Genomic DNA, 57671 nt, shown 5'->3' with positions numbered 1-57671 from the left:
CCAGTTCAGATGGATTGATATTTGATCCGCTCATCTCATTCACCTCATTAGGTGATTGTAATACGAACAAACGTTCTTATCAAGTATTGACTTATTAGCAATGTTCAGAATTTGTCTAGATCCACCTGATAGACTAGGTTACGTTAACTATTCAAGACCTCTTTTATTTGGACCTGCATCACTTAGCAGGTCATTTTTTTTGCAGCATACAGGAGTTTACTCCAATTTTAATTCCTTGATCGCTATTTCGTATTTTTTCAACCTTGCGTAATCCTCCGCCGTCACATTTGGAATGCGTGATAAATCCTGATTATCCTCAATATCAAGTATTTTCACAGCTCTCGCTAGTGGATCAAGCTTAATTCTACATATAAATTCATCATAGGTTTCTCCATTTCTTCTAGTTAAGCTATCGACTGCATTCACAACTCCCTCATCAAAGCCTCTCTCTCGCAAATCGTTCAGTGTCACAACGGTATCTTCTACTATATCATGCAGTAACGCAACTATTTGAGAGCGTTCATCCTGTGCCTTCAGCATTAGCCGTAGTGGATGAAGAATGTAGGGGCTACCTCCTTTATCCGTTTGTCCCTGATGCATCTCAGCAGCCAAAATTATAGCGTTTGTTAGATCAGACATTGATTTACCTCCTTATCTGTAAAATCATCCTCGTACTTGACTGAACAGAACCATATTATCATTCGGTTATACTAGCCGGAGTACTTAATGTTATAAATTGATTCCTCTCGAAGATTAATAGAACTAATTAGAAAAAGGGACATCCCATTGAGATGAAATACCTCTCAGAGATGCCCCATATTTATTTTACATCCGCACTATTCTGCGGTTCCACTTCTAGTACAGCGTCAAATACTGATCGCGTTCCCATTGGTGAACTTGTGTCTTATACATATCCCACTCGATTTCTTTCAGCTCATAGAAGTGAGCAAGAGCATGGTCGCCGAGTGCGTCGCAGATTACTTCACTGCGGAGCAGCTCGTCCAACGCTTCTTTGAGATCGGCTGGCAAGCTAGGCACGCCGGACTCGATACGCTCTTCTTCTGTCATGATGTAGATATTGCGGTCGATTGGAGCAGGCAATGGCGTTTTGTTCTTGATACCGTCCAGACCGGCTTTCAGCATAACAGCAAGAGCCAGGTAAGGGTTAGCAGCCGGATCCGGGTTACGAACCTCTACACGAGTGCTGAGGCCGCGTGAAGCTGGAATACGAATCATAGGCGAACGGTTGCTCGCGGACCATGCCACGTAGCAAGGTGCTTCATAGCCTGGAACAAGACGTTTGTAAGAGTTGATCGTTGGGTTCGTGATTGCAGCCATAGAACGAGCATGCTCCAGAACACCAGCCATATAGTAACGAGCTGTTGCGCTAAGGCCAAGTCTGTCCTTCTCGTCGTAGAACACGTTCGTGTTGCCTTGGAACAAGGATTGGTGACAGTGCATACCGGAGCCGTTCACACCGAACAGTGGTTTAGGCATGAATGTCGCATGAAGACCATGCTGTCTTGCAATTGTTTTTACAACAAGCTTGAAGGTTTGGATCTGGTCAGCAGCTTTGATCGCATCTGCATATTTGAAGTCAATTTCATGCTGGCCTGGTGCAACCTCATGGTGAGAAGCTTCGATCTCGAAGCCCATCTCTTCAAGAGTAAGTACGATTTCACGACGGCAGTTCTCACCCATATCCATAGGAGCTAGGTCGAAGTATCCGCCTTGGTCATTCAATTCCGTAGTTGGCTCACCGCGCTCATCGGTTTTGAACAGGAAGAATTCCGGCTCTGGACCAACATTCATAGAGGTATAGCCCATTTCTTCTGCTTCAACAAGCGCACGCTTCAGGATACCGCGCGGATCTCCTGCGAATGGTGTGCCATCTGGCATATAGATATCACAAATAAGGCGAGCAACTCTATCTTGAGCAACCCAAGGGAATACAACCCAAGTATCCAGATCAGGGTATAAGTACATGTCAGATTCTTCGATCCTTACATAACCTTCAATGGAAGATCCATCGAACATCATTTTATTATCAAGGGCCTTTTCCAATTGGCTGACAGGAATTTCAACGTTCTTGATGGTTCCGAGCAAATCCGTGAACTGCAGACGGATAAAACGTACATTCTGTTCCTCGGCAATTCTTCTAATATCCTCTTTAGTAAAGCTCACACAATCATCTCCTTTAATTAGTGTATCAGTTAGTTAGAATGAATTAGCGCTTGTTCAAGAAACGAGATAATTGACCTTGAATCATTGAAGCTTGGCCTGGACGTTTCTCAAGCAGCTGCTGCTTCAGCAGGCGGTGAAGCTGAGCATCAGACAACTCTCTGCGCTTCACTTCAGACTGCTCACTGACAATGGTGGCATCGTCAGACTCTTTGGAAACCGGATACATCACTTGCTTGATGCCGGCGATATTAACGCCTTTTTCAATTAATGCTTTGATCTCTAGTAATCGTTCCACATCGTTAAAAGAAAATAATCGTTGGTTACCGCCAGTTCTAGCAGGTACGATTAATTCATGCTGTTCGTAATAACGAATCTGACGGGCTGTTAGATCCGTCAGCTTCATTACGATGCCGATAGGGAACAAAGCCATATTTCTACGTATATCATCAGCCATGTCGCATCAACCTTCCACTCGCTCGTTATATGTTTATTTTAACTCCCTTCCAAAAACGTGTCAAGTTGTGTGAGGTTTAATTACAATTAATCCACTTTTCACGAGTTTGCTCAGAGCAGTCAAAACACCAAATTTGGCATGTGCGAATGTGAGTCCCCCCTGCATATATGCGATATACGGCTCACGTATCGGAGCATCGGCAGACAGCTCAAGGCTGCCGCCTTGGATGAACGTACCTGCAGCCATAATGACAGGATGCTCATACCCGGGCATCGCCCATGGCTCAGGCACGACATGTGCATCTACCGCAGCTGCCTGCTGAATGCCTTGTACGAATGATATCAAATGCTCTGCACTGCCGAACCGCACAGCTTGAATAAGGTCTGTACGCGCAGCATCCCAGCGAGGCTGAGTCTCGAATCCAAGCTGCTCGAACAACGCTGCTGCGAATATGCTCCCCTTCACAGCTTGTCCAACGAGATGAGGGGCTAAGAATAACCCCTGATAAATTGATCGCAAGGTACCTAGCATGGCACCAACCTCGCCGCCAATACCCGGAGCGGTTAAGCGATAGGCTGCTGCTTCAACAGCTGAGGCTGTTCCGGTAATATATCCACCTGTCGATGCTATGCCGCCGCCAGGATTTTTAATCAGTGATCCTGCCATAATATCTACACCTACTTGTGTCGGCTCCAGCAGCTCGGTGAATTCCCCATAGCAGTTGTCGACGAACACAAGTACATCCGGCTTCAATTGTTTTACCCTTCTTACCATTTCTCCAATCTGCTCGACTGTAAAGGATGCTCTCCAGCTGTAACCGCGGGAGCGTTGGATGCCAATGACTTTGGTCTTGTCGCTAATGCTCCTCGCAATGACATCCCAATCAATCTCACCCTGCTCCAGCAATGGAACCTCGTTATAGTGAATGCCGAAGTCCTGTAGAGACCCCGTTCCATCGCCAGGCTTGCCAATGACTTTATGCAGCGTGTCATAAGGCGTACCCGTTATGTACAGTAATTCGTCTCCTGGACGCAAGAGACCGAATAATGCACAGCTTATCGTATGTGTTCCTGATACGAAATGAGGACGCACGAGCGCCGCCTCCGCTCCGAACACATCAGCATAGACGAGATCAAGAACCTCTCGTCCACTGTCATTATATCCATACCCTGTCGAACCTGAGAAATGAAAATCACTTACCTTATGACGTTGAAAGGCCCTAATTACCTTCCACTGATTGCGCTCTGCAATTCGATCCATTGCCCGAAGATTGTCTGAGGCAAGCTGCTGCGCCTCCTCAGCCAACTCTTCTAGCCGTTCCCATACGTTATCATATCCATGCTGCTCTTGGGCTTTCATTCCAGCTTCGTCTCTCCCTTTAGTTAACGTAACCAAGTTCCATTATTCTATATATGGCTGCAAGCGTTGCCCGTTAATTTCATAATCCTGCTGACTGACCAGAACGGTTAGACGCAGTGAATCGCCATCTACATCCTGAGCCACTACCTCCCCGCTGCGATAGGCAAGCGCAATAAGATCACCACGCTCAGCTGGCACCATGAACGTTAATGTGTCTCCTGTAAGCTTATCTTGTATCGTCTGGCGCAGCAAGCTGAGGTCATCTTCATCAAAGGCGCTAATAACAAGAATATCTCCCGCCGTTCTCGGCAAGCTCTGACACTCAGGTGTCCATAGATCTTTCTTATTATAAAGCGATAAGCTTGGTGTTCCTGAAGCGCCTAGCTCGCCTAGAATCGAATCTACAACCGCAATCTGTTCATCTCTCATCGGCGAGCTGCTGTCAATGACATGGAGCACCAGATCCGCCTCATTCACTTCCTCCAGCGTAGCACGGAATGCAGCAACCAGATCATGCGGCAGATTCTGAATAAAACCTACAGTGTCGGTAATAACGACCTCACGCCCGTTAGGCAGCTCAAGTGTCCGTGAGGTTGGATCGAGTGTAGCGAACAGCTGATTCTCCACATACACATCTGCACTCGTCAGCTCGCGCAGCAGCGTCGATTTGCCAGCATTCGTGTAGCCCACAAGAGCAACCTGAATCACTCCAGCCTTCTTCCGCCGCTCACGATGCAGCTTGCGGTGTCTGACAACCTCCTCAAGCTGCGTTTTCAGATCATGGATGCGATCGCGAATATGCCGGCGGTCGGTCTCCAGCTTCGATTCTCCCGGCCCTCTAGTCCCGATTCCCCCGCCAAGACGTGACAGATTTTTCCCGTGTCCAGACAGCCTTGGCAGCAGATAGCTAAGCTGAGCAAGCTCTACTTGAATAATCCCTTCCCGCGTTTTGGCGCGCTGCGCGAAGATATCCAGAATCAGCTGTGTTCGGTCCACGATTTTCAGATCAAGAGCTTCTTCCAGGTTGCGTACCTGAGCACCTGACAGCTCTTGATCAAAAATGGCAGTTGTTGCTTCCATCTCATCAGCTAATGCCTTCACTTCCTGAACCTTTCCCTTACCGATAAACCATTTGGAGTCTTTGGCTTCCTTATTCTGCGTTAAAGTCGTCAACACCTCAACGCCGGCTGTTTCTGCTAATTGGATAAGCTCTTGAAGCGAATGCTCAGGATCACTAATACCTTTTTTGACATCTGGCGTTACCAGACTGACAAGAATAGCTTTCTCCTGCATCGTCATTCGCGTATCAAATGTTTTCTCTCGCATGCAAGGCTCCTTTGGTCATATCGTCGCTATCATTTCATAACCATTCACTTTGTATCCCACTTCAGATCCTCAGGCTTGATCGTCATAAGCTCCTGCTTCGGCGGGACCCCGCTGGCATATTGATTCAGCAGTCTGACCGCTTGATGCCTGATCGCCTTCTCAATTAAGTTCCGAACATAGCGAGCATTACTGAACGAGAACAGATCATTTAATTTCTCCTGCATCAAATGCTGTCTAAGCTTGAATATGGACGCTGGCATCAAATAATAATCTCGATCCTTCGACATAAGCTCAGAGATTTGGATCAGCTGATCAACCGAATAGTCTGGAAAATCGATTTGAATAGGAAAGCGTGAAGGTAATCCCGGATTCGTTAGCAAAAAATGATCGATTTCTGCAGGATACCCTGCCAATATCAATACAAATTGGCTCCGATTATCTTCCATCGCTTTGACCAGCGTATCGATTGCCTCTTTACCGAAATCCTTCTCCCCGCCTCGTGCCAGACTATACGCCTCATCCACAAATAAGACACCGCCGATGGCTTTGCGTACAAGATCTCTGGTCTTCTGAGCAGTATGACCGATATATTCCCCTACTAAGTCTGCCCGTTCCACCTCAATAAGATGACCTTTCGACAAAACGCCCATTTTCTGAAACAATTTGGCTACAATTCGAGCGATGGTCGTCTTGCCCGTCCCCGGGTTCCCTTTGAATATCATATGATACACATGCGAGCCACCGAATAGTCCCGCTTCCGACCGCATTCGACTTATATACAGAAGGGCATAAATCTCATAGACCAGCGCCTTGACATTATCCATGCCAATCATTGGCTCTAGATCCTTCTGAATTTCCGCAAAATGATCACTGGTCGGGAGCGGCTTAACAGACGGTAACGGCTCACTCTCTACAACAGGGGCAGACGCTGCCACCTGATAGGGCTCCTGGGTTCTTAGAATTACGTTAATCTGACGGGACGGTCTTGCTCCGTTATTCGATCCCGATATGACATGTCCGCTCATCTGTAGCATCACCTATCCTTCGCACCGTCGCTGTACGGAGATATCCGTTAGCTGCCCCTGAAGGGGAGGCCCGGCATATCCCGCTATACAAGTGTATTCTATCGGAATCGGTCATATTAACAGATTTACAGGACAGAGTCAGGAGAACGATAACCCAAACGTAGCAACACCGCATCCAGCTTCCATTTGGTGAACGCCAGCACTTCACGTGATTCATTATAAATAGGCTTCAATACCTCGGATTTCATAGCTGCTGGCTTAGCATCCGGATAGTCCAAATAACGTGCAATCTCCATTGCTCTTGGCGAATGGTAATCATGCGTAATGATCAATAGACTGGAAAATTCATTGCGTTCAGCGATGATCTTGCTGTTAAGCAGATTCTCATAGGTGCTGCGCGAAGCATTCTCCAGCAGCAGCTTGCTAGAGGGAACGCCTTTCTCCATCAAATACACTTGCATACCCTCAGCTTCCGTCTGCTTGGAGCCATTGCCATCCAGTCCACCGGATAAAATAAGGTACTTCACATTGCCTGCTGAATAAAGCTCATAGGCAAGATCGAGTCGTTCTCTGAGCGCGGGGCTCGGTACATCATTCCATAATGCCGCTCCTAGTACAATTCCTGCATCCGCTCTCGCAATAGGCTTGGACGAGTCATAGCTATTGATTAACCACAGCAGGTATCCACACCATACAACCCCTGCAACAATGCCCCAAGCTATAATACGAAACAGGAGCAGCCACGGACGAAATTTCTTCCGTCGTTTGCGTGACCTGCTCCTCGTCTGAACAACATTTTTCATGATTCGCTTAGCTCCCCAGTTCTCTCGGACAAGCTTTTGCGGTGCTTCAAGCTTAACGTGAAATACCGAAACCGTCCGTTCCGAATGCTGGACAGCAATCTTCCTGCAGTCTTCCGGGCTAGTGCTGCCTCTTTGCCTGTTACATCGCCTTGCCTTACAGCATCCTCAAGCTCATCTTCATCCATAAGAAATACTTCACCGCTTGGCAATACAACTACATCCAAATACAGATCATCAAACCAAGGCACCTGCTGGTCCGTAAGCCCTTGCGTCTTGCATATATCGATATACCACTGCACGACACGACCCTTATCGTCAAACATCGTCGTCACGACGAAATGCTCTCCTCTTGGATAATGCTGCATCCACAAATAGCCGCGGTCTGCCAAGCAGAGACGACGCCCATTGTATTCCTTCCAGAGCGGTTCGCGCAATTCGTGGATTCGGTAGAACGTGACGAGACCTCTGAACTCATCGTTGTCGAGCGCCAGACTAGTATAGCTCTTGCGAAGTATGCGACGCCAGTTAGCCCGGTCCGAGAATTTTCGTTTCATACGGAACGTACCTTTCCGTTGAGATAAGCCCTAAGCAATGGCTTTCGATGATGATGGATAGCGTTGTAAAAAGCTTACCATAACTTAACGTTCTTCTCCAGCAGACTTGCAAAATAAACCAAGCCTATTTCGGCAGAATAGGCAACAAAAAGATTCGCCGCCCCTAATGGGACGGCGAAATCAACTTTTTATGCTTCTACAATTTCGATTTTCTCAATAATGACTTTATCGACAGGAACCGTTTCTTCAACAGGGGTTTGGGCAATCTCCAGAACGATATCCATTCCGCTATCCACCTTGCCGAATATGGAGTAGTTCGGAATCTGATTCAGATTAGCCGCATCCTCGCCTGTGCAAATAAAGAATTGACTGCCGCCCGTGTTGGGCTTCCCTGTATTCGCCATAGCCAATATGCCAGGCTCATACTTAAGTTCCGTATCCAGCTCATCTGGGATAGAATAACCAGGATTGCCTGTCCCATTCCCTTTCGGGTCGCCACCTTGAATCATATAATCTTCAATGATACGGTGGAATGTTAATCCGTCATAATAGCCTTCACGTGCAAGGAATACGAAATTATTGACGGTTACCGGCGCTTCGCTGGCATACAGCTTAACGGAGAACTCACCTTTGCTCGTTGTGAATTTAGCCGTATAGGACTTATTCAAATCGATCGTCATGTCCGGCATTTTATCCCATTTCATCGTCTTCTCGGACGCTGATGCAGAATTGCCTGAACCATCCGATAATGATTTGTCAGTTAAGCCGCAGCCTGTGAATAACGCTGCTGCAGTCAATAGCATAATGATCGTATGCCAACCGTGCTTCTTGCTCATTGTAACATCCAGCCCCTTATGTGCTGCCGCCTGCTGCTTCGGCTTCATTATTTGTCGGCATATTGCTTGCCTATATTTACTCTATCGTTGCAGTGTTTCCTGTTGCATCTACATTGCCGTTGGCACCGATATCGCCACCAGTACCTTCCTCGACGACGCCACCATTCTGATCGCCTCCGCCGTTCTGGTTACCGCTCCCGTTACCATTTCCATTGCTATTACCATTACCATTGCCGTTTCCATTCCCGTTATTGCCTTCATCAGGATTACCTGGCTGCTCTGTACCTTCTCCAGGCTGATTAGGATCAATACCTGGATCTGGAGTCACTTCGCCCCCTGTGCCATCTCCCGGGATTTCTTCCCCTGTAGGCGGCTCTGGCTCCATTGGCACCTCTGGGATCTCAATCTCCGTCTCAGGCACAATAATCGTTATTTTCTCTGAAGGCTTGCTTGTCAGATTCTTCTCAGGGTTAATCGCTACGACATAATACTCATAGCTCATGCCAGGGAATACACTTAGATCATCCACATTCAATGCCGCAGTATCAACAAACAATTGATAATCCGCTTCGGAAGCATCCTTCCGGTACACTTGGTATTCAATTCCGGCTGCACTGTTAGCTGGAGCTGTCCAAGTGAGCTGTACCTTCAACTCCTCAGGCAAGAATACCGCATTGAAGCTCGTTACAGCAGTCTGTTCCTCCGGAACCTCTTCCTTAATGCCGCTAGGCTGCTTGAAGCTAGACTTCGGAACATCCTTCATCGCCTCAGACATGACTTTGGCGAACATTTTCGCAGCTTGCGAGCTGCTAGTCTTAATGACATGCTTCTCATCTGTCCTATCGTAGCCCATCCATACGGCTGCTGTCCATTCTGGCGTGTAGCCTACGAACCAAGCATCGCGGTTGGCGCTCGAGTTAAAGCCCGGGATACCATGCTGCGTCGTACCTGTTTTACCTGCAACAGGTCTGTCGATACGCGCCGATGTACCAGTACCACTAGATACTACCGTCTGCAGCATCTCTGTCATATACCAAGCTGTTTCGGGCTCCATAAGCTGCTTAGATTCCGGAGCTTTGTACGTAAATACATTTTTATCAGCTCTGTTCTTAATTTCCGTAATCGTGTGCGGATCAACTGACTTGCCGCCGTTAGCGAATACACTATATGCCTCTGCCATTGCGATTGGCGTTACGCCGTTAGTCAGACCACCAAGTGCAATGGCAAGGTTGCGGTCTTCGCTGTCCAGCTCGAAACCAAGCTTCTCAGCAAAAGCGATACCGTTGCTAACGCCGACTGTATTGAGCATCCACACAGCCGGAAGGTTGCGAGAATGCTTGACCGCTTCTTCCATCGTAATCGGCGTCGCGCCCTTGGAATCCTTCGGACAATAGTTGCCGAAGCAGGTTTGATCATTCTTGAGAACTGTCCATGGATAATAATCACCTGTCTCCAGTGCCGGTCCAAAAGAGGTAATCGGCTTAAAGGCCGATCCCGGCTGGCGTGGCATCTCTACCCGGTTCGTTCCCTTCTTCTCGTAATCCCTGCCTCCGGCCATAGCCTGAATGGCGCCATCACGGTGATCCATAATAATCATCGCGCCCTGCACCTTAATCTCATCCTGGCTTTCCTCGAAGTTGGAATCATCGGCGAAGGCTTCCTCAACCGTCGATTGCGCCTTCGGATTAAGCGTCGTATAAATACGATAGCCGCCGATACGAAGCTGCTCCTCAGTCATATCTGGCATAACCTTAACAGCTTCCTCAACCACATAGTCTACAAACGCTGTATAAGGATCACTTTGCTTCTCTTCAATACTAGCTGGCGCCTTATATACCGCTGCGTTCGCTTCATCCTTTTCAGCAGCTGTAATAAAGCCTTGATCATTCATTAGCTTCAGTACGACTCCGCGGCGTGCCACGGAAGATTCAGGATCGTTGATCGGATTGTATCGGTTAGGCGCCTTCGGCATCCCCGCCAGAGTTGCAATCTCCGAAATATCTAAATCCTTAAGCTCTTTGTCGAAGTAGAAATCAGCTGCTGCCTTAATGCCATACATACCTTTGCCGAAGTATATCCGGTTCAGATACATAGTCAGTATTTCTTCCTTGGTGTAGTTATTCTCGAGCGCGACCGCTATAGAAGCTTCAGTCGCTTTACGGAAAAAGGTTTTGTCCGCTGACAAGAACATGTTCTTGGCTAGCTGCTGGGTAATGGTACTGCCGCCCTCAACAGCGCTTCTAGCGATAATATCCTTCACCACTGCACGTCCGACAGAGAAGAAGTCAATTCCGGAATGATCGTAGAATCGCATATCCTCCGTCGCTACGAATGCATTAAGGAGCATCTTCGGAATATCATTGTAATCCACGATCTCACGGTTCTGATCGCCTTGGGACAGCCTCGATACTTCTTCGCCATTCACATCGTAGATGATGGATGCTTCACCTAATACGAGCATATCGGCCTTCTCTGTGAGAATACGTTCACCATTCAATATGATAAGTAAATACCCGATAATACCGCATACGATGGCGATAACCGCCGTGAAAAACAATCCAAAAAACCATTTCCGTCCGGATATCTTTCGCTTTTTCTTTTTCTTGGTTGGTACTGCCTGTCTCGTTCTTGGTCGTTCAGCCATGCTGACTCCCCTCCTGTTGCTCTTTAATCTACTCTGTCTATTTTTACCCAGGAATGAAAAGAACAACCCGACATGAGCGGGTTGCCCTTGCTTTCCGCTATCTAGTTAAACGTTGCACGTCATGAATAAGTTTCATCTCGTGTATAACGCCCTATGAATCTGAGCTGCTATTATCCTGCATAAGGGAAACATTACGCTGTGGAGTAAACGTCGAGATAGCATGCTTGTACACCATTTGTTGACGGCCTTCGCTGTCAATAATGATTGTGAAGTTATCAAACGCTTTAATAACGCCCCTGATTTGAAATCCATTCATTAGAAAAACCGTAACCGGAATATTGTCTTTACGTAGTTGGTTCAAGAAAGTATCTTGAATATTGATCGATTTGTTCATTGGACGTTACCTCCGTCTAAAAAAGATTGATTAGAAGTATATTCAAGATTGACTTGAAACTTTCCTGCTATTATACCATGAATCCGATGTAAATTGTTGTGAAAATTTTCCCCCATATCGATCCATTCGATGTCCTTCATGTGACGGAACCATGACAATTGCCGTTTGGCGAATCTCCGTGTATCCCGCTTCAATAGAGTTACTGCTGCCTCTAAGGTGCATTCTCCGCGCAAATACATCGCGATTTCTTTATAGCCTAAGCCCTGCATAGCTACCGCATGAGGGGGCACGCCTCGTGACAGCAGCCTGCTTACTTCCTCCACAAGCCCCTGCTCCAGCATCATGTCAATGCGCTTCTCAATACGCGAATACAGTACAGCACGGTCCATCGTCAGTCCGATGATACACAGTTCGTAAGGCGATTCGCGTTTCTGTCCTTCAAGCTGAGTCGATAAGGTCTGACCGGTTAGATGATAAATTTCCAGTGCTCGAATAACTCTGCGCTGATCATTAGGATGAAGCCGCTCCGCGGATACTGGATCGATTATGGCGAGCTTGTCATGCAGCGCCTCAGCACCATGCTCAGCTGCGAACAGCTCCTGTTCCTTCCGGAAAGACTCATCAGAGCCACTCTCGGCGAACTCAAAGCCATAGCAGACCGATTCGACATACAGCCCAGTCCCCCCCACAATAAAGGGGAGCTTCCCAAGCTCCGTTATAGCTTGAATGCTGCTTACGCAGCCTGCTTGAAAATCAGCAACAGAATAGGGCGTGTCCGGATCACAAATATCAATCAGATGATGAGGAATGCCCTCGCGCTCTTCAAGGGGCAGCTTAGCTGTACCGATGTCCATGCCGCGATAGACCTGCATCGAGTCTCCAGAAATGATTTCCGCATTCCAGGCCTTGGCTAGATCGAGACTCATCTGAGTTTTCCCTACCGCTGTCGGGCCAATCAATACCAGCAGCTTGTGCTTATGTTGTTTATCCTTATGTTCTTGCAACCTCTATCACTCCATAAGCAATTTTCGACGTGTTCACATGTCGCCGTTCAAACCCTAATCTAGCGAACTCGCTGCTATCCCGATGCTCCTTCAATATCACGGTCTTGCGTGCTACCCGAACAGCCTCAGCGACTGCCTCCTGTGTCAGAGCACTATCATTCGCAAGTGTTCTAAGTGGCTCAATAGCGCTAGATTCATGAATCGGTTTCCGGAACATGGGATCGAAATAGACGATATCGACGCTTTGATCGGGCAGTCCAGCCAAATACGCATAATGATGCTCGCTGTGCATCTCGATACGTCGCATAGCCGCATCGACATCTTCTAAGCCTGTCTTATAGGCCGCCAGGCCTTCTCGCACAAGTGCACATAGCACCGGCTCACTCTCTATCGAGGTAACAGAGCCGGATTCCCCCGCAGCGTAGGAGAACACGAGTGAATCAGAGGCGAGGCCTGCTGTGCAATCAACAACATGATCTCCTTCAAGACAGCCTGACAGCTGGATCAAAGGATCATTTTCTCCACGACGCATACGCTTTACACGAACAAATGCCATGCTAGGGTGAAAATAAAATGGCGATTCAGTCTGCCCTTCATAATAACGGACTTCCTTCTCCGTCACAACAAGCATACGAATCTCTTCCATCTTCTCTCCCATTTGCCTCAGGGTTTGCTTCCCGCGCACGATATAAGGAGCTGATAATTCTTCCGCAAGCCTTCTTGCCTTCGCCTGCGATGACGCCGACGGCTTGTCGGCGGTTGTTACAATCATGACATCACCCGTTTGAACATTTTTTCTAGTTGATATGTGGACATATGAACGACTATCGGCCGTCCATGCGGACAGGTGTAGGGCTGAATACAAGCGCCAAGCCGTGACAGCAGAGCTTCGCCCTCTTCCCTTGTTTTCCGGTCATTCGCTTTAATCGAAGCTTTGCAGGAGCACATTATGGCAGCCTTCTCGCGCAGCTTGGCGATGTCGATGGACTTCCGCTCCGTTAAGAGCAGCTCCGCCATCTCCTCGATAATGTCCTGCTCCTCACCCTGCGGCAGCCATTCTGGATAAGCACGAACGAGGAACGTCTGTGCTCCGAAGGGCTCCAGCTCGACGCCGGCTTCGGCGAACAGCTCGAGCATTCTGCGCAGCTGATCAGCTTCACCCGGGGTGAATTCAAGGGTCAGCGGTACAAGCAGCTGCTGGCTCGCTGCCTCCGGATTCCCGAATTTCTCGTAATAATATTCATAATTAATGCGTTCATGAGCAGCATGCTGGTCAATCAAGTACAAGCCATCCTCTGCTTGGGCAACAATATAGGTGCCATGCAGCTGACCAATCCAATACAGCTCCGGAAAAGCAGGTGTCGCAACAGCCGCAGCAGCCTGCTGGCCAGCTTCCTGCTGAGTATCAGCCTCCGTATGCGGCTCCTCCAGCCATGCTTCATCGGATTTCAATGAAGATTGTACAGCTGGAGCTGCCTGCTCCCACTGTGCCAGCGTCTCACGCAGCGCAGATTCTTCCTTCTCAGCTGGTCGATATAGACGTTCAGCTGCATTCTGAGGAATAGACTCGCGCTGCGGCTGGTAGGACGCGTTGTAGGAGCTGCTGCTTCCCTGTGACTCACGGCTGAACGGTTGTACAGCTCTGTAGGGAGTCTGGATAGAAGTGCTATTAGTGCTGGCGCCGAATAGTCGCTCCGCCGTGAGTGAAGACTGCTCGGCAGGCTCTGGGCGATGGAAAGAAATCGCATCCTGAACGAATAAAGGCTTGGACCGTTCCTGTCTGGAAGCAGCATCTGGTCCAGGAATATGACGTTCTTTACCCAGAGAAGCTCTTACTGCTTGCTCTACGAGAGCTCTAAGCTCTGTTTCTTTACTGAAGCGAACCTCCATCTTGGATGGATGCACATTCACATCAAGAAGACTAGGATGCATCCCGACCTCAAGCACAACAAGCGGGAAGCGGTTAATCGGCAGCAACGTATGATAGGCTTGCAGAATCGCTTGATTAATCGCATGGCTGCGAATAAAACGACCGTTCACGATAGCCGTCATTGCGTTGCGATTCGCACGAGTCAGCTCAGGCTTCGATATATACCCGCTTAACACATAGTCCGCTGTCTCACCTTCTACCTTGAGCATCGACTTGGCCGTGTTGGTTCCGTATACAGCAGCGATGACCTGCAAGCGGTCGCCAGTGCCTAGCGTCCTGAGCAGTACATTGTTGTTATGCTTAAGCGTGAATGCAATGCCTGGATGGGCAAGTGCAATACGGTAGATATAATCAGAAATATGTCCGAGCTCCGTCTGAATGGCCTTCATGTATTTCAACCGAGCAGGTGTGTTGTAGAACAGATCACGGACGGTCATATCGGTACCCTGCGGTGCGTTGGCAGGCTCATTGACGGTTATGCTGCCGCCCTCAATGCGAATACGATGGGCAAGTCCCGTCGTTTCAACAGAGGATACACATTCCAACCGAGATACAGCCGCAATACTTGGCAGCGCCTCGCCGCGGAAGCCGAGGCTCGCGATTCGGAACAAATCGCTGCTAGAAGCTATTTTGCTAGTCGCATGACGTTGGAAAGCAGTTGCAATATCGTCAGGCTCCATTCCTGAACCATTATCGGTTACACGAATAAGTGACAATCCACCCTCTTCCACCGTAACATCAATGACCGAGCTGCCGGCATCCACCGCATTCTCGACAAGCTCTTTAATAACGGAGGACGGCCGTTCAACAACCTCTCCCGCCGCAATCTGGTTGGCTAGCTGTTCGTCCAATACATGAATTTTCCCCATGTGGAGCCCTCCTCTCCTACAACACGTCTATTCTTTCATTTTGTGCTTCATATCATTAAGCCACTGCATGGCCTGCATTGGCGTCATATTGAACAAATCCAGCTTCCGCAGCTGTTCTGCTAACTGCTCAGCCTTCGGACTCGCTTTGCGTCTACCGCTGGCCTCCACCGCAGGAGCCGGATCGGCAGGCTCATCGAAGATCGAGAGCTGAACGGCAGCAGCCGTCTCCTTGAAGGCCATCTGAGCGGCAGCTGGCTCTGCGAGTTTCTCATAAACTGACTGCTCGGCAGAGATCTCACGCGCAATCGGTGCATTGGTAGGTAGAACAACGCCTTTGGTCCCCGTCTCGGCTTCTGAACGCTCTAACAGCTCATAGGAGCGGCTGATAATAGAATTCGGCAAGCCTGCAAGACGCGCACAATAAATACCGTAGCTCGTGCCTGCTGCCCCGGGAATAAGCTTACGCAGGAAGGTGACATGATCGCCGCTCTCTTGAACGGCCATACATGCGTTAGCAAGTGAAGGAAGGGAATCCTCCAGATGTGACAGCTCATGGAAATGCGTCGATACGAGCGCTTTACACCCGATATGATCATGCACGAACTCAATGACCGCTTGTGCAATTGCCATTCCTTCGCCTGTCGACGTACCTCGTCCAAGCTCATCGATAATGACTAGGCTGTTAGGAGTCGCTTTCTCCGTCATAAGCTGAATATCCTTCATCTCTACCATGAATGTGCTCTGACCGCCGATGAGATCATCAGCCGCCCCAATACGGGTAAAGATTCGGTCAACAAGCGGAACCTCTGCTGACTTAGCGGGTACGAAGCAGCCGATCTGCGCCATAATGCAAATGAGTGCCACTTGACGCATATAGGTGCTTTTACCCGCCATGTTCGGACCTGTGATGAGGAGCATCGACTGCTCGTCTTTGTTCAGTACCGTACTGTTCGCGATAAAAGGAACACCCTCCATCACAGCCTCAACGACTGGATGTCTGCCTTCTTCCACCGTCAGATCATAATGCTCATTAATAACGGGACGTGCGAATCTCTTCTCTGCGCTTACCGTTGCAAAGGATTGGTACACGTCCAGCTCAGCAATAACCTCAGCTAGACGCTGTAGTCGATGCAGCTGTAAGGCAAGATGATCACGCAGCTCAATAAAGCGCGCATATTCCAGATCAACCATTTTGTCCTCGGCTTCGAGAATCAGTCTTTCCTTCTCTTTGAGCTCAGTCGTGACGAAGCGCTCTGCGTTGGCAAGAGTCTGTTTGCGCTCGTAGCGGCCCTCAGGCAGCATCGCCAGGTTCGATTTGGATACTTCTAGGAAGTAGCCGAACACTTTGTTGAAGCCGATCTTAATGGACTTGATGCCTGTCGCTTCACGCTCCTGACGCTCTAGCTCGGCCAGCCACTTCTTGCCGTTCGTGCTTGCTTCACGCAGCTGGTCGAGATAATCGTCATAGCCTGAGCGGATCAGACTGCCTTCGCGAATCGATACAGGAGGCTCGTCCACGATAACCGTATCGATCATATCTCCTAGTTCACTGCAATCATCGAGTCCTTGGACGAGCGCTTGCAGTCTCTCTGAGCCTGAATTCTTCGCTAGCTCCATCAGCATCGGAACTCTGCGAATTGAGTTCTTGAGGGCATTCATATCCCGTCCATTCGCGCTGCCGAACGCTACTCGGCCAACAAGGCGCTCAAGGTCATAGATTTGATTCAGCTCTGAGCGGATATCATCTCTTAGTATCAGATTGCGATAGAGTGTATCGACAGCCTCATATCTCGCTTCAATTGCCGAGCGATTAAGCAGCGGCTTATCAATCCAGCGGCGCAGCAGCCGTGCGCCCATTGAGGTCTGCGAGCGGTCGAGCAGCCAGAGGAGCGAGCCTTTTTTGTTGCGATCGCGCACCGTCTCCGTCAGCTCCAGATTACGACGGGTATAATGATCCAGAATCATATATTGGTTAGGCTCATAGACGCGAATCGTACGGACATGTCCGAGCGAACGTTTCTGCGTATCGTCCAGATAGCCTGTCATTAGGCTTATTGCACGTTTTCTAGTCGCATTCAGTCCTGCCAGCTGGGATGAGTCGAACTGCAGGCTCAGCTTCTCGTCAGTCATAGGCAGCCGTTCTGTTAGAAGAACTGGACGGTTCCATACCGCGGTCGCTTGAAGCTTGTCCAGCAATACCTGGTCGCCGACGATTTCCGCGGGCTGATAGACATTGATCTCATCAATCAATGCTTCAATCTGATAAGGAATCGAAGTCACGTACAGCTCGCCCGTAGACAAATCACACGCGGATACTCCAGCATGTGTCTCGTGAAGGGCTACTGACACGATAAAATTGTTTATTTTGTCCGCTAACGATTTGGATTCCATTACGGTACCTGGTGTAATTACGCGAACGATCTCACGGCGAACGACGCCTTTGGCAGCAGCGGGGTCCTCTACTTGTTCACATACCGCAACCTTATAGCCTTTATCCACTAGTCTCGCTATGTAATTTTCTGCAGAATGATAAGGTACGCCGCACATCGGAATTTTTTCCGTGCCGCCACCCTCTCTTCCCGTCAATGTAATCTCGAGCTCTCTAGATGCTGCAATGGCATCCTCAAAAAACATTTCATAGAAATCGCCAAGCCTAAAAAATAAAAAAGCATCCTTCGCCTCTTCTTTGATGGCGAGATATTGTTGAATCATCGGGGTATAACCAGCCACTGACGCCCCTCCTAAGTTATTATCCGTATCTGTATATTAGTGCGTGATCGTTCTATTATAACAAGCGAGCTGCCAAGTAGCCAACCCGCTGCGAGGAAGCACCATATTTTGAGGGATGGGAATGGAGGTGCTGATAGGATGAAGAATGTGAAGCCTTTAGAGAGGAATGCGCCATTTGATGCGGATGTCAGCCCGCTCATCCCAAGTAACGCCGCGGCGCGCCGCATCGAGCAGAGGCTCGATGTAGGGCGCTAGCGCGGCGTAGCTTGGCGTCGCGGCCGCAGCTGCGGCGACGCGGTCAAGGCAGCCGGCGAGCTCTGTGCGATCGCCGGCGTAGTAGGCTGCGACATACCGCTCGTCTAGAGCGGGTATGTAAGAGAGGGCTTGAGCTTCGCGCGCGCACAGCAGCGCCAGCGCGAAGGCTGCCTTGGTCGCTGCTGGCGAGACGAGCCAGCTCGGCAGCGTGCGATATTCGAAGCCGCCATGCTCCTGCAGGCGGTAATCGCCAAGGACGCCGTAGCGGGGGCGTCTGCCCCGGCCGGCGGGGTCTTCCACTAGCGCGAGCGGGAACGCCGCGTAGCTGTCAAGCAGCCGCAGCAGCCGGCTGGACAGCGGCGTGCCGCTGAGATGGATGTGCCCGCCGAGCGCTAGCCCCGGCACGGGCATGGCTCCAGCGGCCCAGCGGAGGCTGGGGTCGCTGACCTTGGCGGCAGCGCGCAGCAGCAGCTGCCGCACATGGGCCGTGAGCCCGGCGGGGTCCCCCGCGGGCTCAGGCCGCAGCTCAGCGACGGGATACACAATCCGTCGCCCCACAAGCATAGCGTCGCTCCCGGCTGCGCCCCCGACGCCTTCACCCAAAAACCGCGAGGCCGGGGCAATCCTGCCATCCGGCCTTACCAGCACAAACTCCGGGTCGGCGCCAATCAGCAGCTTGCGCGCTGACGCCTCCCCGCCGGCTCCCGCCGCCTTCCGCCATGCGGCGGCGAGCCGCTCAAGACCAACAGCGCGCGCCTGCCCATCGCGCAGCTGCCTAACCCCGCGGACGGCTGTACGCCCGTCCGCGCCAAGTGCAACATCGACCTCGCCAATGTCGAGGCCGACTGCATACAGCGCGGCTATCGCTGCGCGCACAACCCTCCGCTGCGCGGGATCAACCGGCCACGACAAGCCGCCGTGGCCGGTCTCCCGCGCGCCCAGCTCACGCCCTGAGCGATCGATCCGCACGAGCTGGATCGCCTCCAGATGAACAGCCTGGACGCGATATAACCGCTCGTCCTCTCTAGCTTCGCGCGTCAAGCCAGCGCGGCTCCAGCTTCTCTCCCGCTCTTCCGAGTTCATCGCGGCGGCTCTGGCTGCGCCCTCATTGAACAGCCATACACCAGAATAAAGCTCTGGTTCGATCGTACGCAATTCTCCGAGCACAACTACAGCATCGCCAGCTTCCACATCTGTCCACCGGCCAAGCCTGCGATTACCGGTAACTTCCCCGACAACGACGGCTATATCAGTGTCTATACCTGATGCGGCAACCCGCTCCAGCCGTTCATCATCGCCAAGCCAAGCCCAAGTCGCAGTCATCGCCGCACCCCATTTTTATATAAACTTCATGCGTATTTCATCGCAATCCCTATAAATTCAACAAAAAGAGGGCTTTCGCCCTCGAATTTGCTGCAGAAGCAGCATAAGATGCAATACAGAAGCAGCACAGTAGCGGATTTCCGGATTACAGCTCGTCGTCTAGCAGATCCGGATCCAAATCCTCATAGTCCCCATCGCCGACACCGAAGTCGAGGTCCTTGCCATCCATGTCGTCGTAACCGCCAGGGAAGACAGCGACCCATACCTTCGTTTCTGCGATCATTTCTACCGCGAATTCACGTTCTACGCGAATCACGACGCCAGAGCCGCTGGAAGAGATGTTAGCCTCTACACAGTTAGGCTCTTGCAGCGCATCAGCAGAAACTTCCTCCGTAGCTGTCCGGTGCTTCGGATCCAGATACGAGAGAGGAACATGCTCAACGTAATGTACGGATTCTTTTGCTACATCTGTTTGCGAGTTCTTGCTGTACGAATACCAAATGTTGATATCGTAAGTACCGATCACCTCAATGCCGTCGCCCGATCGAACCGCTTCATATTGATGGTTGATTATCCATGCGCCCAGTATGCTGGTCGGATGATGAGGCGGCGTTACGGTATGGGTTACAGTGGAAAACTTACGACCTTTGCCGCAGACAGCTTTTGTAATTATTTCTCTACCTTGAAGCTGTTTATCTGCAATAGCCATCGATTTAACCTCCTCCATACAATCATTCATTTAAAGTGTATGCAGGACATTCGTCTAGGGTGACTGTTTCTTTTCTCGCGCCGCAACGAATTTTTTCCCTCTTTATTTTATGGCGCAACTTTGTCTAAAATGACTTTTCTTTTTTTGAGCCTTTTTGCAATGCTCAGGTAGCGCTCCAACTCATGCAGTAGCTTCAGAAGCGCTGCCCGAACCTCGAACTCCTCCCTTGTCTGAGGCAGCTCCATTGCACGGAACTTCTCCCTCATGCCAGACAGCTTCTTCTCCGCCAGCCCTTGATACACCTCGGACTTCACATCCTCCGACAGCTGCTCCATGAGCTCCGCGATCAATTCATTCTGCGGCCATTTCTCATAGACGAACGCAAGCTCCACGAGCATTTGCTGAACAGACTCCAGCTGCTGACGGCGCATTTCATAATAGGTCGACCAATATTGCTCCTGTCCCCACAGCTTATTATCCCGGTTCAGCAGCGAGCGTCGTGCTCCTTCGTCTATCCTAGAATCAACAGCAAGAAGCTCACTCCCATCCCATATATGAGATGGATCACGCAGCGTCAACGCCATCTCGGTAAAAACCACACTGAATAGCCGGTCGACCTCATCCTTCAGCGATTCGAGCAAATGCTTGTCCTTCGGCATATAGATCATATTAATGACCGTTGCCCAGCCAAGGCCAGTGAATAAGAGCATAATTTCATTCCCAATAATGTCGACAGTCACTTCCCCGTGCGCGAACAGGTGGAAGACGATAACCGAGCTTGTTACGATGCCATTGCTCAATTGAAAACGCGCAAGCACGGAGAAGGTGATCAGAATGAACAGCGCCACCGCCCAAATATGGAAGCCGAATACCGTGAACACCAATGAAGCGAAGAAAAGACCCAATACCGAAGCAAGAAACCGGACAAAGGCGCTTTTCAGCCCCTTCATCCGGCTTACCTCAACACCAAGAATAGCCAGTATTCCTGCCCCTAACGAATTATCCAGCTGCAAATAAAAAGCGGTATAGATGGCTGCAATCGCTGCTACTGCTGTTTTAATAATTCGAATACCCATAATTTCCCCGCGTCCTAATGAGATTTTATGTCTATCCTAACGTTCACGCCAGCCTGACGTCAACTTTCTTTCCAAAGCTGCCACGAGCTGATACATAACGGTCGCGACTGCCGCAATAACCAGCAAGCTGGACAACACGAGCGTGAAGTTGAACACTTGGAACCCATAGATGATCAGATAGCCCAGTCCAAGCTTCGCCACCAGGAACTCACCGACAATCACGCCGACCCATGCTAAGCCAACGTTCACCTTTAAGGCAGATATAATGACAGGGAATGACGCTGGCAGAATAACCTTGCCGAACAGCTGCGCCCTGCTTGCTCCGAACAATCTAACGACCTTAATATAGCCTTCATCGATTTCTCGAAATCGGTTATAAATATTAATCGTCGTAATAATGACCGTCACCGACAAGGTTACTGCCACGATTGATAGGAAGCCAGGTCCCAGCAGCACAATAAAGATCGGCCCCAGTGCTACCTTCGGCATACTGTTAAGCACGACCAGATAGGGATCGAACACCCTAGATAGAAAAGGAAACCACCATAATGCTGCCGCCATTGTGGTACCCATTAGAGTCCCAAGAGCAAATCCAAGCGCAGTCTCCGATACAGTCATCCCGATATGCGGCCATAGAGAGCCGTCAGACAACGTTGTCCATAGCTGACGGAACAGCTTGGATGGATAGCTGAACAACAGCGGATCAATCCATTTTCTCGTTCCTGCCGTTTCCCATAGGGCAAGAAATACGATAAGGATAGCCACTTGTGTAACACCTACCGCGGCAGATAAACGTTTAGCACGTTTTTTGAAACGGAGATGCAGCTGCTCCATCCAATTCGTCCGATCCTCTTGTATCCCCGATAGGGTAGCTAGCTCAGCTTCCTTCTCCCCAGCACTCTCAGCTGCCCTGTAGCTGTAGCTGCTTCGTTGATCCTGTTCCTTATCCGTCATCCTCATCCCCTCCTTCCGCTGCATCCAGCTCTGCCCACAGCTGGTCGAACGCATCCTGAAAGCCTGGATGCCTACGGGCGAGCATAGGCGCTGCCAGTCTAATCTCTTCGGGCACCTCATATTCTGCTACAATACGGCCAGGATTAGCTGCAAGCACAATAACCCGATCGCTCATCGCAGCAGCCTCCGCCAAGTCATGGGTAACAAGCACGGCCGTTTTCCCAAGACGCTTCAGCGTCTGATGCACCAGATCCTCAAGCTGCAACTTGATATGGAGATCCAGAGCAGAGAAAGGCTCATCCAGCAGCATAATATCCGGCTCAGTCGCCAGCATTCGAGCGAGCGCAACTCTCTGGCGCATTCCGCCAGACAGCTCATGCGGATAGCGGCCGCCTGAGCCCGGAAGTCCGAGCTCGGTTAACAGCTCATCAACAGCAGCCAGCGACCTCTCCGTTTTGTTGCCCGCTATTTCCAGCCCTATTGCAGCATTATCCCGAATAGTCCGCCATGGGAACAAATAATCCTGCTGCAGCATATAGCCTACCTTGGTAGACGGCCCCATTACCGGCTCCCCGCTGAGCATAACCAGCCCTCGTGTCGGAGGGAATAGACCGGCGAGCATGCTCAGAATCGTCGTCTTGCCACAGCCGCTAGGGCCGACTAAGCTAATAAATTCCCCTCGGCGTACCGTCAGATCTAGCTCCTCGACGGCAAGTGACGCGCCTTTTTCATTGACATACACTTGAGAAACACGATGAAGCGCAAGCATGATATCGTCGTCAGCCATATTCTCTCCCCCTGAGTATAGTCACTGTAACAAGCTGGAGTATATTTTATTTCACGGTGTCGATTGCTTTTTGTGCAAATGTGCTGTCAACGATCGTGTCATGCTCTGTCCGCTGCTGGAGCTCACCTGCCGAAGTCATGACATCGAGCAGATTGTTCCATTCCTCAGCATCAACAATCGGATCTGTTGCATAGGAGCCCTGCTGCTTGTAACGGTCAATAGAGCTAATTAGAATATCGCGATCCACGCTGTCGAAATAAGGCAGCACGGTATCTGCGATTGTCTCAGCATCATTGCTGGCAACCCATTGCTGAGCCTTATAGATCGCATTCGTGAAGGACTGAACGGCTTTGTCATTCTTGTCGATATAGCTCTGCTTCGTCATGAATACCGTATAAGGCAGATGCCCGCTCTCCACACCGAAGGAAGCAACAACATGACCATTGCCCTCTTTCTCGAAGATGGAGGCAGTTGGCTCGAATAGCTGGACGTAATCCCCTGTGCCCGAAGCAAAAGCAGCCGAAATATTAGCGAAGTCGACATTCTGGATCAGCTCAAGATCATTATGCGGATCGATTCCGAATTTCTTCAGCGTGAATTCGCCAGCCATTTGCGGCATTCCGCCTTTACGCTGTCCGAGAAAGACCTGACCCTTCAACTTATTCCAATCGAATGAAGCATCCGGCTCGCGGGCAACAAGGAACGTGCCATCCGTCTGAGTTAACTGTGCGAAGTTAATGACTGGATCATCAGCGCCTTGCTGATACACATAGATAGACGTCTCCGAGCCCACAAGTGCAACATCGATTACTCCTGACAATAAAGCGGTCATCGTCTTGTCGCCGCCTGCTGTCGTCTGGAGCTCAACCTCCAAGCCCTCTTCCTCGAAAAAGCCTTTCTCCAGTGCCACATACTGCGGTGCATAGAAAAGAGAACGTGTAACCTCACCGACTTTAATCTTCGTTTTCTCCGAAGAACCGCCACTGCATCCAGCTAGCGCAGCTGTTGCAAGCAATGTCACCGTCAGCAAAAGGGACAGCCATACTCGTCTACTCATCTTATATTCCTCCCGTATATTCTCGCTTTCAATCTGTATACCAGCCTATGCGGGGAGCCTCCTAGCGGTGCTTATATGAGAAAGGCTGCCCAGTGAAAGTCATGACTAGGCTTCATGGCACAGCAAAAAACCGCCTTTAGAGAAAAGGCGGCTGAGCATACAATCCTATGTATATGAAAAAATCATGCAGACTCCCTGGCGGGACAAAGAACAATGGCGGCGCAACAACAAGCTCTTGCGCCACCATATCCTATACCAATTACAGCTTATAAATGTCTTTATATTTGCGCTCCAGATAAGTGACCAGATGCTTCGGATCAAGCGGCTTGCCTGTTGCATTCAGAATAAGCTCAGACGGCGTCTTCAGCTTGCCGTATTTATAAATTTTGTCAGTCAGCCACTCCTTGATTGGGAGAAGCTCACCCCGCTCAACTAATCCCCAGAAGTCCTTGATTTCCCTCTCCAGTGTATCCGCGATCTGAGCAGCATACATGTTGCCAAGAGAGTAGGATGGGAAGTAACCGAACATGCCGCCCGACCAATGAACATCCTGGAGTACGCCTTCTGCATTATTGGGAGGTACGATACCCAAATATTCTTTATATTTATCATTCCAGATCGCAGGCAGATCTGCTGCCTTGGCACCACCGTTGAAGATCAGCTTCTCGATCTCATACCGAATAATAATATGGAGGTTATACGTCAGTTCATCCGCTTCAATCCGAACAAGTGACGGCTGTACGACATTAATGCCGCGATAGAACTGTTCGACCGAGACATCCAGTTGACCTGGGAAATGCTTCTGCAGCGTCGGGAAGTTCCGTTCCCAGAATGGCTTGCTGCGACCGATAATATTTTCCCAGAAGCGAGACTGTGACTCGTGTATGCCCATCGACGTACCTGTACACAGTGTTGTACCGATCAGGTCAGGCATAATATTTTGTTCATACAGCGCATGTCCGCCCTCGTGAATCGTTCCGAACAATGCGCTTGTCACATCATTCTCCAGATAGCGGGTTGTGATCCTTACATCTCCCGGATTCAGACCCGTAGCGAATGGATGCATGCTCTCGTCAAGACGTCCAGCCTCGAAGTTATAGCCCATTTGCTCCAGAATCGTTAGGCTTAGCGCCTTCTGGGCCTGCTTGTCGAAGGTTTGATCCAAGAACGATGTATCAGGCTGATGCGGTGATGCAGCGACAGCTGCCGCTAGCGGCACCAACTGTTCACGTAAGCCGCCGAACACCTGATCCAGCTCAGCCGTCGTCATTCCCGGCTCATATTGATCAAGAAGCGTATCATAACGGGTCGCTTGGGCTCCCCAGAGATCGATGAATTGCTGCGTATAGCCGATAACTTTCTCCAGATAAGGCTGGAAGCCCGCATAATCATTCTCAGCCTTTGCTTCCTCCCACTTGGATTCCGTCTGTGCGGCTAGAACTACATATTCCTGATACATTTTAGGGGGGATTTTGACACTGCGGTCATATTCTTTGCGTGTTTCTCTTACGAGCACCTGCTCGATTTCTGTTAGCCCGCTAAGCGATTGAGGCTCTTCCAGACTACTTAGGAATTCACCTAGCTCCGGTGACGTTGACAGCTTGAACATATCGCCTGACAAATTGCCGATGACTTCTGATCTTGTGTCCATTCCTTTGCGCGGTGCTCCTGTACGGAGATCCCAATATAACACTCCTAGAGCTTCTTCATAGCTTTTGATTTTACGAACGGTTTCTAGAAATTGGGGCAATACCTTATCGTTATGTACCGTCATTTGTACTCCACCTTCCTTATGAAATTCCATTATTCAATCATTTGAACTTAACTTGATCTTACCTATTCTAAACCTTATAATCAACCTTAACCTATCAGCAATGGCCGGGCTGGAATGAAAGCGAGGCATCCTACTATGCATATTAGTTTTTCATCATCTGCTGTAAAGAAATTATCTCCTTTTTTATTAGACGGCACTAACCAACTGAAGCTGCTCCATGACACAGAGGGCTGTGGCTGTGTAATGAGCGGTGTTCCTGCCCTTCAATTAATTCGTGAGGGGAGCGTTGATGACCATCTAGCTCAGGGGGATCCTCTTCCCTTCTGGTACGAGCCCCGACATGAGGTGTTTTTCGAGCCGCAGCTGCGAATCGATTACGACACGAGCAAGGATACCTTCAGCTTGAAGAGCGACAACCAGATCTACACGCTTAACCTTCGGTTCATTAAATCTGTACAGTCATAATAAGGAGAGAATCATATGAGCAACCTGAACCAAATACTGGGTTATAACAAAAGCTTTGTTGAGAACAAAAACTACGAACAATATTTGACCGGAAGATTCCCTGACAGACGGATGGTCATTGTGACATGCATGGATACCAGATTGACGGAGCTGCTCCCCAAAGCGATGAATTTAAAAAATGGCGATGCCAAAATCATCAAAAATGCTGGCGCTATTATTACCCAACCATTCGGCAATATTATGCGTAGCGTTCTGGTAGCTGTCTATGAGCTGCAAGCGGATGAAGTATTCATTATTGGGCATCATGAATGCGGGATGACAGGCCTTAATTCCGAGCTTATCGTCAGCCATATGGTGGACAGAGGCGTTCCAGAGGAGACCATCGAGACGCTGCGTCATTCGGGATTGAATCTGATGCGCTGGCTCACCGGCTTCGACAATGTCACCGAAAGTATCGTCAAAAGCGTTGGAATCGTGCGTAATCACCCTCTCCTGCCACCTAAAACTCCCGTACATGGTATGGTAATCCACCCTGAGACGGGCATGCTCGACCTTGTTGTTGACGGCTATGAGCATGTATAAAATATTGCATACATAAAAAGGAACCGTCACGATGCCTATTGGGCACCAAGACGGTTCCTTTTCTTACTCTCAGCCGCTGCCATTCTTGCGGCAATGACATCACTGCGATCACGCAGTGTATGCCTGTGAATGAGCGAAGCATCCTTCATCGCACTCTCCACTCCCCACTGAAGCCCGCGATCCGCACATTCCAGCTCACAGAGATGCATCAGCCGTGGGTCCATAATGTTCATATTCATATCCACGTATGGAACACGGCCCTCTGACAGGCGATGAAGCCGACTCTTAAGCTCCTGAATGATCTGGCTGCCGTCCAACCCTAAGCCGTTCAGCGCTTCTATGCTCAGCTTATTTAAACATTGTGCATACATTTTGCATGCCCCTGCAAGATTCCCTCGTCGTTCATGATAATGACCCACTGCGAGCTGAATGAGCGCTACCCACTCCTTGGCATACGAGTCATTCGGGTGCTCCTTCCAATGCTCTTCCAGCAGCTCATGACATTCGAAGAAATCTCTAGTCGCATGATATTCAACCAAGTATGAAATATAGGAATCTGGATAATTCATTGCAGTACCTCCAGCATTGTGCGAGATAACAAAAGCGAATAAACTGTCTTTTGTCCATTGTAATCGCCTGCTTCAGCCCTATCAAGGCAAGATCATTGGATGAGAATAATAATTTTTTTTTGAAACCTTCGTTTATATTATCCGTATTTGTATATGATAGCAACGAAGCACTATAGAGAAGCAGGAGGAATATCGCAATGAAAAAAGGGTTGCTCGTAATGATGGCATTAACTTTGTTCCTGACGCTGGGGTTTGGACAAGTAGCTGATGCAGCTAAGCGCGGTGGTGGCATTAAATCACCGAAGCAGAGCTACACACAAACACCTAAGAAATCGGACAATGTCAGCAACACCACTTCAGGTACAAAGTCGGGGACAACAGCTGGTACAACTAAAACTGGTTTGTTCGGTGGCAGCAGCTTGATGAAGGGTCTAATGCTTGGCGGTCTTGCTGGTATGCTATTCGGCGGACTGTTCGGTGGAATGGGTGCCTTCGGTCAAATTCTAGGCCTTATGGTTAACTTGCTTGCATTAATGGCGCTTGTCATGGTCATCGTCGCAGCATTCAAGTATATTCGTAATAAGAAGAATACACCTGATTCGCGGAGACCTTACTAATGATTCGCATCTACACGGACGAGATTATTAATGCCGTTTGTCTGCATATGGCCGACCGCAAAGGCGTTAAGCCTTCGGACGTGGAAGTACAGTTATCCTGGGAAGAACAATACGGCTTCACAGCTGAAGTATGGATTAGCGGCCGCAGTCAGTATCTACTTGAAGCTAACTTGCTTGAGGCTATCGAACAATATATGTATAAGCAATATAATCGCCGTGTATTCCGCTCCAACATCACACTTGATGCTGATGAAGATTTCTGGGCAGATATCGCTGAATAATAGGACTAGCTGAATAATAAGAAAGAGGCATCTTAAGCGTGAAACCGACTGACACTCGGTTTCACTGCTAAGATGCCTCTTTTGGTTAGAGCTTACGCACGACGGAATGCAAGAACAGCATTGACGCCTCCGAAGCCATAGGAGTTGGACACCGCTGCTTGCGCGGTTACTTGCCGAGGCGTAGAAGCAACAAGATCGATATCCGCCGCAGGATCAGGCTCATTCAAATTCGTGGTGGGCGGCAGCCATCCATCGCGCAGCGACAATAACGTAATGGCTGCTTCGATTGCTCCTGATGCCCCAAGCGGATGCCCATACAATCCCTTCGTACCGCTAACCGGAACTGGACGACTTCGGAAGACATTACGGATCACCTTCGATTCCGTTACATCATTGAGCAGCGTCGATGAGCCATGGGCATTCACATAGCTCACATCATCAGGAGACATATCCGCACTTGCTAGTGCAAGCTTGACAGCTCTGGATGCCTGTGTGCCGCATGGCAGCGGAGCACTCATATGGTGAGCATCGTTGGTAAGTCCGAATCCTGCCAGCTCTCCATAGATCGTCGCGCCTCTAGCTCTTGCATGATGCTCCGCTTCAATGACCAATACGGTGGAGCCTTCACCCATAACGAAGCCATCCCGATTACGATCGAATGGCCGGCTTGCACTGAGGGGGTGCTCATTGCGAGTTGACATCGCGCGCAGCATATCGAAGGCTCCGAATGCCAGCGGTGCCAATGGAGCTTCTGAGCCTCCAGCAAGAATTACGTCTGCTTCACCCCGTCTGATCGCTTGCAGGGCTCTTCCGATTGCAACAGCTCCGGATGCGCAGGACATGGCATTCGTCTCATTCGGCCCAGTGAAGCCGAATTCCATCGCTAGATTGCAGGAAGCCGCTCCACCGAATACGGAGAATCCAAGGGTTGGCGACACCGCGCGGAAGCCCCCTTTATAGAATTGTCCGCATTGCTCTTCTGCGAACGCGATTCCGCCAAGGGCGCTCCCCATGAAAATACCTGATCTCTCCGGGTCCAAATCTGTCGCATTCAGCCCTGCATCGCGCAGCGCCAATCTCCCGCCTGCTACTGCCAGCTGTGAATAACGGTCCATTCGATGCGCACGCTTCTTATCCATATAATCCTCAGCCTCGAAATATGGAATTTGCGCTGCAATTCGGCTTCTCAGCCCTTCCGGTACGAACCGGTCAATTGGCTTGACCGCACTCACTCCCTTCCGCACCCCTTCCCATAACGCTTGCACACCTGTTCCAATTGGTGTCACACAGCCAATTCCAGTAACAACGGCTCTAATCTCAGCCATACATACCCACCTCTGCCTCTCGTTCTGCCTCTGCTTCTGCTTGAAGCTTTAAACCCTGTAGCGTACGATCTGCTATCACATGAACGAACATATCGCCTATGATCGCCGCAGCCAGTCTTCGTCCGAGCGGGGGGCGATCCCATTTATGTATGATTGATACTCTGACCTGATCACCCTCGTCCTCCAGCCGCCATTCCACTTCCATGCCTCTTGTAACGCCTCGAATATGTGTATAACTAACGAAATGCTCTTCTGGCTTAACGTCCATCTCGCTCATCCACCATACGGGCCAATTGAATGGTTTAAAAGCTCGTACAGCGGCCATTTCGACCAGCCCGCCCTTTCCTCCGCTTCCGTGGTGAAACTTAATATGTCGATAATGCGGCAGCAGCTGCGGCCATGCTTCCACCTGACTTGCGTAACGAAATGCGATCTCCGGCTTGCATTTCATTGTGATTTCATTATAGGTATACATCGCTTGCCACCCTTCTAAGAGCAATCCCCTATCGCGTGAACTAATCTTTTCTGCAGTAATTTGGAGGAGCCTACAACACGCAGCGCTGTGTGCCAGAGCAGCTGATGCCGGCTCGCCCGCTCTATTAATTTCTGTAGACGCACACCCCGAGCGAACTGCTGAGCCCGCTCTATCGCATATTGCTTAAGAGGCTCCTGACTCCCTGTCTGAAGGGCCTGACATACTGCTGGAGCCGCCAGCTCTGAGCTTTTAATTGCCCGGTAAATGCCTTGACCTGTAAGCGGATCATAATACCCTGCGGCATCTCCGATCAGCACCATTCCACCTGTGGGTGGCATCTGCACACGTCGATCGAACGGTCCGCACGCCAGCACTTCTCCCTGAATCTCGACATGCTGCAGTCGTTCCTTAAGCTCTGGCACTTGTCTGGCTGTGTGTAGCAGGAAAGTTGGTTTGTCCATTCCAGCAGCTGCTGAAGCGGCACGCCTGCCATCCATTGCAACCGTTACATTCGCCAGGCCATCTCCTATGGGTGCGAGTCCTACGACTAATCCTTGTCGCATGAACAGCTCTACAGCGTCCCCAAGCCCACTTACTCCCTCGAATCTTGCTGTAAAAGCTGCCTTGCGAAGATCACCATAGCTGCTAAGCCCCGCGCTTCTGGCAACGACTGATCGCAAACCATCTCCACCTACAACGTAGCTGGCTCGTATTTGGAGTGACTTATTGTCCGGTGAACGGGCTTGTACGCCTACAATACGGTCTCCTTCCCAGAGCAGCTTTTCTACCCGTGTCTGCTGCTCGAAGCTCGCGCCTGCCAAGCACGCTTCATCCACTAGCCATTGATCCAGCAGCTCTCTGCGACAGCCTAGCCCATAGCTGCCTTCTGGGAACGTTGCCGCAAGCAGCGTATGCTCTCCATGCAGCTTCCAGCCATTAATGAGACTATGTGGAAAGCTTGGCACTCTTAATGTCACAGGCGCAGCCGAGCTGCTGCCAGCTTGCGGTGCAAGCACTCTGATCAGTGCAGCAACAGCGCCAGGGTTCAGTGATTCACCGCAAGGCTTCCGCCGTGGGAAGGCTGCTGCGTCGAGCATCAGAACCTTCACGCCTCTCGCAGCAAGCAATATCGCTAGAGCACTACCGGCTGGACCTGCACCTACCACAATCACATCATGCATGTCCGACCAGAGCCAATCGAAAAGGGAAATGTCTGTGTACGGAGGCGCCTACTCCCGCTCGCTCCACCAGCTGCCTGGCTTCTTCGGCTGTGAACGATCGCTGAACGGACAGTGGACCATCGTGCTGTGTAACTGGACTGCGCCAGACGAACTTGGCGAGCATTCTTGCTGCCAGATAGGCATATTTATGTCTCTCCAGATCCGTTACAACCCAGCCTGATCTGGTCACTCGCTCCATCTCAATCAGCAGCTTAACTGCGGCATCATCATCCATATGATGCAGAGCCAGGTTACTGAATGCGATATCGAAGCTATTATTCTCGAAGGGCAGCTTCGTGCCGTCAGCTCTTATGACTTGAATGGTGGGATGCGCTGCTGTCTTCTGGAGAGCCAGCTCCACAATTTTTGGATGCATGTCCACCCCCACGATCGACACGTTAATACCTCTTCTCCTGCACCAGCTAAGCAGAGCAAGCGGAATATCTGCAAGCCCCGTTGCTACATCCAATACTCTAACCGTCTCCACTCGTCCTACCTTCTTCATCAGACTGCCCAGATGGTTGAACAGCGCTGGATTGCCTCCTAAGTAACGGTTGACGCCCCATACTTCGCCCAAGCTTTTCTCCAGCTCAGCAAGTTCAACATCATCTTCATCCAGCCATTCCTTCGTATGCAGCCGTTCCATTGAGGCCCTCCTCCTTAAAGGTTTGCTGCGCAAACCTTTCTTCGTAAGCATTTGCTTAGGTTTGCGCAGCAAACCTTGCTTCGTAAGCATTCTAAATTACATTTGTGAACAATGGCTTTGGCTTATTGTTATTGTTTTCCACTTTTTTTATCCATCGCTTGCATAAAAAAGTTTTGGGAAATTTTACTGAATCAAATTTTGCTCTCAAGAACGCAACCTCTCTTACTCTAGCGCGTCTATTGATAGAGATGAGAGGAGTGTGAAGTAAGCTTTTGTTCAAGAAAAAACTAACCAAAGCTATCCTGCTCCTGCTCGCTTTCCATTTATTCGGAACAGCGGCAGTAAGTATGGCAGCAGGCTCGGGTTCAACCGCAATGACCAAATACCGAGTCTATCAGAACGACAATGCATTGAAAGAATTTGCTACTGAGAAGCAGGCAATTGCTTACGCGGGCAACTTCGAGTACAGTCATGTCGAAGCAATCTCAGGACGAGTATGGGTATGGGATAACCTGCCCAAGTTCAAAATCTATCAAGGTAATTCTTCAAGCACCAAGTGGGAATTCCGCACTTATGAGCAATCGCTTGCGGCGGCTAAGAAGCTCAGCAACGTGCACATCCGGAATTTAGAAAAGACCGGCTGGGTTTATCAGTCCTACCCGAAGTACCAGCTCTACCAAGGAGATAAGACGTATACCAAATGGGGCTTTACCACACTTGCCGCAGCCAAGAAAGAAGCTGCCAAATGGACGAATGCTCATATTATCGAGCTATCGACCAATGCATGGATCTGGGACAATCTAACGGCAGCACAGAAGAAACAGCAGCGTAATGGCGCCGCTGTATACCAAATCACGGTTGATGGGGTTCAAGTAGAGGGATCAAAAGAATATGCTTTTCTCTATGATGCGATCCACGCTGCCGCTTCTGTTACCAATAGTGTCGTTATGAATCAGAAGACCGGCTCTGCTGCACATTCCAATGAATGGATCTACGATGTACAGCAGAGCGGCAAGACGATTAAATCGTTCAATAGCCTGGACAAAGCCATCCAATACGCCAAGTATTATTCGAACTCTGAAGTTCTGTATAATGGAGCCGTATGGTGGACCAGTATTCCTTATCTATCTGTATATCAAGGTGAGAAAAAGCTTAAAGCCTTCCATACGTTATCATCAGCCCTTGCTTATGCGAAGAACTACTCCAATAGCTCTGTTCGTAATGCGGATGGCCGCAAGCTATGGAGTAATACAAGTTCTCTCGTATACTTGGGATGGAACGGCTCATCTAACAGCTCAACCATTCTTGGACATACGGCTAACACGCAGGGATTGAATATTGATTCCCCTACCTGGTTCGAGCTAGAAGCTGCGGACGGGTCGTTGAAGGATTCCTCCGATGCTGCAGTTGTACGAACACTGACATCACAAGGTATTCTTGTCATGCCGCTGCTGCATAACCAATTCAACAAAAAAATGACAAGTGAGTTTTTGGCTAATGCTGCAGCTCAGAAGAAGTTCATTGCGGATCTAGTCAGCAAGCTTTCTTCTCTCGGGGTATATGGACTTAATATTGATTTCGAAGAGGTTGCCGGCTCAGACCGTGCCAAATACACCGCATTTGTAACGGCATTAACCAAAGCTGCTCATGCCAAAGGGTTGAAGGTATCCATTGATCTCCCTCGCGGCAGTGTTAGCTGGAATGATCAGACTGCTTACGATCATGCTGTACTAGCAACTATCGTTGATACCATTATTATTATGGCTTACGACGAGCACTGGAGCGGCAGTACTACACCGGGTTCAGTAGCAGGCTTGCCATGGGTTGAGGAAGGCATCCAGCAGTTCCTGTCCTATGGTATTCCGCGCAGCAAGCTTATGCTCGGCATTCCTTTTTATGTGCGTGAATGGAAGCTGGACAGCTCAGGCAAGATAGTCAGCAACCGAGCGATCTATATGAAGGAAGTTCCGCAGCTTATTGCTGATACGAAGGCCGTCGGTACCGCGGATCCTGCTTCTTGGCAGACGAAATACAAATATGTCAAAGACGGTTATACCTACGTCTTCTGGGCGGAAACAACCTCCACTGTTGAGGCCAGAATCAAGCTAGCGAAGAAATATGATCTTGCAGGTGTCGCAGCATGGCGTCTCGGCTACGAGAGCGCTGATCTATGGACGTCAATGCTTCGTATGAAATAGAGCGAATATATAAAATCCCCGACCTATCCGTATTTGACGGATAGATCGGGGATTTTTGTTTCTTTTGACAGCTTATCTTCGTGGTATGATAATTGTTTCCTAGTTTGCCCTCAATTTTACCCGAAGCCGTCTTCTCATTCTTAATTGATAATACCCGATACAAGCTGCTAACCAGGTTCCACTGGCGAGATAGCCTCCAATCACATCACTTGGAAAATGTACCCCCAGATAGATCCGGCTGCCTCCTATAAGCGCGATGAGAGCTGACCCAATGGCAATGAGTACAACTCGAGCAGTTCTACGAGGAATGTGCTTCCACAATAGAAAAATAAGGATACCATATAGAGTGAATGCCGCCATCGAGTGGCCACTCGGGAAGCTGTATCCTGTCTCTTCAATAATGCGATATAAGGTTGGGCGTGCTCGTTGAAAGATCAGCTTAAGGAGCAAGTTGAGCAATGCAGAGCCGCTAACCACACTTACGAAGAACAACAGCTCTCCCCTATACTGGAGCTTGGCTAATACGATGAGCATCACAAGTGCTATAACAATAACAGCTGCGTAAGATCCAAGAAACGTGAAGCTTTTCATCATTCTGGTTATTCCTGCGTTCTCCAAGCCTTGTACGACGGATATGATGTTTTGATCAAAATTGATCGATACGCTGATCACCGATCAAGCTTGCAATCCATGTAAAGCCTATAAGCCCAACCAATGAGAGAAAAAAAGCGTGTGTAAATACTGATCTTAGTGACAATGGCTGGACTCCTTAAGCATTTTATCTCCTCGCTTTATCCATATAATAGAAATAATATCGTAACTTTTGAGACATTTGTCACGTCTAAAATATGGAAATATTATAAAGGAGTGTGAATACTATTAAAACACAAATCCAATTAGTTTTGCTAATGATCACTTTTGTTCTGGTTATAGTTGGTTGCTCGACGAGCAATAGCACGTTTGAAGATTTAGAGAAAAGTAATGAAGTATTAGTGAAAGGTGAACAGTTCGAGAAGACAATAACTGATTCTGATCAAATAGCTAGCCTAGTCAGCCTATTGAACAAGAGCAAAGCAATAGATCCCCCTGAAAAAGCCAAAGGCATTAATCATGAAGTCGCTAATGAAACGGTTCTATTACATTTTTCTGAAACAGACTTCTTCTATATCGGGGACGGCTACTTGTATTACGGAAATACAGGGCAATATTATTCAGTTTCCAGAGATATTGAAAAGTATACGAGTGTTGAATTGTTACGTTGATGGTTTTGAGCGTACAAATTCGCATTTCTAGATAAAGATAGACTACCGCATATCCTCAAAATCAAAAAAGGATGTGTTCTATCATAAAAAAACTAGCCTGTTTACTTTTCGTGATAACTTTGATCATGGGATGGAATATCAACACTCAAAGTACGCTTCAGTCAGATTTCGTAACTGACGCACCGGTTTACATCGATGACAATAAATACAAAGGTAATGAGCGCGAAATTGTTGAAGTATTAAACCGCTATATCCATTTTTTTTTACGAGAACGATGTTTATGGTTATAAAGAACTTTATGTTGATTCACAATCAATGAAGAGTGTTGACAATTTAGGGAAAGTCATTCACCAAATAACTGATGTTAAATTTGACGAAGAGATCTCATACGATATAGGAGTCAGTGACCAAGCAGTCATTGTTGAGTCGTTAGAGCGAATTCCTAGGTATTCGTCTGAAACACAAAATTATAAACAATTATTTATTTTTAGAGATACAGAAGCAGGTTGGAAATTGATTGGAATATCTGACTGGTGGTGATTTAAATTCGATTTAGCAATTATTCAATTCTGATGAATACTGCAGAATAAGCCGTCCCTCTACCAGGAAGGAACGGCTTATTCCATTAACGCTTCACCTTGACCCATGTTTCTTTCCAATGGCTCTCCCAGATCGCATCGACGATGCACATGGATTGGTGGCCGTCCTCGAATGTAGCGAATGCGGGTATATCTTGCTTTAGGTCTTTGCCGTCACGGATAAAAGAATAAAAGTTCAGCATCATGTTTTTCACCGAATCCGGCCATCCCTCGTTATGACCACCTGGCAGGTGAATGGAGGAGCGGGCTTCTCTCGTGAAGAGCGCCGGATCGGCGAGCAGCACTTCATTCGGCTTGTCGCGGTGGCCAATCCACAGCTTCTCCGGCTCCTCCTGATTCCAGAAAGCGGATTGTTTGCTGCCGTTCACTTCCGACACCGATAATACCTATTTTCACAGTAGTCATACATTATCCTCTCCAAGAAAAGAATGTATAGGTTGTTAGGAACATAATTACCCATCGATAGCAGCAACCCAACAGCTCCTCCCTGTTAAAGAGATATATACTGTTCGTATTTCCAGTCCATTTATCAGGCTTGCCGCACTTTATTCTGCATGAAGGTGTACACATCTTTAAAACCCATATAGGATAACACGATCAGCAATGGATACACCGGGTAGATATATCGGGACTTTATTTCCCATAACAGATAGAATGCAATGAAGCCTAGGACTACCAGAATTAGAGTGGTTTCCTCGAATTTCCCGGCTTTCAATCTACCAATTAAGCGGATGAGAATCCCTACGTACATCAGAAAGCTTATAACATACTGAATCCAAATCAGGCCAACTCTGTATAGCGAATCCGTTTTGAATAATTCTGTAGCCCATGTTGTATAACTATAACGCTCCTGATTAAAGCCCCGTTTGCCACCAGTAACCGATGAACCATCATTGCCCATACCGTACCGTTCCATCTGATAAGTGCCTTCCGTCCAAGTCCAAATGAGTTTTTTATAATACATCTTCACGAGATCGGATACGCTCGCTTCGGAAAGCTTATTACTAATAGATGCCTTGAACAATTCTGTACTGTCTGCTTTATTATAGTCAGCGTCTCTCTGATAGATATTGTAGCTTTGCCGGTTATCCCAGAACCCAAACGCATTCAGGTTAATGCCCATATTCAGCCACATATACACAGGCGCAGCATTTTCATTTGCCGATTCATCTATGACATGAGTAGCCTGTAGGACAGCATTTTGTGTCCAGCCTGGAAGATTAAACAACGCCACCAAGATACTCAAAGAGGCTATATTCTTCTTCCAGCCAATCTTCTGCAGGTTGAATACAAGACACAGAATCACGGCGATCAGAAAAATAACCCCGATGCTCCTAAAATAGTTGCCGATAGCGAGCAGAATGGCAGCAATGATAATCGCCTTCATGGATTTTCTTCGGATAAATCGAACGGCATAATATAAAGCGCTGGTTAGACACGCAGTAGCGATTAGATCATTATAGATAAAATTACTCATGAACAGGGCCGGCATAAAGGCTGCACCAAACACCAGAACTCCGTAGTCATTGTCCTCAGGCCTGTCACTAAGCTCTTTATACAGCAAATAAATCATTAACGTAATAACGAGTGAGCATAGAATATTAAACAATTTTATAACCCAGTAGCTATCCGGAAATAAATACAACAATGTTTTCAAGTACAAAACGATGGAATAATTAAACGGAAACATATGTAGATAACCATCTGTTTGAAAGGAGGAATAGTCATTCTGATACAGCATATCCGTGGCCAGTGAGAGCACCGTTCTGGAATCATCCGTAGGCAATCTCGGAAACAGAAAAATGATCCCCAGCTGGATGACACAGGAGACAAATAATGTGGAGGGGATTACCATTTTCCAACTGTATTTGTTCAATTTCAAACACCATTTGTACATAAGGATGCTTACAGCAAGGACAATCCCAATCAGCAAAATAAATAAACTAAGCTGCTGTTTTTCCAAGACCGGAGTATCTCCATATATATAAAAATTGTACTCTGCTCGAACAAAAAATGAGGATACGATAAAAAGGGCTATAAAAAAAGCAAGCAATATGTACAAAGCTTGCTGGATTCTATTAATCATAGACAACCTCCTTGATGCAATCCATATAGAAGCAGTATACACACCGAATCTGAAAACCTCATGAAATGGACCTGAGCGCCGGCACTCGAAATTTAATATTTAGCGACCTTATAAAAACAGCATCCCTAACGTTAGTTGTATCTAACATTAGGGATGCAGATTATGTGTATGGTCTTATACTGCGGTATAACCGCCGTCGACCGTGATTGTTGTGCCTGTGATGAACTCATTTTCTGCCAAGAAGACAATTGCATGTGCAATTTCCTCTGGTTTGCCAAGACGGCCAATTGGATGCTTAGCAACCAATCCATCGTAGAAGTCGCCCAGTGCTGCTTTGTTTACAGCGCCCGATTCTACGAACCCTGGAGCTACAGCATTAACTCTAATGTTATGTTCAGCATACTCAACAGCCAGTGATTTCGTCATTGTATTTACAGCACCTTTAGCAGCGTTATAAGGCAATGCGCCTGCTTGTGCTACAGATCCTAGAATTGAAGCCGTATTAATAATCGAGCCTCCGCCCGTTTTGAGCATTTCTTTAATGGCATGTTTCGAGCCTAAGAACACTCCGCCTTGGTTAACATCGACAATTCTTTGGTAATCTTCATAAGTACGTTCGTGAGATGCTTTCATGTTGCCGAAGCCAGCATTGTTCACCAGTACATCAACTTGTCCGAAGTTCTTCACGGTTTGAGCAATCATATTCTCAATGGAAGCTTCATCAGAAACATCCACTTTTACAAAAAACACTTCTTTATTTTGTGCTTGTAATTCCTTCTCAAGCGCTAGACCGCCTTGCTCGTTAAAGTCTGCGATTACGACCTTGGAACCTTTGTTCACAAAAGCTTTTACAGTCTCTAGACCAATACCGGATGCGCCGCCCGTTACAATTACTGCTTTACCATTTAGATTAATCATGTATAAATCTCCTTTAGATTGATTTGAACAGTACTAAATCAGCTGAAGTTGTGACAATTTGTTGTATAACATCACTAAGTTTAGCACTTTAATTGTCGATTGTCGACAATTTAGTAAAAATAAATCAAGCTTATCTTGAACTTAATTTAAGGTTTCAAGATGAGCTTGATTGATAATCGTAATCGCTTGCTCGAACTGCAACTCCTCTATTGCTGCTACAAAAGACAGCATCCCAGAATGATATAAAGTCATGGTATCCACCGTCCAGTGAACGGAAGCAAAAACAATCAATATTTGTGTAGACTCTTCAAAGAAACGACTTAACGCTTTGTTGTTGGCCGTAGCAATAATAAACCGCAGCAAACGTTGGGCAGATTTCTGATAAGAGATAAGATTGCGCTTCTCAAATTCCGCATTAAGATCTTCCATGAAAGGAAGCAGCTGTGAGAATCGGTCCGCATTCCATCTTCCATTCGAAAATTGAAAAGACAGATCAATTAATCCCACCACAACCTCAACGTATTCTCTAATTTCGTTGGTTGAGAATGTTTTAATAATGGTTCCACGGCGAGGAAGCTTCTCGACAATCCCCTCCATTTGGAGCAAATACATAGCCTCACGAACCGGTGCGCGACTAATATTCAACTGCTTCGACAATTCATCCTCGACAATTTTATCTCCAGAGCGAAGCTCTCCCCTTAATATTTTACCAATAATATTCTTTGCAATTTGTTCGGGTAGCGATTCACCAAAAGCTGCACTTCCAGATAGATCCTCAGACATGTATGGCACTCCATCTCATTATTTACTTGTAGCGTTCATTATAATTAGGTCAATTATACGACAATTGAATAAGGATATGTTGTGTTTTTACAATTAACTCTTCCATCTATAGGCCACCCCATCCATCATCATTAGACAATCAGAATCAATAAATTCAGTATTTGAAGTCATTCTTGCTGGGAAATGATCGGTCTGGAAATATTCACTAAACAACTATGTGAAAGTTGCTCTTTTCCTAACAAAAAAACAGATCCGACTCCGACACTTTTCACATGTCACAGGATCTGTTTCCATTCCTACTCGTTATTAACTTAAGCTTCAAGCAATCTACGTTTTAATGCCTCAATCTGTTTATTCTCCAGGCCAATAGAAGCAAAATAACGCTCAGCATCACCATAGACTGCTTGTAAATGGTCGAGCATCTGCTCCATGTTCGCTGGCGCACTGCCGAGGAACGCTTCATACATCGTCTCCGGCATCGCTTCAGGACGATCCTCACGCAGCTCATCTATTATAGGTGCAAGATTAATCTCCGTCTCTGCATAATCACTCACGATGACCTCACGCGGTACACCAGCTAGATTCATCAGCAATGCTGCTACGACGCCAGTACGATCTTTACCAGCGGCACAGTGGAAAAGAACGTTTTTGCCTTCGGCATTAGCAATAAGGTTGAACACTTCACGAAGCAGCGGTCCGCATTCATCGAGCATTCTGACATACATATCGCCCAAGCTGCGGATAGACCCCATTGTCGTCGTAGCAGGATTAATAAGGCTGACATTATGATATTGAACAGCTATGGAGTCCGCGAATACATTCCTCTTCTGCAGCAACTCTGTTTCATGTCTCAGATCAATAACAGTCTGTACACCGCGACCAAGAATTACATCTTGATCTTGTGCTGTCAGTTTATGAAGCCCATCTGCCCTGAACAATCTACCTGACTGTACCGTGCGGCCGTCAATAGTTATATAACCACCGATATCCCGTACATTAAAAGCCCCGTCCAGCTTAAGCAGTCTTTGCAATGGATTAGCTGATGTTGTCATTAATCTATCCCGCCTTTTATGAGAAAATCCAGTTTGTCTTTGCAATAGTAGTCTTTAATGATAGCTCATGTACAATAGGTTTCACAGTAAAGATATTGTGAATTCGAAGCTTAACCTTGATTGCCCTCAATCGCAAGCAGCAGTATTCCAGCAGCAAGCCCCAGACGTCGATCCAGCTGATTATCAGTATCCAAGGAGAAATCCACATCCAGCTTGCTGACAAAAGGATTGAAATTCTGTTTGAATACGGTTACTATTCTAGCATTCATCTCAACATGAAACTTCTGTGGTATCAAGTTGGTTAGGAACCTTCTAATCAATGCCAGCAGCTGGCTGTCTTCCTTGATAAGCCCAATCTCCACTTCGTTGGGACTCAGGATAACCCACTCATCCTTAAGAATGGACTTCATTCCTTTGCGACGGAGGGAGCCAAGACGCTCTTTGGTCACAGCGTCAACAACATCATATACGGCTGAGAAATCGATTACACTGCGCGCCTGTATCGTGATCAATTCCTCACGCATACTCTCGTCTCCATACAGACGAATGTCCTCCTTCAGCTTGAACGCTTTTAGCTGTGAGAATAGGACCAATTCACCGCTGGTATCATATACATGAAATTTGGCTCCTACAAGAGAGAGCACCTTTTTTCTCATCAAATATTGTTGATGGTTAAATTTTGGATTCATCGATTTTCCTCCTTTTGATCCTTTCATATTAGAAATGATCAATTACAATAATATACTAAGCACCTTATTGTTAGCTTCCTGTTCACAATATGAATTGGATATAACAGACATTACGATTATATCATTCCATATAATAGATTACCTTAACAAAAGGAGATTCGATATAAATGACGAAGCTAACGCCTCTTCTTGATAACTATTTATCTGACTATGCCAACAACTGGCCGCTCAGCGGTACTATATTGATTGCGTATCATGGTGAGGTGATATTCAGAAAAGCTTACGGATATGCGAGTATCGAACATCATGTACCGAATACGATGGATTCTAAATTTAGAATTTGGTCTCTAACTAAATCGTTCACTGCAATGGCAATTATGATGCTCTATGAGGAGAACCTTCTAGATTTGAAAGATAGCATTAGCCTATATTTACCTGAATTAGAGCATTTGAGCTAGATTTCAATCACTCATTTACTGACCCATACATCAGGACTCGTTAATTACAGCAGTCTGCCTGAATATAATCAAAGCTTAAATAAGCTCAGACTGTCCCCTTCTGACGTACTTAAGCTATTTATAGATAAGCCACTTGCCTTTAAGCCAGGGACTTCTTTCTCTTATAACAATTCTGGATACTTTTTGCTTGGTTTGATCATCGAGCGCATTACAGGCTCAACCTATGAAGCATATGTAGAGGAGCGTATATGGATACCGCTTGGGATGGACAACACCGGCTTCGATAACAACAGGAAAGTGATTAACCGAATGAGTTCATCGTACCATGCCTCAGGTGAAGATTATATTTCATGTGAATATATGGATATGAGCTCCAGCTTCTCGGCAGGAGCAATGTATTCGACGGTTGATGATTTGTACAAATGGGACCAAGCCCTATACACTTCTAAACTCGTTACGACACATACAATGAAGCTTGCTCTCCAACCTAATGCTGTGAATTACGGCTATGGATGGTTTCTAGATCAACATTATAACCGATGCAGAGTGTATCATGGAGGAGCCTATCGCGGGTTTCGTAGTGAAATGCACAGGTATATAGATGAGCATACGACAATAATAATGCTGACAAATTATGATTTTGTTCCTGTGAATACGCTTGTAGAGTCTGTAACAGGAATACTATTTGGTGAAGCAATCCAAGTACCTGATCGCCCGCTGCCCTATGCCATGGATAGTCAAATTTATGCTGCCTACATGGGCACCTATGAGGGCTTGGGCTGCAAAGCTGTCGTTAACAGAAAGGGAGATCAATTGTATTTTATGTGGAACGATTCCGAAGTCATTCCCTTTTATCCGATATCAGAGACAAGCTTCCATCACACCTGGCAGGATTGGGAATGTTCTTTCACAATAGACAATAACGGAGACATCTCGTTTCTTGGGATGAGTAAAACTTCGTAGCATTCCATTCCACAGAATATGAAAATCATCTCATGCTACTCCTCTTCAATTTCAGGAACAGTCGGTCTGTGCTCGATTGGAGAAGACATCACGATCAATGTAGTTGAATCTCCATAGGTACCCAATTCGTTCATTAGAGCTTCGATCGATTGTAGAGTTTTACCTACGATTTTGACCAGAAAATTGTATTGACCACTTATCCGATGAAGCTCCAATACGTCGTGTGTATGGTTGCAGTGCTCGACAAAATGCTCACAGCTCTTGGTATGGAACAACACAAAAGCCATCATCGGTTTGTTAAGCTTCTCGTTGGAGACGACCGTACGATAATGATCAATTATGCCTCTCTCCTCCAGCCTTCGGACTCTTTCCGTAACCGCCGGTTGAGATAAAGAGACCGCCTTCTGCAGAATCATGATCATTTTCTTGTCCAAAGCGTCCATAACAGTCACCTCAATATATTTTATAAGCAAGAGTGAGAAAACGCATTTATTTTTTAGGTTATTTTATCATAATAGCTTCTTTTCTCAATGTAACATTCGTTCTATCTAGTATATAATGTTGGCTATAACAAATTAGAGGAGCGAATGAGTATGTGTACTAATCGATTGCTGGAGCAAGTCAAGATAGGGGAATGGCTCCTTCGCTCGCGAGTAGTGATGGCGCCAATGACACGCAGCTGCGCGGACGATGCTACAGGAGAGGTAGGACCAGATGTCGTTGAATATTATCGAAGACGGGCTGCGGATGGGGTCGGTCTTATTATTACCGAAGGTATCAACCCAACTAAGAGAGGTAAAGGTACATTCGGAGTACCTGGACTGTATACAGCCAATCAAACAACGGCATGGAAAAAAGTAACGGATGCTGTTCATCAAGAAGGTGGAACGATTGTTGCACAGCTATGGCATGTCGGCAGACTCGCCCATCCTGAATTGACCGGCGGTTTGCCTCCTCAAGCCCCTTCTTCTATTGCAGCTACTGGTCTAGTCCATCGCTTGCGCCAACCATATGTAACACCTCAAGAGATGTCCATTGACGATATACGCAAAGTGATTGAAGATTATGCAGCAGCTGCACGTAATGCCTTAGATGCAGGCTTCGACGGTGTTGAGATTCATGCCGCACATGGCTATCTCATCGATCAATTTAATACGGACTTGACCAACAATAGGACTGATCGTTATGGAGGAGATCTTCCTCAACGCCTGACCTTTTTGAAAGAGCTGCTTACTGCGGTCATCGCAGAGATTGGTGTTGATCGAACTATCGTTCGATTCTCAGAGATCAAGGATGACCTGCCAGCATTCAAATGGGCTGATCCGGAGCAGGCTGTTGTCGCTTTCATTCAAGTGTTCAAATCATTAGGCCTGAATATCCTTCATCCATCGACCAATCATTTCACTGAGGTTCTTGCTCCTGAGCGAACCTTCCATCAGCTTGTTCGCCAATATTGGGAAGGTGTTATTATTGGGGTTGGGAACCTACAGCCAGCTCTAGCGGCTAAGTCTATAGAAGAAGGAATCATCGATCTTGCAGCCTTCGGACGGCCATTGCTTGCTAACCCAGATTTTGTTCAGCGGATATCACAGCAGCAAGAGCTGCAGTCCTATGTCCCTGCACTTCATCTTAATCATTTAGTGTAATCATCGATCCTTCTATTCGTGGATAACTTAATTTGCATTGGCACAATTGTCCAATTAAGCTTAGCTTATTGAAATCTTGTTCATAGATAATGAGCTTTATTAATGGATAAACACCACCTGAAGCTATTAAAAAAGCTGTATTCATCATTCCAATTCCTACTACGTCTCCGAGCGCTCCATCAGCCTCTACAATACGGACATATTAACTGCTGATGAGCTTAATCGACTGCAGCTTTTTAATTGGGAGCCTAACGAAATTGAGAGGCTAAGCCATGATGAATTGAATCGGAAGCTGATTGCCCTTCAATCGTTCAATCAGCTCTCCTGGCACAGTATTGCTGGCATATTCTTAGCCGGTGTTGGCGGAAGCTTTCTTGGGGGTATCTCTTCCTTAAGCAATTATCATCAAGTAATTCATATGTCCTTCCAGCCTGCCATCCAGACGCGTGATTTGTTTCTTTTTCCCTGAAAGCCTATAATCAGAAGATCGATAAGGTATGGTGAAAGTAGGTAAGCAATTCATGAATTTGTCATCATTGCTCGCAGCAATCCAGCCGCTGGACTTAAGAAGCTGTCTTGTCTCCCATAGAGGCGAGCTTATCTTCGAACACTATAGAGACCAACATACAGCAGTTGAGACGGCTAAGATTAACTCGTGTACCAAAAGCGTGCTGTCCTCCTTAGTCTGTATTGCTATGGAACAGCTATTGATTCCAGAGCCTTCCACATTGGCCTCAGCATTTTTTCCTCAGCTTGCCCAAGATTCGGATTCACGTAAGCATTCGATAACGCTTGAGCATCTGTTAACGATGTCCGCTGGATTCAGGTGGACTGAATTTGGAGGGATTAACTCTTTTCCTAATATGATTCATACCGCTAATTGGGTTCAATATACCTTGGATCAGCCTTTAGCTGATGCTCCGGGAACACGGATGGAATACAACTCTGGTATCTCGCAGTTGTTATCCGCGATGATCGTCCAGTCGAGCGACATGCCTACCGCACAGTTCGCTGAACGTTACCTCTTCCATCCCCTAGGAATAGAACAGTATGAATGGGAGACTGATCCACAAGGCATTCATACTGGTGGATTCGGACTTCGGATGCTCCCTTCCGACATGCTGAAGCTGGGTCAGCTGTATTTGCAGAATGGTGTGTGGAATCAGGCGCAGTTGATACGCAAGGATCTGCTTGAGCGTACTATAATTCCCGCATTCACTGCAGAATCTCCCCGCCACGGCCACTATGGCTGGCATTGGTGGATTGATACATTCCCTATGGACCCTGAGAGACCAGCAGATACTTCGATAGCTTATTATTATGCACTTGGATTTGGTGGTCAGAATATAATCGTGATCCCTTCTCTTGATGTGGTGGCTGTAATTACCAATGATAAGCTCAAGAGAGGCAAGCCTCCTGCTGATGTATTCCGTCAATTCCTCGCCCCTTTGTTGGTGATGGACTAAGAATCCTGCCGTTACCGTTCGACAACAAGCAAGCCAAGATGCATGTATACATGTACTCTAGCTTGCTTGTTTTTAACGAAAAGGTGGTTCTTCTATTCGCTAAAGAACCACTTTCTTTTCCTTTAATGAGTATATTCCCACAACATTCTCTTTCAATAACTAATCTGGGTTCGTATACGCTTAGAATAGACGAATACAATTTAGTCGAATGTCTCTATGACATACACCCACTCCCATCAGACGGCTTAATCATACAATAAGGAGTAGACAAAAGGAGGTGCTCACCATTTCTGGATTCGTAGGTGGAGGCTTTAACAACACGGGTACTATTCTTGTACTGTTCATCTTATTGGTCATAATCGCTTGCAGCTGTGGAGTATTTGGCGGCGGGTACGGTAAATACTAGGCTTATTTGCTGAAAATCATACACGTAGAAAAAGCCCACATTGTGGGCTTTTTCTCGTTGTCTAGCCTATAACCAATTGTAAGTTACTGCAATTGAACGGGCTGCTTCGCCGATTGACGCTTCAGCCAATAGCAGAAGCCTGCTCCAATTAAGGATAAACAAGCCATGAGGGCATAGAGCCTGTTACCACCGAAATTCTCGAATAAGAAGCCCCCAAGGAACGAGCTAATAATGCCAGACAGACCGAAGAAGATAACAGCTAGAATGGTTTGTCCGGTTGCTTTCCATTCATCTGGAATGATGGCGTACAGATACTGAACAGCTGCGGCATAGAACAGTACGAACGTTGGCCCCTGAAGCAATTGAAGCAGAACAAGGAATGAGGGATTATCTGTTATCGCCATGAGCACATATCTTAGCGCATAGATCACACCGGCTAATGCGATCATTCTCAGCTCCTGCCCCTGCTTAATTAATCGATGCACGAACGCGAAGAATACGACCTCAATAATAGTCATAATAAACCAAGCATAGCCAACCTGCGTTAGGCTTCCCCCGGTGCTGGAAATATACAAGCCTACGAACGTATCGTTCGTCCGATGAGGCACGGCCAGGATAAGCACCATCAGGAAAAATGCAAGGGTCGAGCGCTGGGACAAAAACCTCCGCATATCCTGTATGCGAAGCGGCTTGCGACTTGCCTCCACATCGGTAAGAGTTGTGCCAATCAATATGGCCAATATGCCATAGCCTAAGAACAGATAGGCTATACTGGACATGCCTAATTGATTCGTCACGAAGCCAATGATGAGAGATGCAGTTGCGTAACCGAGTGCACCGAACATTTTGACCGAACCATAGGGAACACCATATCGCTGGGCAGATTGATAATTCAGGCTTTCTATTAATGGATCAGAAGGCATGAAGAAAATATACATTAGTCCAACAGTGATCACTAGAACGAATAATGCAACGGATTGGAACATGTAGAAGCCTATAATGGCTGAGATGCTTATGATGAGCAGCAGTACTTTTTTGATCGTGTTTCTACTGTCGCTTACAATGCCCCAGAAAGGCTGGGATACGATTCCGATACATCCCCCAATACCCAAGATGAATCCAATCTGCCCTTCTGATATTCCCTTATCGGACAAATAAATAGGCAAGAACGACAAAAATATAGCAAACATAGAAAAGTAACTAAAGTTAAATAAACGTAAGCGAAGTATTGGCAACATCATGCTTCCTCTCTGGTGGTCACTTATACATATCCTCGGATGAACGCTGCTTGAGCTTATCCATATCTTTGACGGTTAGATGACCGTTTTTGCGCTCTATAATACCTTCTGACACCAGCGTCCGAATGACTCGATTCAAATGTCGGTAGCTGGTTCCGAGCAACTCGGCAATTTCTCCTAAGTTCGCGGTCTTAATTTCATCCGTAATCCATGATTTCTCCATTACCATGGTAGAGACTAGGTAATTCGTGAATCTTTGTTCCACGGTTGAAAGCTGATTCACGCTGGTGGAGATGAGATTCGTCTCAAGCTTATGAGTAACCTGCTGCAGAATATAATGAAGAAATACTGGATTATGGTAAAATTTTCTGTACAGCATGTCGTACTCCACTCCGATGATCCATCCCTCTGTAACCGCCTCTACACTTGAGCCTGTCTGATTCTTCGTTATGAACTCCAAATCTCCGATAATCGAGAGTGGATTACAGAACCGCAGGAGCAAAGACTTCCCGCTTGAGAGCGTCGTGAATATTTTCAACCTGCCTTGTACTAAGAAATACATTTGGCTCAGGCTCTCGCCTGCTGCGCACACACGATCTCCCTTCTCCAGCTTGTAGAGCCTCAGCTCAGACTCCAATTGTTCATGAAATAATTCGTCCAGCTTATGCTCCAGCAGTGCCGCATGCAGCCGCCCGCTATCTCGGATGAGTCTCAATGTTCTAGTCCTCCCTCATGTGGAAGTGCTGTAATTCCATTAAATACGATTGTTGTTTATTGAAAAAGGACATATGTCCTAAACTTATCAAATCGATCTGATTCAAACATTATTCGCCTTCCCCTAATCCATATAATCGACGATAAGCGGTCGGAGTCATGCCTTCATGCTCCATGAACCGTTTGTTGAAATAACTAACGCTTGGATACCCTGCCTCCTCCGCAATTTGACCGATGTTCGTCCCCGCTCTCTCTAGCAGCCATTGCTTAGCCATCTGCAGACGACAGCGTGTGATGAAATTCATCGGAGTCATCTCCATGACACTGCGGAACAGCTTGCAGAAATAATAAGAGCTTACGCCTATTCGTTCTGCCCAATCCTCGAGAATAAAGGGCTGAAGTGCATCCTTTTGCATGAGAGGAAGAATCTCAAGTATGCGATTGCTTGACGTGCCGGATTTACTGCTCGATAGAGCAACCGCTTGCTCAACAAATACAGACAAGAGCGCATAGGTTAGAGTAGACAAATGGACAGGATGAAGCATCCGATGATTCTCAGCTTCACTAAGCAGAGCCTCATGCGCCTCTTCCCATGCGGCAGCGTGACGGATTTTCCACAGTGCGCTCTGATGAAATCCTCGTTCCACCAAATATTCCTGCAAGCCATTGCCGTAGAAATGGACCCACCTAATATCCCATGGCTCATCCTTGCTGCTGTAATAGCGCTGCTTCTGTTGGGGGAAATAGAGTACAGCATCGCCTGCTCCCAGCTGATGAACGATACCCTCGATTTCAACATATCCCTTCCCGGAGGCTACATAATGAATGTTGCAATTGTTCAATGCACCCGCTTCCCGCGTCACACTATGCTCAGGATGATCGCGATAGACGCCCACTGACTCTGGAAAACAAAAGAACGGCATATGTGCAAGTGTAAGCAAATGGCTCTGTCTCTGCATACTTATCACTCCAATGACAATATTGTTATAACGCAATACAAAATATTATTATTTAAATTTTAATTCCTATCTCATATAATCGCAATATAGTCATAATAACTTTAAAGAGGTGAGCTTTGTATCATGAGCAATAAGTTAAAATGGGGCGTATTAGGCGCTGCCAAAATTGCAAAAGGTTCAGTTATTCCTGGCATCCAGCAATCGCAGTGGAATGAGGTACATGCTATAGCAAGCCGTGATCTGGATAAAGCGCAGGAAGCTGCAGATCAATTGAATATTCCAGTTGCATATGGCAGCTATGAGGCCCTGCTTGAAGATAACTCGATCGATGTCGTCTATGTCCCGCTTCCGAATCATCTTCATAAAGAATGGGCAATTCGGGCAATCGAAGCTGGTAAGCATGTCCTGTGCGAGAAGCCAATCGCCTTGACTGAAGAAGAAGCGACAGAGATGGCTGATGCGGCTGCCAAGGCAGGTGTTATGCTATCCGAAGCCTTCATGTATCGTTACCATCCGCGCTATGACAAAATTAAGGAAATCATTGCATCCGGTGCAATTGGAGAAATTCGAGGCATCCACAGCTCATTCACCTTCAACAATGCAGGCCACAAAGAAAATGTTCGTTACCGCAAAGCCTGGGGCGGTGGCTCGATCTATGATGTAGGCTGTTATCCGATAAGCGTTGCTAGGCTGCTGCTAGACAGAGAGCCAGAGGCCGTAACTGTGCAAGCCTTATTCTCGCCTGATCATGATGATGTCGATATGATGGCCTCAGGCATCATTGAATTTGAAGGCGCTGTATCCCTAACCTTCAATTGCGGTATGTGGGCCGCATTCCGCAATCCGCTCGAGATTCTTGGCACAGACGGCTTCATAGAAGTACCTTCTGCCTTTATTACGCCTACCGAAGGCAGCGGCAATTTCTTCGTCACCTCACAAGGCAAACGCGAAGAAATTGAGGTTCCACATGTGAACGCTTACAGTTTGCAAGCTGATCAGCTGGCTGCGGCCGTTAACGGACAGGTTGCACAACGATTTGCACCACAGGATGCTATTCACAATATGAGAGTCATCGATGCATGCCTGCTCTCTGCACGTGAAAGAACAAGAATTTTATTATAAATCGATCACTAGGAGGCTATAATCCAATGAAATATATATCTGTCAAAGGCTTAGAGAAGCCCGTTTCTTTTCTTATGAAAGGCTCTGATTACTTTTTCCATGACTCCTATGAGAAAGCTGCCGCGAATTTAGATGCTTACCTTGCTATTGGGGGCAATTCCATCGATACGGCTCATATCTACTGCGGCGGCCAGAGCGAGGAAGTGATTGGCCGTTATATGAAGGAACGCGGCAATCGCGACAAGCTTGTCATCTTGACCAAAGGCGCTCATCATGACAAGAACGGTCCTAGAGTGAGTAAGAAGGATATTCTTCACGATCTAACGATCAGTCTAGAGAGGCTGCAGACCGATTTCATCGACATGTATGCTCTTCATCGTGATGATCCCGCTGTACCCGCTGGTGAAATTGTAGAAGCGTTGAACGAGCATGTTGCATCAGGAGCAGTCGGCGCTATCGGCGTATCGAACTGGACTTGGCAGCGTATTCAAGAGGCTAATGACTATGCAGCCGCTAAGGGTCTGACTGGGTTCTCCTTCAGCAGCCCGAACTTCAGCCTTGCTAAGGCTAATGAGCCTTTCTGGGCAGGCTGTGTATCCGCAGACGCAGAGACGACCCTGTGGCATGAGAAGAACCAGATTCCCCTATTCTCTTGGTCATCTCAAGCAAGGGGCTTCTTCACCGGCCGATTCTCACCAGAAGTTCGGGATAATGCCGATCTTGTCCGTGTGTTTTACAGTGATGACAACTGGGAGCGTCTCGAACGCGCCAAGCAGCTTGCAGCAGACAAGCACGTTACTGCCATTCAGATCGCTCTTGCCTATGTGCTGAACCAGCCTTTCCCAACCTGTGCACTCATTGGTGCCCAATCTGTGGATGAGCTTCGTTCCTGTGATGAAGGCTCGATCATCCAACTGACGAGACAAGAGCTGGACTATTTGGATCTTACCTCTGATTATTTATAAGCATATCCATGCTCTCGGGTCCCGCTTCTGGAACCGGGAGCTTTTTAATATTTCGCATGATGAAGGGATTTAGTGTAGAATAGAGCTCATACCGTATTTTTAATTTAGGAGTTGTATAAATGGCAAAAGGGGAAATTGTTTTAACCCGAGAAGGGAAGGCGAAGCTAGAGCTGGAGTTGGAAGAGCTCAAAACCGTCAAGCGCTCAGAGTTAGCCCAACGCCTGAAGACAGCCATCAGCTATGGCGATCTGAAGGAAAACAGTGAATATCATTCTGCCAAAGATGATCAAGCGTTCATGGAGACAAGAATAGCTCAGCTGGAAAAAATGCTGAAGTTCGCTCGCGTCGCTGATACAGATCAAGCAGACCTCAGCAAAGTCCATGTGGGCTCTATCGTCATTCTGAACGATATCGAGGTAGCAGAACAAATCGAATACCGTATCGTCGGCCCTGCAGAAGCTGACGTTTTCGATAATAAAATTTCGTATGAGAGTCCACTGGGCAGCTCGCTCATGAACAAATCCGTTGGTGATATTATTAGCGTAACTGCACCAATGGGTATTATCAAATATGAGCTTCTTGAGATCAAAGCGCATTAAGCCTATAGCAGTATGCTCCTATGCTCGCACAGAAAACCTCCGAGATCACTTTTTAAGTGGGCTCGGAGGTTTTCTATTTCCAACTATTGATTTTTCTCCACAGTAGAGCTTGTCTCATTCAAGGACACTCTGCCTTTAACAGGCCTCTGAACCCAGTTATCACGATTCATTCGTTTGACGGTGTTCAGCTTGTCATTAGCATAACTCTGTTCAGCTGGGACTGGCTCTGCCGCTGGTTGATTAGATTCTTTAGCCGTTCGCTTGCCCGATAAGCCCCCGCCATTATGTTTCCCTTTATTCCACACGCTTCCCTTACCCATTCCCACACTCCGTTCTATCTTTGAACCGATAACTACACTCTATCGTAAAGGAAAGCTCCGCATTAGTCTAGCGAGTGCTGCTCATCCTCCCTCGCATTCTCCAAGCTCAGCACCAAGACGCCCTCCCTATGAGAAGCAGCGTCATCCTTATGCTTAATTACAGCTTAACCGTAGTCCTCGCCTTTATGTTCGCCCACCTTCCGATTTGAGCGACTTTATAGGTTACACCTGGTACAAGCTTCACCCCATCTCTTAGCTCGAAGAGGCCAGTTGTGAAATTCCTTGTACCTGTTTTATATTCTGCTTTGAGCAGCGTACCGTCATCGCCGGTCAGCTTGAGCTGGCGTGAAGCGAACAGCTCGTCCATAGGGTCTTTTTTCAAGGTTACCATTAAGGCTGTATCACCCTCTGGTTGCACGCTCAGAACTGGAATAGGCTTGATCTTCCTCGCCTTGAAGGTGGGCTGCTCCACACTCGACCAGTCCGAGCTTACCATGTACTTCACTCCTGGCTTAAGCTCTTGTCCTTCTGCTAGACGGAATTTCGGCGCTTGTCTGCCATCCGTCGCTTGTGTGAATCGCACGTAGGTGGCCGTAAGCGGCTGACCGCTTTTCGGAGTAATCGTAAGCTGTATATCCTTTAAGGAAGGGATGACGTCGAAGGTTCTTCTGCCTGCCTGATTGTGATCATCCACTTCAAAGTCCAGACCACCGCGATAGCCGGCATGAGCTTGAACAATATTCTGATAATCCGTTACGTTATCCTCAAGGCTTGACTCGAGCTCAAACGTATCATAAGCAACCTGCTTCACCTTATCCATCGGGATTTTACGTGTGTTCGCAATGAAGGAGACAGGCTCTCCCCCTGCATAGCTTAGCGTATATGTAACACCGGACTGTTGTACAGTAGTTGGTACAATATAGACTGCTGCTGAGCCTGTTTTCAACTGTGGGATGTTGCGTACCGTCAAGGCATTGCTCAGCTGAATCGTTTGCCGTGCTTGCCTAAGCGTAATCTCGTCTGGCGGGATCGGCTGAGAGAACTTCACCTGCAGCGTGATGGGGTTCAATGATTTCACCTCAACAACCTCAAGGGTTGCTTCTATTGCAGCATTGGGGTCAGATACAGCCCTCAGCTTCGACTGAGCATGTACGGCTCCGTTATTTATAGGAACAGAAATCCCAATCAGCAGCAATAACGCTGTTACAGCCATAATTTGATACTTTCTCATCATGTACCTCCTTGACATTAGGCGAAGATTCCCTGAATCAAGGTAGTATGTTCATATCCTTTTTTCCTATTCTCTGAATAGATCGATGAAATGACTTGCACTCTTGGAGAGATAGCGATCCTTCAGCCACAATATGCCGACGTCAGACTGGAAATCCGCATCTGCAATCGTCAGCATCTGGATCATTGGCAGAGGGAATGAAGCCATAACCGACTTAGGGAACACGGTTGCCCCTATGCCTGCTGCTACAAGAGCAACAATAATCGCCACACTGGAGCATTCACAGATGACCTTGGGCTCGAATCCATGAGCTCTGGCCTCGATCATCACTCTGTGATGCATTCCCGTCGTTTTATCTGTTTTCAGAGTCAAAAAAGGCATATCTGCCAGCTCACTCATATTCATCGTCGTTTTGCCTGGTTCCTTAACCCATGCAGAGGGCAGTACCGCGACAAACGGATCTGAAGGAAGCGGCAGCACCTCATAAGGCTGAGTATCATTCGGCGACTCGAATGGGAGTCTGGCAACAATAAGCTCAATGCTGCGTCTTTCCAGCTGGCTTCCCAGAATAAAATGATCGCCCTCCGCTATTTTGAACGTTACTTTGGGGTATAATTGACGGAAACGATCAATTCTTGGCGGCAGCAGGGAGATGCAGGACACCACTGAGCCAATTGCGAGCACGCCTTGCATACCTGAATCCAGCTCCTGGACCTCTTTCATCGTTTCGTTGAACTGGTACAATAGCAGCTCTGCCTTATCCCGCAGCAGTTCACCTGCATGCGTAAGAGTCAGCCCTTTACCGCTTCTATCGAATAGAGTCACATTAAGTTCCTGCTCCATGAGCTTCAATTGGCGGCTTAGAGGAGGCTGCTCCATATTCAGTAATTTAGCAGCTCGTGTGATCTGTCCTTCCTTTGCAATGGCCAAAAAATATCGCAGCTGACGTATATCCACTAGTACCTCCACACTATACCTTATAGGTATGATCATCCGATAAAACAGATATTATTAATATACCTGCTAGGATGGTACGATTCAACTAACTAGAATGACGGGGAGATGTTACCGTAATGAGCACACCGATTCAGATCCAATTATCAACCTCTAAGAAAACGAAGCCACAAGCAGCTGAACTGAGCTTCGGCAAGTATTATACCGACCATATGTTCATTATGGATTACGATGATAGCACAGGCTGGTTCGATCCACGTATCGTTCCTTATCAGCCCATTACGCTTGACCCCGCTGCCAAAGTGTTTCATTATGGGCAAACCGTATTCGAAGGGTTAAAAGCTTACTTAACTGCTGACCAAAAAATTAGATTATTCCGTCCGACCAAAAATATCGAGCGTCTGAATCGTTCCAATGAGCGTCTAAGCATTCCGGCCATCGATGAGGATCTCGCTCTTGAGGCGATCAAGCAATTAATTCTAACAGACAAGGATTGGATTCCTTCTGAGGAAGGCACTTCGCTGTATATCCGTCCGTTCGTTATCGCTACCGAAGCGGCGCTTGGGGTAGCACCATCAACGCAATACAAATTCATGATTATTTTGTCGCCAGTTGGCTCTTATTACGCTGAAGGCATTCATCCTGTCAAAATCTTTGTGGAATCGGAATATGTTCGTGCCGTAAAAGGCGGCGTAGGCAACGCAAAAACCGCCGGAAATTATGCGGCGGGCTTGAAGGCACAAGAGAATGCAACGAAGCAAGGCAGCTCTCAAGTATTATGGCTTGATGGCGTATATCGCAAATATATTGAGGAAGTTGGAAGCATGAATGTCTTCTTCCTTATTAATGGCACGATCGTAACGCCTTCCCTCAATGGCAGCATTCTCGACGGCATCACGAGAAATTCCATTATTCAGCTTCTCAAGCATTGGAATATTCCTGTAGAGGAAAGAATGCTGTCCATTGATGAGCTGGTAGATGCTCATACTAATGGACAGCTGACAGAAGCTTTCGGTACGGGTACTGCGGCCGTTATTTCCCCTATTGGAGAGCTGCTCTGGCTGGGCACCAAGCTCGTCATTAATAATGGTGAGACAGGCACTCTATCCCGCAAGCTGTATGATACGCTTACTGGCATTCAACTGGGCACAACCGATGATCCATTCGGCTGGACAATGGAGCTAAGCGACAGCAACTAGCCATCATTCGTGCGTACCGTACGCCTTATGACTCGCGACCATAGGTTTTAACATCCATTTGCTCCAAGCTTTTGAACTCATAGCCCTGTCTGCGAGCCTCATCGATAATCGCAGACAGAGCTTCTGCATTATCCTTGGACACTGTATGCAGTAGAATGACAGCTCCGGGATGCAGCTGCTTAACGACCTGCTGGAAGGCATATGAAGCCCCCTTCTGGTTGTTCACATCCCAATCCTTGTAGGCGACCGACCAGAACACATTCGTATAGCCGGATGATTTGCTAACCGCTAGAACATGGTTGTTGAAGATACCTCTAGGGGGTCTCAAATACGCCATGTTCTGCTGGTTAGTCAATACCCCAACCTGCTCCTTCACCTTCTCAAGCTCTGTTTGAATTTGACTTTCTCCAAGCTGAGTCATATCAGGATGACTCCATGAATGATTACCTACGAGATGTCCCTCTGCTGCCATCCTCTTCACCAGCTCTGGCTGATCCTTTACATAATGTCCAGTTACAAAAAATATCGCAGGTACCTGCTTTTCTTTCAGCACGTCCAAAACTTTAGGTGTGTAACCATTCTCGTAGCCATTATCGAATGTGAGATACAGCTCCTTCTTCGACGTATCCCCTAGAAATATCGCCTGATGCTTCATGACTATATCCTTGAAGCCCTCTTCATTAATGGATGGCAATCGGCCGTTCTCACTCTTCTTGAATCCAAAATGAAACACGCTGCTCTGGGCCGCTAGCACTGAACTGCTAAATAGCAGCAAGCATGTTAGTGCTGTGATCCAGATTATCGCTCTTCTCAATGTCATTAATCCTAGACTCCTCTATGTGTAATTTCGCTTATTATCCCCATATGACCCTTATGTATAAATAAAATTAGATTGACAATTTAAGTTGCCTTGCTTATAGTTGCCTTAACAACTATTAACGGGATGTGATGATATGCGTGAACGAGGCCTGGACCATTCCATTGGTTTTTTACTTGGCATTGCCAGTCGTAAGATGTCTCATTTATTCATGATGCGGATTAAGAATTACGATCTTACGCCGGAGCAGTGGTCAGTACTATACCGAATATATGAGCACGATGGACTGATACAGAAGGATATCGCCGAGCGCTCTGGCAAAGACAAGCCTACAACCACGAGGATATTGGATACGCTGGAGAGCAAGGGGTTTATTAGCAAGCGGGCTGGTCGGAATGATCGGCGATCCTTCCACGTGTATATATCTGAACAGGGCAAGCAGATCGCAGAGGCTATTGCACCAATTGAATTCGATACTATTAATCATATTGCGCAAGATTTATCAGACGAGGAATATGAACAGCTAGTTGGTATGCTCTTAAGGCTTAATAACAGAGCGACAGAATTAGCGGGGCTTGAAAAAGAGAAGGAGTAATGACATCATGACCACACATAAGGAAAAACTTTGGACCAAATCTTTTATAACGTTAACTTTAAGCTACTTATTATTGTTCATGAGCTTGCAAATGTGCAGCTAGAATAAAAAGTGGACACTCGTTAAGTGTATGAGGATAATGACAATAACGAGAAGGGGTGTCCTGTATGGAGAAACAACCACGTAATCAATATACAGAAGAGTT

The 57671-nt window shown here is 47.5% G+C and carries 58 protein-coding genes and 1 pseudogene (1 of these 59 running past the window's edge); 16 read left to right on the top strand and 43 right to left on the bottom strand.

Translation table 11 applies throughout. The annotated features are described in order from the left end of the window. From AC6ESP_RS13755 to AC6ESP_RS13645, 23 genes are all read right to left on the bottom strand, one after another. Positions 1-34, bottom strand: the beginning of a protein-coding gene (locus AC6ESP_RS13755; RefSeq protein WP_497097307.1) for a YhjD family protein. The gene continues 344 nt to the left of window position 1, outside the view; the window shows 34 of its 378 coding nt (coding positions 1-34); the start codon lies at positions 32-34; its stop codon lies beyond the left edge, outside the window. Between the two features lie 182 nt (positions 35-216). Beyond that, positions 217-639 carry an HD domain-containing protein gene (locus tag AC6ESP_RS13750; protein ID WP_497097306.1) on the bottom strand — a complete coding sequence of 141 codons (423 nt, stop codon included), beginning with the start codon at positions 637-639 and terminating at the stop codon, positions 217-219. Positions 640-855: 216 nt separating this feature from the next. Continuing rightward, complete coding sequence (gene glnA, locus AC6ESP_RS13745; RefSeq protein ID WP_497097305.1) at positions 856-2184, bottom strand: type I glutamate--ammonia ligase; 1329 nt, start codon at positions 2182-2184, stop codon at positions 856-858. A 43-nt stretch (positions 2185-2227) separates the two neighbouring features. Further along, on the bottom strand, positions 2228-2638 hold the full coding sequence (locus tag AC6ESP_RS13740; protein ID WP_497097304.1) for a MerR family transcriptional regulator: 411 nt from the start codon (positions 2636-2638) through the stop codon (positions 2228-2230). Positions 2639-2698: 60 nt separating this feature from the next. After that, positions 2699-3997 carry a methionine gamma-lyase family protein gene (locus tag AC6ESP_RS13735; RefSeq protein ID WP_497097415.1) on the bottom strand — a complete coding sequence of 433 codons (1299 nt, stop codon included), beginning with the start codon at positions 3995-3997 and terminating at the stop codon, positions 2699-2701. A 42-nt stretch (positions 3998-4039) separates the two neighbouring features. Then, positions 4040-5323 (bottom strand): GTPase HflX, encoded by a 1284-nt coding sequence (gene hflX / locus AC6ESP_RS13730; protein WP_497097303.1) that lies wholly within the window; start codon positions 5321-5323, stop codon positions 4040-4042. Between the two features lie 44 nt (positions 5324-5367). Then, positions 5368-6348, bottom strand: a complete 981-nt coding sequence (locus AC6ESP_RS13725; RefSeq protein WP_497097302.1) for an AAA family ATPase — start codon at positions 6346-6348, stop codon at positions 5368-5370. Between the two features lie 125 nt (positions 6349-6473). Then, the gene (locus tag AC6ESP_RS13720; RefSeq protein ID WP_497097301.1) at positions 6474-7151 is read right to left on the bottom strand and encodes a YdcF family protein; all 678 of its coding nucleotides are present in this window, start codon (positions 7149-7151) and stop codon (positions 6474-6476) included. Then, complete coding sequence (locus tag AC6ESP_RS13715; RefSeq protein ID WP_497097300.1) at positions 7148-7705, bottom strand: ribonuclease FAU-1 family protein; 558 nt, start codon at positions 7703-7705, stop codon at positions 7148-7150. The genes AC6ESP_RS13720 and AC6ESP_RS13715 overlap by 4 nt, the downstream gene beginning before the upstream one ends. A 188-nt stretch (positions 7706-7893) precedes the next feature. Then, on the bottom strand, positions 7894-8589 hold the full coding sequence (locus tag AC6ESP_RS13710) for a peptidylprolyl isomerase (RefSeq protein WP_497097299.1): 696 nt from the start codon (positions 8587-8589) through the stop codon (positions 7894-7896). Positions 8590-8617: 28 nt separating this feature from the next. Then, positions 8618-11185: a transglycosylase domain-containing protein gene (locus tag AC6ESP_RS13705; RefSeq protein WP_497097298.1), complete on the bottom strand. Its 2568-nt coding sequence runs from the start codon at positions 11183-11185 to the stop codon at positions 8618-8620. 151 nt (positions 11186-11336) lie between these two features. Next, positions 11337-11579, bottom strand: a complete 243-nt coding sequence (gene hfq, locus AC6ESP_RS13700; RefSeq protein ID WP_056028072.1) for an RNA chaperone Hfq — start codon at positions 11577-11579, stop codon at positions 11337-11339. After that, entirely contained in the window at positions 11576-12583 is a 1008-nt protein-coding gene (miaA, locus tag AC6ESP_RS13695) for a tRNA (adenosine(37)-N6)-dimethylallyltransferase MiaA (RefSeq protein ID WP_497097297.1), read from the bottom strand. Before miaA ends, hfq begins: the two co-directional genes overlap by 4 nt. Next, entirely contained in the window at positions 12570-13355 is a 786-nt protein-coding gene (locus AC6ESP_RS13690; protein WP_497097296.1) for a class I SAM-dependent methyltransferase, read from the bottom strand. Before AC6ESP_RS13690 ends, miaA begins: the two co-directional genes overlap by 14 nt. Next, positions 13352-15382: a DNA mismatch repair endonuclease MutL gene (gene mutL / locus AC6ESP_RS13685; protein WP_497097295.1), complete on the bottom strand. Its 2031-nt coding sequence runs from the start codon at positions 15380-15382 to the stop codon at positions 13352-13354. Before mutL ends, AC6ESP_RS13690 begins: the two co-directional genes overlap by 4 nt. A 27-nt stretch (positions 15383-15409) precedes the next feature. Then, positions 15410-18112, bottom strand: coding sequence for a DNA mismatch repair protein MutS (gene mutS, locus AC6ESP_RS13680; protein ID WP_497097294.1), 2703 nt, complete (start codon positions 18110-18112; stop codon positions 15410-15412). A 156-nt stretch (positions 18113-18268) separates the two neighbouring features. Then, positions 18269-19522 carry a putative amidoligase domain-containing protein gene (locus tag AC6ESP_RS13675; RefSeq protein WP_497097293.1) on the bottom strand — a complete coding sequence of 418 codons (1254 nt, stop codon included), beginning with the start codon at positions 19520-19522 and terminating at the stop codon, positions 18269-18271. A 313-nt stretch (positions 19523-19835) separates the two neighbouring features. Beyond that, the gene (locus AC6ESP_RS13670; protein ID WP_497097292.1) at positions 19836-20399 is read right to left on the bottom strand and encodes an outer spore coat protein CotE; all 564 of its coding nucleotides are present in this window, start codon (positions 20397-20399) and stop codon (positions 19836-19838) included. Positions 20400-20506: 107 nt separating this feature from the next. After that, on the bottom strand, positions 20507-21475 hold the full coding sequence (locus AC6ESP_RS13665) for an aromatic acid exporter family protein (protein ID WP_497097291.1): 969 nt from the start codon (positions 21473-21475) through the stop codon (positions 20507-20509). A 36-nt stretch (positions 21476-21511) separates the two neighbouring features. Then, positions 21512-22309 (bottom strand): ABC transporter permease, encoded by a 798-nt coding sequence (locus AC6ESP_RS13660; protein WP_497097414.1) that lies wholly within the window; start codon positions 22307-22309, stop codon positions 21512-21514. 109 nt (positions 22310-22418) lie between these two features. Beyond that, positions 22419-23216 (bottom strand): ABC transporter ATP-binding protein, encoded by a 798-nt coding sequence (locus AC6ESP_RS13655; protein WP_497097290.1) that lies wholly within the window; start codon positions 23214-23216, stop codon positions 22419-22421. 46 nt (positions 23217-23262) lie between these two features. Then, entirely contained in the window at positions 23263-24273 is a 1011-nt protein-coding gene (locus AC6ESP_RS13650) for an ABC transporter substrate-binding protein (RefSeq protein ID WP_497097289.1), read from the bottom strand. Between the two features lie 259 nt (positions 24274-24532). Then, positions 24533-26047, bottom strand: coding sequence for a carboxypeptidase M32 (locus AC6ESP_RS13645; RefSeq protein ID WP_497097288.1), 1515 nt, complete (start codon positions 26045-26047; stop codon positions 24533-24535). A 135-nt stretch (positions 26048-26182) separates the two neighbouring features. Between AC6ESP_RS13645 and AC6ESP_RS13640 the strand changes: the two genes are divergently transcribed. Further along, the gene (locus AC6ESP_RS13640) at positions 26183-26512 is read left to right on the top strand and encodes an iron-sulfur cluster biosynthesis family protein (RefSeq protein ID WP_497097287.1); all 330 of its coding nucleotides are present in this window, start codon (positions 26183-26185) and stop codon (positions 26510-26512) included. 15 nt (positions 26513-26527) lie between these two features. Next, positions 26528-27094, top strand: coding sequence for a beta-class carbonic anhydrase (locus tag AC6ESP_RS13635; protein ID WP_497097286.1), 567 nt, complete (start codon positions 26528-26530; stop codon positions 27092-27094). A gap of 35 nt (positions 27095-27129) precedes the next feature. On the opposite strand, the gene AC6ESP_RS13630 is transcribed toward AC6ESP_RS13635, so the two are convergent. Beyond that, the gene (locus AC6ESP_RS13630) at positions 27130-27663 is read right to left on the bottom strand and encodes a DUF309 domain-containing protein (RefSeq protein ID WP_497097285.1); all 534 of its coding nucleotides are present in this window, start codon (positions 27661-27663) and stop codon (positions 27130-27132) included. A 197-nt stretch (positions 27664-27860) separates the two neighbouring features. Between AC6ESP_RS13630 and AC6ESP_RS13625 the strand changes: the two genes are divergently transcribed. Continuing rightward, positions 27861-28280, top strand: coding sequence for a hypothetical protein (locus AC6ESP_RS13625; protein WP_497097284.1), 420 nt, complete (start codon positions 27861-27863; stop codon positions 28278-28280). Then, on the top strand, positions 28280-28561 hold the full coding sequence (locus AC6ESP_RS13620; RefSeq protein ID WP_497097283.1) for a YxcD family protein: 282 nt from the start codon (positions 28280-28282) through the stop codon (positions 28559-28561). The genes AC6ESP_RS13625 and AC6ESP_RS13620 overlap by 1 nt, the downstream gene beginning before the upstream one ends. A gap of 92 nt (positions 28562-28653) precedes the next feature. On the opposite strand, the gene AC6ESP_RS13615 is transcribed toward AC6ESP_RS13620, so the two are convergent. The 4 genes from AC6ESP_RS13615 to AC6ESP_RS13600 are packed head-to-tail and all read right to left on the bottom strand — an operon-like array spanning position 28654 to position 32227. Beyond that, complete coding sequence (locus AC6ESP_RS13615; RefSeq protein WP_497097282.1) at positions 28654-29886, bottom strand: beta-ketoacyl-[acyl-carrier-protein] synthase family protein; 1233 nt, start codon at positions 29884-29886, stop codon at positions 28654-28656. Further along, positions 29879-30361, bottom strand: a complete 483-nt coding sequence (locus tag AC6ESP_RS13610; RefSeq protein WP_497097281.1) for an SRPBCC family protein — start codon at positions 30359-30361, stop codon at positions 29879-29881. The genes AC6ESP_RS13615 and AC6ESP_RS13610 overlap by 8 nt, the downstream gene beginning before the upstream one ends. A gap of 14 nt (positions 30362-30375) precedes the next feature. Further along, on the bottom strand, positions 30376-31542 hold the full coding sequence (locus tag AC6ESP_RS13605; RefSeq protein WP_497097280.1) for an NAD(P)/FAD-dependent oxidoreductase: 1167 nt from the start codon (positions 31540-31542) through the stop codon (positions 30376-30378). Beyond that, the gene (locus tag AC6ESP_RS13600; protein WP_497097279.1) at positions 31535-32227 is read right to left on the bottom strand and encodes a methyltransferase domain-containing protein; all 693 of its coding nucleotides are present in this window, start codon (positions 32225-32227) and stop codon (positions 31535-31537) included. Before AC6ESP_RS13600 ends, AC6ESP_RS13605 begins: the two co-directional genes overlap by 8 nt. Positions 32228-32499: 272 nt before the next feature. Between AC6ESP_RS13600 and AC6ESP_RS13595 the strand changes: the two genes are divergently transcribed. Further along, positions 32500-34425, top strand: a complete 1926-nt coding sequence (locus AC6ESP_RS13595) for a glycosyl hydrolase family 18 protein (protein WP_497097278.1) — start codon at positions 32500-32502, stop codon at positions 34423-34425. Between the two features lie 99 nt (positions 34426-34524). On the opposite strand, the gene AC6ESP_RS13590 is transcribed toward AC6ESP_RS13595, so the two are convergent. Then, positions 34525-35097, bottom strand: a complete 573-nt coding sequence (locus tag AC6ESP_RS13590) for a phosphatase PAP2 family protein (RefSeq protein ID WP_497097277.1) — start codon at positions 35095-35097, stop codon at positions 34525-34527. 197 nt (positions 35098-35294) lie between these two features. On the opposite strand from AC6ESP_RS13590, the gene AC6ESP_RS13585 reads away from it, so the two are divergent. Both AC6ESP_RS13585 and AC6ESP_RS13580 read left to right on the top strand, forming a co-directional pair. Further along, the gene (locus AC6ESP_RS13585) at positions 35295-35687 is read left to right on the top strand and encodes a hypothetical protein (protein WP_497097276.1); all 393 of its coding nucleotides are present in this window, start codon (positions 35295-35297) and stop codon (positions 35685-35687) included. Between the two features lie 315 nt (positions 35688-36002). Continuing rightward, a complete protein-coding gene (locus tag AC6ESP_RS13580; RefSeq protein ID WP_497097275.1) occupies positions 36003-36227 on the top strand; it encodes a hypothetical protein in 225 nt (74 codons plus the stop codon). A gap of 85 nt (positions 36228-36312) precedes the next feature. On the opposite strand, the gene AC6ESP_RS13575 is transcribed toward AC6ESP_RS13580, so the two are convergent. From AC6ESP_RS13575 to AC6ESP_RS13550, 6 genes are all read right to left on the bottom strand, one after another. After that, a complete protein-coding gene (locus AC6ESP_RS13575) occupies positions 36313-36663 on the bottom strand; it encodes a hypothetical protein (protein ID WP_497097274.1) in 351 nt (116 codons plus the stop codon). A gap of 152 nt (positions 36664-36815) precedes the next feature. Then, the gene (locus AC6ESP_RS13570) at positions 36816-38372 is read right to left on the bottom strand and encodes a glycosyltransferase family 39 protein (protein ID WP_497097273.1); all 1557 of its coding nucleotides are present in this window, start codon (positions 38370-38372) and stop codon (positions 36816-36818) included. Between the two features lie 174 nt (positions 38373-38546). Beyond that, positions 38547-39290, bottom strand: coding sequence for an SDR family NAD(P)-dependent oxidoreductase (locus AC6ESP_RS13565; RefSeq protein WP_497097272.1), 744 nt, complete (start codon positions 39288-39290; stop codon positions 38547-38549). A 141-nt stretch (positions 39291-39431) separates the two neighbouring features. Continuing rightward, positions 39432-40073 carry a GntR family transcriptional regulator gene (locus AC6ESP_RS13560; RefSeq protein ID WP_497097271.1) on the bottom strand — a complete coding sequence of 214 codons (642 nt, stop codon included), beginning with the start codon at positions 40071-40073 and terminating at the stop codon, positions 39432-39434. A 311-nt stretch (positions 40074-40384) separates the two neighbouring features. Then, positions 40385-41125 (bottom strand): tyrosine-protein phosphatase, encoded by a 741-nt coding sequence (locus AC6ESP_RS13555; protein ID WP_497097270.1) that lies wholly within the window; start codon positions 41123-41125, stop codon positions 40385-40387. Between the two features lie 110 nt (positions 41126-41235). Then, positions 41236-41814, bottom strand: coding sequence for an LURP-one-related family protein (locus tag AC6ESP_RS13550; protein WP_497097269.1), 579 nt, complete (start codon positions 41812-41814; stop codon positions 41236-41238). A gap of 167 nt (positions 41815-41981) precedes the next feature. Here AC6ESP_RS13550 and AC6ESP_RS13545 point away from each other — a divergent pair. Then, a pseudogene (locus AC6ESP_RS13545) lies at positions 41982-43235 on the top strand (serine hydrolase domain-containing protein). 35 nt (positions 43236-43270) lie between these two features. On the opposite strand, the gene AC6ESP_RS13540 reads toward AC6ESP_RS13545, so the two are convergent. Next, complete coding sequence (locus tag AC6ESP_RS13540; protein ID WP_497097268.1) at positions 43271-43678, bottom strand: Lrp/AsnC family transcriptional regulator; 408 nt, start codon at positions 43676-43678, stop codon at positions 43271-43273. 150 nt (positions 43679-43828) lie between these two features. Here AC6ESP_RS13540 and AC6ESP_RS13535 point away from each other — a divergent pair, with 150 nt between their 5' ends. From AC6ESP_RS13535 to AC6ESP_RS13525, 3 genes are all read left to right on the top strand, one after another. Beyond that, a complete protein-coding gene (locus AC6ESP_RS13535) occupies positions 43829-44881 on the top strand; it encodes an oxidoreductase (protein WP_497097267.1) in 1053 nt (350 codons plus the stop codon). Positions 44882-45161: 280 nt separating this feature from the next. Continuing rightward, the gene (locus AC6ESP_RS13530) at positions 45162-45350 is read left to right on the top strand and encodes a hypothetical protein (protein ID WP_497097266.1); all 189 of its coding nucleotides are present in this window, start codon (positions 45162-45164) and stop codon (positions 45348-45350) included. 28 nt (positions 45351-45378) lie between these two features. After that, entirely contained in the window at positions 45379-46347 is a 969-nt protein-coding gene (locus AC6ESP_RS13525; protein ID WP_497097265.1) for a serine hydrolase domain-containing protein, read from the top strand. 489 nt (positions 46348-46836) lie between these two features. Here AC6ESP_RS13525 and AC6ESP_RS13520 read toward each other — a convergent pair whose 3' ends face one another. From AC6ESP_RS13520 to AC6ESP_RS13510, 3 genes are all read right to left on the bottom strand, one after another. Further along, complete coding sequence (locus tag AC6ESP_RS13520; RefSeq protein ID WP_497097264.1) at positions 46837-47991, bottom strand: MFS transporter; 1155 nt, start codon at positions 47989-47991, stop codon at positions 46837-46839. 19 nt (positions 47992-48010) lie between these two features. After that, entirely contained in the window at positions 48011-48706 is a 696-nt protein-coding gene (locus AC6ESP_RS13515; protein ID WP_497097263.1) for a Crp/Fnr family transcriptional regulator, read from the bottom strand. 109 nt (positions 48707-48815) lie between these two features. Continuing rightward, the gene (locus tag AC6ESP_RS13510; RefSeq protein ID WP_497097262.1) at positions 48816-49664 is read right to left on the bottom strand and encodes an AraC family transcriptional regulator; all 849 of its coding nucleotides are present in this window, start codon (positions 49662-49664) and stop codon (positions 48816-48818) included. A gap of 123 nt (positions 49665-49787) precedes the next feature. On the opposite strand from AC6ESP_RS13510, the gene AC6ESP_RS13505 reads away from it, so the two are divergent. From AC6ESP_RS13505 to greA, 3 genes are all read left to right on the top strand, one after another. Further along, positions 49788-50786 (top strand): Gfo/Idh/MocA family protein, encoded by a 999-nt coding sequence (locus AC6ESP_RS13505; protein ID WP_497097261.1) that lies wholly within the window; start codon positions 49788-49790, stop codon positions 50784-50786. Between the two features lie 26 nt (positions 50787-50812). Then, positions 50813-51751 (top strand): aldo/keto reductase, encoded by a 939-nt coding sequence (locus AC6ESP_RS13500; protein WP_497097260.1) that lies wholly within the window; start codon positions 50813-50815, stop codon positions 51749-51751. Positions 51752-51870: 119 nt separating this feature from the next. Beyond that, complete coding sequence (gene greA / locus AC6ESP_RS13495) at positions 51871-52350, top strand: transcription elongation factor GreA (protein ID WP_497097259.1); 480 nt, start codon at positions 51871-51873, stop codon at positions 52348-52350. 83 nt (positions 52351-52433) lie between these two features. Here greA and AC6ESP_RS13490 read toward each other — a convergent pair whose 3' ends face one another. The 3 genes from AC6ESP_RS13490 to AC6ESP_RS13480 form a co-directional block, all read right to left on the bottom strand. After that, positions 52434-52670 (bottom strand): hypothetical protein, encoded by a 237-nt coding sequence (locus tag AC6ESP_RS13490; protein WP_497097258.1) that lies wholly within the window; start codon positions 52668-52670, stop codon positions 52434-52436. Positions 52671-52827: 157 nt separating this feature from the next. Next, the gene (locus AC6ESP_RS13485) at positions 52828-53901 is read right to left on the bottom strand and encodes a hypothetical protein (protein WP_497097257.1); all 1074 of its coding nucleotides are present in this window, start codon (positions 53899-53901) and stop codon (positions 52828-52830) included. Positions 53902-53967: 66 nt separating this feature from the next. Then, positions 53968-54858: a LysR family transcriptional regulator gene (locus AC6ESP_RS13480; protein ID WP_497097256.1), complete on the bottom strand. Its 891-nt coding sequence runs from the start codon at positions 54856-54858 to the stop codon at positions 53968-53970. Between the two features lie 116 nt (positions 54859-54974). Here AC6ESP_RS13480 and AC6ESP_RS13475 point away from each other — a divergent pair, with 116 nt between their 5' ends. After that, a complete protein-coding gene (locus AC6ESP_RS13475) occupies positions 54975-56054 on the top strand; it encodes a branched-chain amino acid aminotransferase (RefSeq protein ID WP_497097255.1) in 1080 nt (359 codons plus the stop codon). A gap of 25 nt (positions 56055-56079) precedes the next feature. Here the strand turns inward: AC6ESP_RS13475 and pdaA are convergent, their stop codons facing one another. Beyond that, complete coding sequence (gene pdaA / locus AC6ESP_RS13470) at positions 56080-56874, bottom strand: delta-lactam-biosynthetic de-N-acetylase (protein ID WP_497097254.1); 795 nt, start codon at positions 56872-56874, stop codon at positions 56080-56082. Between the two features lie 133 nt (positions 56875-57007). Here pdaA and AC6ESP_RS13465 point away from each other — a divergent pair, with 133 nt between their 5' ends. Continuing rightward, positions 57008-57466, top strand: a complete 459-nt coding sequence (locus tag AC6ESP_RS13465) for a MarR family winged helix-turn-helix transcriptional regulator (RefSeq protein ID WP_497097253.1) — start codon at positions 57008-57010, stop codon at positions 57464-57466. Positions 57467-57671 lie beyond the last annotated feature (205 nt).

This window comes from Paenibacillus xinjiangensis (genome assembly GCF_059686975.1).
This window is presented reverse-complemented; position numbering and strand designations above follow the sequence as displayed.

What these genes read in the sequence shown, in the direction of transcription:
- AC6ESP_RS13750 (WP_497097306.1), bottom strand. Translation starts at nt 639, where the DNA reads ATGTCTGATCTAACAAACGCTATAATTTTGGCTGCTGAGATGCATCAG.
- AC6ESP_RS13740 (WP_497097304.1), bottom strand. Translation starts at nt 2,638, where the DNA reads ATGGCTGATGATATACGTAGAAATATGGCTTTGTTCCCTATCGGCATC.
- AC6ESP_RS13735 (WP_497097415.1), bottom strand. Translation starts at nt 3,997, where the DNA reads ATGAAAGCCCAAGAGCAGCATGGATATGATAACGTATGGGAACGGCTA.
- hflX (WP_497097303.1), bottom strand. Translation starts at nt 5,323, where the DNA reads ATGCGAGAGAAAACATTTGATACGCGAATGACGATGCAGGAGAAAGCT.
- AC6ESP_RS13725 (WP_497097302.1), bottom strand. Translation starts at nt 6,348, where the DNA reads ATGAGCGGACATGTCATATCGGGATCGAATAACGGAGCAAGACCGTCC.
- AC6ESP_RS13720 (WP_497097301.1), bottom strand. Translation starts at nt 7,151, where the DNA reads ATGAAAAATGTTGTTCAGACGAGGAGCAGGTCACGCAAACGACGGAAG.
- AC6ESP_RS13715 (WP_497097300.1), bottom strand. Translation starts at nt 7,705, where the DNA reads ATGAAACGAAAATTCTCGGACCGGGCTAACTGGCGTCGCATACTTCGC.
- AC6ESP_RS13710 (WP_497097299.1), bottom strand. Translation starts at nt 8,589, where the DNA reads ATGAAGCCGAAGCAGCAGGCGGCAGCACATAAGGGGCTGGATGTTACA.
- AC6ESP_RS13705 (WP_497097298.1), bottom strand. Translation starts at nt 11,185, where the DNA reads ATGGCTGAACGACCAAGAACGAGACAGGCAGTACCAACCAAGAAAAAG.
- hfq (WP_056028072.1), bottom strand. Translation starts at nt 11,579, where the DNA reads ATGAACAAATCGATCAATATTCAAGATACTTTCTTGAACCAACTACGT.
- AC6ESP_RS13690 (WP_497097296.1), bottom strand. Translation starts at nt 13,355, where the DNA reads ATGATTGTAACAACCGCCGACAAGCCGTCGGCGTCATCGCAGGCGAAG.
- mutL (WP_497097295.1), bottom strand. Translation starts at nt 15,382, where the DNA reads ATGGGGAAAATTCATGTATTGGACGAACAGCTAGCCAACCAGATTGCG.
- AC6ESP_RS13670 (WP_497097292.1), bottom strand. Translation starts at nt 20,399, where the DNA reads ATGGCTATTGCAGATAAACAGCTTCAAGGTAGAGAAATAATTACAAAA.
- AC6ESP_RS13665 (WP_497097291.1), bottom strand. Translation starts at nt 21,475, where the DNA reads ATGGGTATTCGAATTATTAAAACAGCAGTAGCAGCGATTGCAGCCATC.
- AC6ESP_RS13660 (WP_497097414.1), bottom strand. Translation starts at nt 22,309, where the DNA reads ATGGAGCAGCTGCATCTCCGTTTCAAAAAACGTGCTAAACGTTTATCT.
- AC6ESP_RS13655 (WP_497097290.1), bottom strand. Translation starts at nt 23,216, where the DNA reads ATGGCTGACGACGATATCATGCTTGCGCTTCATCGTGTTTCTCAAGTG.
- AC6ESP_RS13650 (WP_497097289.1), bottom strand. Translation starts at nt 24,273, where the DNA reads ATGAGTAGACGAGTATGGCTGTCCCTTTTGCTGACGGTGACATTGCTT.
- AC6ESP_RS13645 (WP_497097288.1), bottom strand. Translation starts at nt 26,047, where the DNA reads ATGACGGTACATAACGATAAGGTATTGCCCCAATTTCTAGAAACCGTT.
- AC6ESP_RS13640 (WP_497097287.1), top strand. Translation starts at nt 26,183, where the DNA reads ATGCATATTAGTTTTTCATCATCTGCTGTAAAGAAATTATCTCCTTTT.
- AC6ESP_RS13635 (WP_497097286.1), top strand. Translation starts at nt 26,528, where the DNA reads ATGAGCAACCTGAACCAAATACTGGGTTATAACAAAAGCTTTGTTGAG.
- AC6ESP_RS13630 (WP_497097285.1), bottom strand. Translation starts at nt 27,663, where the DNA reads ATGAATTATCCAGATTCCTATATTTCATACTTGGTTGAATATCATGCG.
- AC6ESP_RS13625 (WP_497097284.1), top strand. Translation starts at nt 27,861, where the DNA reads ATGAAAAAAGGGTTGCTCGTAATGATGGCATTAACTTTGTTCCTGACG.
- AC6ESP_RS13620 (WP_497097283.1), top strand. Translation starts at nt 28,280, where the DNA reads ATGATTCGCATCTACACGGACGAGATTATTAATGCCGTTTGTCTGCAT.
- AC6ESP_RS13615 (WP_497097282.1), bottom strand. Translation starts at nt 29,886, where the DNA reads ATGGCTGAGATTAGAGCCGTTGTTACTGGAATTGGCTGTGTGACACCA.
- AC6ESP_RS13610 (WP_497097281.1), bottom strand. Translation starts at nt 30,361, where the DNA reads ATGTATACCTATAATGAAATCACAATGAAATGCAAGCCGGAGATCGCA.
- AC6ESP_RS13605 (WP_497097280.1), bottom strand. Translation starts at nt 31,542, where the DNA reads ATGCATGATGTGATTGTGGTAGGTGCAGGTCCAGCCGGTAGTGCTCTA.
- AC6ESP_RS13600 (WP_497097279.1), bottom strand. Translation starts at nt 32,227, where the DNA reads ATGGAACGGCTGCATACGAAGGAATGGCTGGATGAAGATGATGTTGAA.
- AC6ESP_RS13580 (WP_497097275.1), top strand. Translation starts at nt 36,003, where the DNA reads ATGAAGAGTGTTGACAATTTAGGGAAAGTCATTCACCAAATAACTGAT.
- AC6ESP_RS13570 (WP_497097273.1), bottom strand. Translation starts at nt 38,372, where the DNA reads ATGATTAATAGAATCCAGCAAGCTTTGTACATATTGCTTGCTTTTTTT.
- AC6ESP_RS13565 (WP_497097272.1), bottom strand. Translation starts at nt 39,290, where the DNA reads ATGATTAATCTAAATGGTAAAGCAGTAATTGTAACGGGCGGCGCATCC.
- AC6ESP_RS13560 (WP_497097271.1), bottom strand. Translation starts at nt 40,073, where the DNA reads ATGTCTGAGGATCTATCTGGAAGTGCAGCTTTTGGTGAATCGCTACCC.
- AC6ESP_RS13555 (WP_497097270.1), bottom strand. Translation starts at nt 41,125, where the DNA reads ATGACAACATCAGCTAATCCATTGCAAAGACTGCTTAAGCTGGACGGG.
- AC6ESP_RS13550 (WP_497097269.1), bottom strand. Translation starts at nt 41,814, where the DNA reads ATGAATCCAAAATTTAACCATCAACAATATTTGATGAGAAAAAAGGTG.
- AC6ESP_RS13540 (WP_497097268.1), bottom strand. Translation starts at nt 43,678, where the DNA reads ATGGACGCTTTGGACAAGAAAATGATCATGATTCTGCAGAAGGCGGTC.
- AC6ESP_RS13535 (WP_497097267.1), top strand. Translation starts at nt 43,829, where the DNA reads ATGTGTACTAATCGATTGCTGGAGCAAGTCAAGATAGGGGAATGGCTC.
- AC6ESP_RS13525 (WP_497097265.1), top strand. Translation starts at nt 45,379, where the DNA reads ATGGTGAAAGTAGGTAAGCAATTCATGAATTTGTCATCATTGCTCGCA.
- AC6ESP_RS13520 (WP_497097264.1), bottom strand. Translation starts at nt 47,991, where the DNA reads ATGTTGCCAATACTTCGCTTACGTTTATTTAACTTTAGTTACTTTTCT.
- AC6ESP_RS13510 (WP_497097262.1), bottom strand. Translation starts at nt 49,664, where the DNA reads ATGCAGAGACAGAGCCATTTGCTTACACTTGCACATATGCCGTTCTTT.
- AC6ESP_RS13505 (WP_497097261.1), top strand. Translation starts at nt 49,788, where the DNA reads ATGAGCAATAAGTTAAAATGGGGCGTATTAGGCGCTGCCAAAATTGCA.
- AC6ESP_RS13500 (WP_497097260.1), top strand. Translation starts at nt 50,813, where the DNA reads ATGAAATATATATCTGTCAAAGGCTTAGAGAAGCCCGTTTCTTTTCTT.
- greA (WP_497097259.1), top strand. Translation starts at nt 51,871, where the DNA reads ATGGCAAAAGGGGAAATTGTTTTAACCCGAGAAGGGAAGGCGAAGCTA.
- AC6ESP_RS13490 (WP_497097258.1), bottom strand. Translation starts at nt 52,670, where the DNA reads ATGGGTAAGGGAAGCGTGTGGAATAAAGGGAAACATAATGGCGGGGGC.
- AC6ESP_RS13485 (WP_497097257.1), bottom strand. Translation starts at nt 53,901, where the DNA reads ATGAGAAAGTATCAAATTATGGCTGTAACAGCGTTATTGCTGCTGATT.
- AC6ESP_RS13475 (WP_497097255.1), top strand. Translation starts at nt 54,975, where the DNA reads ATGAGCACACCGATTCAGATCCAATTATCAACCTCTAAGAAAACGAAG.
- pdaA (WP_497097254.1), bottom strand. Translation starts at nt 56,874, where the DNA reads ATGACATTGAGAAGAGCGATAATCTGGATCACAGCACTAACATGCTTG.
- AC6ESP_RS13465 (WP_497097253.1), top strand. Translation starts at nt 57,008, where the DNA reads ATGCGTGAACGAGGCCTGGACCATTCCATTGGTTTTTTACTTGGCATT.